This is a genomic window from Kribbella polygonati (assembly GCF_050320105.1).
Classification (GTDB): domain Bacteria; phylum Actinomycetota; class Actinomycetes; order Propionibacteriales; family Kribbellaceae; genus Kribbella.
Window position 1 is genome coordinate 2,695,483 of sequence record NZ_CP190129.1, and the last position, 54,474, is coordinate 2,749,956.

The following is a 54,474-nucleotide window of genomic DNA, read 5'->3' on the forward strand; positions in this document are numbered from 1 at the left end:
TCTACTCGGCGCCGGAGCGGATCATCCGTCCAGCGTGATGAACGTCGCCTTCGGGACGTACTCGTAGCGGTCCGGCATGCAGGTCAGGATGATCACCTGGCCGTGGTCGCCGGCCCGGCCGAGCAACGCGCCCATGTCCCGCAGCCGGGCCTTGTCGGACCAGCCGAGCGCGTCGTCGAAGATCACCGGCACACTGCCCTCGCCAGTGCTCACCAGGTGGCTGATCGCGAGCCGCGTGATGATCGCCAGCTGCTCCTGAGCACCGGTGGACAGCGCCTCGACGGGCAGTCGTACGCCGTCCAGCTCACGTTCCGCGACCGCCAGGTCGTCGTCCAGCCAGACCCGGAACGACGGGCCGTAGACGCTCCGGCCGAGCGCCTCGATCCGGCTCTGCAACGGCTCGGAGTACTTGGTCTGTGCGGCGGCCCGGTGCCGGCTGAGCGTCTCGTACACCCGTTGCGCCGCGTCGGCGCGGCGGAGCAGGCTCTCGTACTCGGTGCGGACGGCGGAGAGCTCCAGCTCGGCCAGGTCGCGACGCGTCGCCAGCCCGTCTCGGCCGGACTGCTCCAGGCGGCCCTCCGTCGTACGCAAGGCGTCGCGCAGCCGGTCGCGCTCGTCCTGGAGACGCTTCGCGACCTCCAGGGCGGCGGCCAGTTCGTCGGCCACCTGGTCGGCTCCGGCCGCGTCGGCCTGCTCCTGGACGGCGGTCAGTTCTTCGAGCACTGCCTCGACTTCGGCGGTCGCCTCGGTTTCCGCCGTGCCGACGGACTCGTCGTCGAGAACGGCCCGGGCGGCTTCCAGCGATTCGAGCGCCGCGGCCAGGCGTTCGGCGGCAAGCTCCGACCGGGCACGCGCGTTCTGCGCCTCGGAGCGGTCCTCGTCCGCGGCCTTCCGCGCTTGGGCCGCGGCGAACTCCGCGTCGGCGAGCAGCCGCTCCGCTTCTCCGAGTCCGTCCCGGGCGGTCTCCAGCGCCCGCTGTGCACCCGCGAGATCGTCCGGCTCGGGCTCGTCCACCTCGAAGCCGTCGAACAGCGTGTCGTGCGGCGAGGCGAACTCCTCGAACAGCGACATCTGTCCGGGCACACCCTCGACCGCGGGCTGCTTGCTGCCGGACTCCTCGTCGGCCGTCCCCAGCCGCGCCGTCAGTACGGCGATCCGCTCGCCCGGGTCGCCACCCGCCGTCAGCGACTTCTCGGTCCGGCGGGCCTCGTGCAGCTCGGCCGCCGCCGTGTCCGCCTTCCGCAGCAGCTCCCGCGCCGCGGCGACGTCCTTCACGCCGGCCTTCTTCAGCAGGTCCTTCTCCCGGCGTACGGCGTCGTCCACCCGCGAGCGCAGCGTGGCCGCCTCGCCACCGGCGCGGACGGTCACCTCGACCTGCCCCGGCACGCCGACGACCAGCTCGCCGGACACCAGCAGCTCGGTCGACTCGTCGAACCCGAGGTCCGCCGGTACGTCGCCCTCCAGGCCGGTCCCGGACAGCTCGACCGGCTCCGCGCCGAGCCGCCGTACGGTCACCTCGGGGACGCCGGCCGCGAGCGCCGCGCGGGCCTCGACCAGCGCCGCGCGGGCGTCCTCGAGCGCGGCCACGAGTGCGTCGTCGACCTTGATCCGGTCCAGGATCGTGCCGGCCGCGGCGATCCGCGCGCGGACGTCGACCAGCTCGGTCTGCTGACCGATCAGCCGGTCCAGCTCGGCCCGGTCCATCAGCTCCGACACCCGGCGCTCGGCCGCCTGGACCTCGGTACGGCGGACGTCCTTGAGCTCCACGACCTCCGCGAGGGCGACCTCCGCGGCCTGGACCAGCTCGGCCGCCGTCTTGGCGACCAGCTCCGCGTCGGACCGGCGGGCGGCGTGCTCGGCCTCGAACTTGGTGAACCGCTCGACCTCTTCGAGCAGCCGCTCGCGGTCGAGGCGGGTGCGGGTGTGGTTCTCCAGCCGGGCCCGCGCGGTCTCGGCGCGGGACCTGACCGAGTCGCGGCGGAGCAGGATCTCGTCGGTCGCCTGCTTGCGTTCGCGCAGCGCCTCGACGCCCGTCAGGTGGTCGGTCAGCCGGCCCGACACATCCTCCAGGTCGAGGTTGAGGCGCTCGGCGCGGCGGATGTCCGACTGCACCTCGTCCATCGCCTGCAGCGCCTGCCTGGCCGCGAGTTCGGCGGCGGCGACCGCCTTCGCGGAGCGGGCGAAGTCGCCGGTCGGCTTGCCGCGCGGGGTCCAGTAGCGCAGGTACTCGTGCTCGACCGCGGACACCAGCGGCATCGACGCACCGTCGACCGGCGTACCGGATTCGGCCGTGACCGCGGTGATCAGCGGTTCGGCATCGGCCGGTGTTGGCAGCACCAACGACTGGCCCTGGCTGACCATCAAGGTCTGCCAGAGCACGGGGTCGACGTTCTCGTGGAACAGCCGCTCGGCCTCGTTGTGCGCCTCGCGCCCGGTCCAGGACCGGCGGCGGCCGTCCGGCTCGACGATGGTCAGCTCGGTGGAACGGTTCTTCAGCCAGCGCTTGGCGTACGTCAGCTCGCGGCCGCCGAGGCTGAGCTCGACCGTCACCTCCGGGCCGACGTCCTGGCCGGCGGGCTGGATGTCCCGGATCCGGGTCGACTTCGAGTCGTCGGGCAGGTCGAAGACCAGCCCGAAAGCCTCGACCAGGCTGGACTTGCCGACCTCGTTGTCGCCGACCACGACGGTCGTGCCGAGCGCGCGGAACCGGACAATACGGTCCTTGACGCCACGGAAGTCCCGTAGCGCCAAGCTGTGCAGCCTCATCCCGCGTCCCGCGCCAATCGGTGCATCAGCGAGAGCGCCGCACCGGCGCCCTCGTCACCGCCGGCCAGGGCCTGCCGTAGCTCCTCCATCGCGGCCCGGGCCGGGCCGCTCAACTGCAGCGACTCCAGGTCCGCGGCGTCCGGCGCGGGCCGGACCGTCCAGAACTTCACCCACCGCTCGACGCTCGCGAACACCTCGCCCTGGGCGTCGATGATGCTGTCCAGACGGGCCAGCAGCGGGAGCGACAGCGAGCCGTCGCCGGCGAGACGCACGTACGAGCGCTCCTTGTCGGGGAGCTCCGCGAACCAGTCCTCGAGGGCGGTGATCGACTCCTCGTCGAACAGTTCGACCCGGTGGTCGACCATGTGCCAGGCGCCGACGCGGATCGGCTCGACCTCGATGCCCTCGCCGATGGTGACCTTCAGGACGTTGCCCGGCGCGTCCTCTTCCGGGGACGTGACCTCCTGCGTGCCGGAGAACCAGATCCGGTCCGTCACACGCGTCGTCGAGTGCCGGTCGCCGAGTCCGACGTACTGCAGGCGGCCGTCGGCGACGGCGGCCTCCAGGGCGGTCTGGTCGATCGGCGGTACTTCGGACATCCCGCCGGACAGGCTGGTCAGCTGCCCGTGGGCGAGCAGGATCCGGGTGGTGCCGGGGTCCGGTGTGAGGTCGGCGTACGCCGGGGCGGCGGGGTCGGACAGCGGGCGGCGGGAACGCCACGGCGCGCCGACGATCTCCACGCCGGGGAGGATCCGGAACGGCGTCGTTTCGGTCAGTACCGTGACGTGGTCCGGGGCGTGCGCGAGCCACTGGCTCGACGTCCAGAGGGAGCCTGGTTCGAGCGCGTCGTGGTTGCCCGGGAGCAGGACCACCGGGACCGGGATCCGTTTGAGGGCCTCGCAGGCGCGCAGGATGGTCTGGCGCTCGACCTGGTTGTGCTCGAACACGTCCCCGGTGACGACCACGAACGCCGCGCCGGTGCGTTCGGCCACCTCGCCGATCCGCGCGACAGCATCCAGCCGTGCCTGACCCCACCGGGCCTGGCCGTCCGGCCCCAGGAACCGGCGCATCATCCCCAGCTGCCAGTCCGAGCTGTGCAGAAACGTGATCGAGTCCATTGCGGGTAGAACGCTAACCCGAGCCACCGACAGTCGCACAGTCAACACACAGGATCGCCCCACACCGCCCACACTCCGGACACTACGATCCAGGGGTGACTGCGTACCTGGAGACCGAGCGGCTGCGGCTGCGGCGGTTCACGCCGGCGGATGCCGGGCTGCTGGTGGAGCTCGACGCGGATCCGGAGGTGATGCGGTTCCTGACCGGCGAGCCGACGCCGCGGGCCGAGGTGGAGAACGTCGTACTGCCGGGGATTCTCAAGGTGTACGCCGAGCACCCGGAGCTCGGGACCTTCGCGGCCGCGGACGGGGACGGGTTCGTCGGGTGGTTCGGGATGCAGCCGACCGCGGATCCGGCCACCGTCGGCGTCGGGTACCGGCTGCTGCGGACCGCCTGGGGCAAGGGGTACGCGACCGAGGGCACGACGGCGCTGATCGCCCGCGCGTTCACGGAGCTCGGGATGACGCGTGTCGAGGCGGACACGATGGCGGTCAACCACCGCTCGCGCAACGTGATGCGCCGCTGCGGTCTCCGCTTCGAGAAGGTCTTCCACGTGCACTTCGACGACCCGCTCCCCGGCACCGAGTTCGGCGAGGTGCTGTACGCCGTCGACCGCGCGACCTGGGAAGCTGGACACCATGGATGATCGCCCGTACGCCGTCCTCGACATCGACGCGACGTTGTCCGACACCAGCAAGCGGATCCACTTCATCGAGCAGAAGCCGAAGGACTGGGACTCGTTCTTCGTGCACGCGAAGGACGACGCGGTGCTCGACGAGGGGCTCGCGGTCGCGACGACGCTCGCAGCGGACCACGTGATCGTGTACCTGACCGGCCGCCCGGAGCGGATCCGGCGGGACACCGAGACGTGGCTGCGGGACAACGGCTTCCCGGACGGCAAGGTCTACATGCGCGGCAACACCGACCGCCGGCCGTCGATGCTGATGAAGCTCGGCCGGCTGAAACGCCTCGCCGAGCAGCGGCCGGTCGCGGTCCTGGTCGACGACGACGTCAAGGTGATCGCCGCCGCCAAGAAGGCCGGCTACGCCGTCATGAGGGCCGACTGGGGACTCGATCCCGAGTCCCAGCCGACCCTCTTCGACGCTCAGGAGTCCGAAGGACGTACCTGAGCTACTTGCTCAGCCCGATGATCAAGGTGTTCGCGTACGGCGGGTACGACGACAGGTAGAAGTTCTGCACCTTCGAGCCGTGCAGGAACGCGTTCCGGGCGTAGATCAACGGAACGATCGGTGCGTCCTGCATGATCTGCTTGTCGACCGCGCCCCACATTCCGGCCGCCTTCGTCCGGTCCGACTCGCCGGTGGCAGCGGCGATCGCGGAGTCGACGGCAGGGTTGGAGTAGCGGGAGATGTTGTACCCGCCGTTGCCGATCTCCGAGGACGCGAACAGCGGCTGGATGTTGCCGATCGCGGACGGGAAGTCCGGCAGCCAACTGGACACGGTCAGGTCGAAGTCGGCCTTGTTCCCGGTGATCAGGTCGGTCAGCGGGGTGTTGTCCATCGGCTTGATCGTGACGTTGATCCCGGCCCGCTTCAGCCCCTGCTGGATCGCCTGCGCGACGCCCACGCCGATCACGCCGCTCGACGTGTTGTCGGCAGCCAGCACGAGGTTCAGGTTGCTGACGCCCGCGGCCTGCAGCATCTGCTTGGCCTTGTCGGGATCACCGGCCGGCGGCGCCTGGTACAGGTCGTACTTGGTGTAGCCGTCCATGCCCGGCGTGATCAGGGTCGACGCGATCTCCCCGCCGTAGTCCGGTCCACCGACCGCGACCTGCACGGCCTGCTTGTCGACGGCGTACTCGATCGCCTTGCGGACGGCGGGATTCGCCAGCGCGGGGCGCTTCGTGTTCATCGCCAGGTACGCCAGCGCACCGGACGGCGAGGTGGCGACGCGGGACTTGACCGCGGGGTTGCCGTTGATCGTCGGGATCAGCGCGGCCGGGACCGACGTACCGGTGGTGGCGGCGAACTTGTCGTCGCCGGCGTCGGCGATCAGGCGCTGGTTCACGACGTCCGGCTGCAGGCCCATGTCGGTGACGATCGAGTCCGGCAGGCCGGTGCGCGCCGGGTCGGTCGACTTGTCCCAGTGCGGGTTCCGGACCAGGACGAGCTTCGAGCCCGGTGTGTACGACTGCACCTGGTACGGGCCGCTGGCGACCGGCTTCTCGCCGTAGTGCGCCGGGTCCGTGTCGGCCTTCTTCGGGACCGGCGCGAACGCGGGCATGCTGACGATCCACGGCCAGTCGCCGTACGGCTTGTTCAGCTTGAAGATGATCGTCGTGTCGTCGGGTGTCTCGATCGACGCGAGGTCGCCGCCCTTGTACGGGCCGGTGTACTTGTCGCCGCCGACCAGCAGCGACTTGTGGTACCCGAGGCCGCCGGACAGCTCCGGCGCGAACGACCGCTCCACGCCGTACTTGATGTCGGCGGCAACGATCGGCGAGCCGTCGGAGTACTTGAGGCCCGGCTTCAGCTTGTAGGTCCAGGTCTTGCCGTCGCCGCTCACCTGACCGGTGTCGGTGGCCAGGTCCGGCACCAGTTCGGTGGCCTTGTTCGGGTCCGTCTTCCACGACGTCAGGCCACGCAGCACCAGGTGGATGCCGCTGATCCCCAGGTTCTGGCTCTTGGCCGGGTCGTAGCTGATCTCCTTGCTGGTGCTGAGGATGTGGAAGGTGCCGCCGGGCTCCGCGGCGGCCGTACTGCCACCGGCCGGAGCCGACTTGTTGTTGGCGTTGCAGGCCGCGGCCGCCAGCGCCAGCACAGCGGCTACCGCCACTGCACGGGAGATGCGTTTCATTGTGTCCTCTCAGAGGTGGGGGGTTCAGGGAAGTAGCAGGCGGCCCGGTGGTCGACGGAGCCTTCGACTGGCTCGAGCACCGGTCGTTTCGTCGCGCAGACGTCCTCGGCCTTGTAACAGCGGGTCCGGAACGGACATCCCGACGGCGGGTCGATGGGCGTCGGTACGTCGCCGGTCAGCACGATCCGGTCCCGCACCACGCCCGGTTCGGGCACCGGTACGGCGGACAGCAGTGCCTTCGTGTACGGATGCGCGGGCGACTCGTACACCTCCGCCGCGGGGCCTTCCTCGACGATCGTGCCGAGGTACATGACCGCGATCCGGTCGGCCACCTGCCGTACGACGGCCAGGTCGTGGGCGACCAGCACGTACGACAGGCCGAGCTCGTCGCGCAGGTCCGCGAGCAGGTTCAGCACCTGCGCCTGCACGGACACGTCGAGCGCGGACACCGGCTCGTCGCAGACCAGCAGGTCAGGCTTCACCGACAGCGCGCGGGCAATCCCGATCCGCTGCCGTTGCCCGCCGGAGAACTCGTGCGGGTACCGCTCCAGGTGCTGCTCGGACAGCCCGACCTGCTCGAGCAGCTCGACCAACTGGGTCCGGGACGGGCGGATGCCTTGCGCGCGGAACGGCGTACTGAGGATCGTGCCGACCGACTGCCGCGGGTTCAGCGAGGCCTGTGGGTCCTGGAACACCATCTGGATCTGGCGGCGGATCGGCCGCAGCCGGCGGCCCTTGACCCGGGTGACGTCCTTGCCGCCGATCTCCACCCGGCCCGCGGTCGGGTCGAGCAGCCGGGTCGCGACCCGGGCGAGCGTGGACTTGCCGGAGCCGGACTCGCCGACCAGGCCGACGGTCTCGCCCTGACGTACGACGAGGTTCACGCCGTCGACCGCGCGGACGGCCTGTGCCTTCTGCCAGGGCACGCCGCGGAGACCGAAGTACTTCCGGACGTCCTTGAGGTTGAGCAGGTCGGTCATGAGATCACCTCGGGACGCTTGCCCAGGTGGCACGCGGCCTCGTGATCGCCCTCGCCCGGGCGGGGCGTCAGCTCGGGGCGCTCGGTGATGCACCGCTCCCCCACGAGATGCGTGTACGCGCAGCGCGGCTGGAACGGGCAGCCGGTCGTGATCGAACCCGGCGTGGGCGGGCTGCCGGGGATCGTGGTCAGCCGCGGCTTCGGCGGTACGTCGACCCGCGGCATCGCCCCGAGCAGACCGAGCGTGTACGGGTGGGCGGCCCGGAAGAAGATGTCCCGGACGGTACCGCGCTCGGCCGCGCGACCGGCGTACATGACGAGCACGTCGTCGGCGACCTCCGCGACTACGCCCAGGTCGTGCGAGATCAGCACAAGCGCCGTACCGAACTCCTCCTGGACGTCGTCGAGCAGGCGCATGATCTGTGCCTGCACGGTGACGTCGAGTGCGGTCGTGGGCTCGTCGGCGATCAGCACTCTCGGGTCGTTCACCAGAGCCATAGCGATCACGACCCGCTGCCGCATTCCCCCGGAGAACTCGTGCGGGTAGCTCTCCGCCCGGCGCGCCGCGTCCGGGATGCCGACCTTGTCGAGCATCTCGACGGCCCGGACCCGGGCCACCTTCTTCGAGACGCCGTGGTGCAGCCGGTACGCCTCGGCGACCTGCCAGCCGACGCTGTAGTACGGGTTGAGGGCCGAGAGCGCGTCCTGGAAGACCATCGCGATGTCGTTGCCGCGGATCTTGCGCAGGTCGTCGTTCGGCAGGCCGGTCAGCTCGCGGCCGTCGAGCAGCACCTCGCCGGTGACGTCGGCGTTCGACGGCAGCAGGCCCATCACCGCGGCCGAGCTGACGCTCTTCCCGGAGCCGGACTCCCCCACGATCGCGAGCGTCTCGCCCGGCGCGACCGCGAAGTCGATCCCGTCCACGGCAGGTACCGGGCCGTTCTCGGTCGCGAACGTGACGTGCAGGTCGTGTACTTCGAGTACTGGCTCAGCCATGGCTCACCCTCGGGTCGAGCACACCGTGCACTATGTCCACCACCAGGTTCGCGAGGATGATCAGGAACGCCGAGAACAACGTGACGCCGACGACCACGGCCACGTCCAGCTGGCCGACGGCGCTGATCAGCAGGTCGCCGAGACCCTGCATGCTGAACACCTTCTCGGTCAGGATCGCACCGCCGAGCAGGCTGCCGAGGTCGAGCCCGAACAGCGTGACCACCGGCACCAGGACCCCGCGCAGACCGTGGGTGATCACCACGCGCCGTTCTCCGGCGCCCTTCGCGCGGGCCGTGGTGATGTAGTCGAGGTTCAGCTCCTCGAGCATCTGCGACCGGGTCAGCCGGATGTACGACGCCGCGTTCAGGATCGCGAGCACGATCCACGGCGTGACCAGGTGCCACGCCCAGTCGACCGGGCTCTCGGTGAGCGGGACGTACCCGCTGACCGGGACCATGTTCAGCCAGAACCCGAACACCAGGATCGCCAGCAGGCCGAGCAGGAACGACGGCGTCGAGACCCCGAGCAGCGCGACACCGACCGACAGCCGGTCGAGGATGCGGCCCCGGTTCAGCGCGGCGACCACGCCCAGCGAGACGCCGAGCAGCAGCCACAGTACGGCGGCACCGAGCGCGATCGAGGCCGTGATCGGCAGCCGGTCCAGGATCAGCGTGGTCACCGGACGGCCGAGCGGGAACGAGTACCCGAAGCACGGCGCGTCGCAGTGCACGGCGGCCGCGCCGTCACCGAACGTACGGCCGGCGAAGATCCCCTTCAGGAAGTTCAGGTACTGCTGCAGCGTGCTCTGGTCGAACTGCATGAAGTGCCGCGCCTGTGCCAGGCGGTCCGGCGTACAGGGCTTGCCACACGCCAGGTGCGCCGGGTCGGCCGGGATCGCGTAGAAGACCAGGTAGACGGCCAGGCTGAGCGCCAGCATCACGAGCAACGCGGCGAACAGCCGGCGGACCACGAACCACAGGAGGCCGGGCATCAGTTCGTCCTCCGCAGCCGTACGTCGAACGCGTCGCGGACGCCGTCACCGAGCAACGTGAAGCCGAGCACCGCGATGAACAGCATCGCGCCCGGGAACAGCAGGAACCACGGGTCCGCGCCGGTGTACACCCAGGCGATCGAGTCCGAGATCGAGCGGCCGAGACTCGGTGTCGGCGGTGGTACGCCGACACCGAGGAAGGACAGCGCCGCCTCCGCACCGACGTACCCGGGGATCGCCAGCGTGGCGATCACCAGCACCGGGCCGAGCAGGTTCGGCAGCAGCTCACGGGTGATCACCATCCAGCCGGTCGAGCCGACGCTGCGGGCCGCCTCGACGAACTCGCGGGTGACCAGCGAGCGGGCCTGGTTCCGGATCAGCCGCGCCAGGCCGGCCCAGCCGAAGACACTGAGGACGCCGATCAGCAGCAGCGTGCGGGACACCTTCGCCGGGACAATGATGCCCAGGGCAATCATGAAGACGAGCTGCGGGAACCCGAACAGGAAGTCCAGCAGCCGGGACACGATCGCGTCGTACCAGCCGCCGAAGTACGCCGCGCTGATCCCGAGCAGGGTGCCGGCCACGGTCGTGATCAGCGTGACCGTGATCGCGATCACCAGCGACGTCCGCAGACCGAGCACGACGATCGAGAACAGGTCCCGGCCGGTCAGCGGCTCCACCCCGAACCAGTGCGTCCCGCTCATCCCACCGGCCGCGCCCCGCGGCGCGTTGCCGCGGGCCGGGTCGAGCAGGTCGATGTGGTACGTCGTCGCGTCCTGACCGGCCAGCCGGACCAGCAACGGCGCGGCGGCGGCGATCAGGATCAGCAGCAGCACCAGGGCGAACCCGACGCGCGCGCTCCGGTCGCGCCGCGCCCGGCGCATCGCTTGCCGGGTGGGCGATACGGCCCCGGCCACCGAGGTACTCACAAGCACTCCCGACAGGTCAGATAGTTACAGCCGACAAAACCTAGGCCGCATCCTCCCACCACGATCACCGCATCTCGAATCCCGAGAATGTCGAGTCGGAAACTGTGACTTCGGTTAGCTGCTGCCCGACGGTTACGCTCCGCTGCGTGGAAGGTTTGCTGCGGGTCGATGACCGGATCGTGCTCTACAACATCTACGGCACCGAGGGCGGGGTGCCCGCGATCTCGTTCGGCGGTTCGCCGAGTACGCGGTGGAAGCGGCCGGACGCGGTCGAGGCCATCGAGGCCTCCGGCGTACGGCTGGTGCAGGCGGACCGGCCCGGGTACGGCGGGTCGACGCGGCAGCGCGGGCGTACGGTCGCGTCCGTCGTACCGGATGTGGTGGCGCTGGCGGACGAACTGGGGTGGGAACGGTTCGCGGTCACCGGCGGGTCCGGAGGTGGGCCGCATGCGTTGGCGTGTGCCGCGTTGCTGCCGGAGCGGGTCACGCGGTGTGCGGTGACCGGGAGCATCTCGCCGCCGATCGTCGACGGTCCCGAGCCGACCGAGGACGAGGAAACGGCCGACCCGCGCCGCAACCGCACCTCGTGGAAGGCGCTCCACGGTGACCTACGGCCGGGTATGGAGGAAGCTGCCCGCACGATCATGGGCGCGGTCGAAGCAGGCGGCCCTGAGATCCCGCCGGACCCGGGTGCCGAGCCCGGGCCGCCGGCACGTGAGGACACGGCTGCGATGGCGCGGCTCGCCGCCACCTTCGTCACCAGCCACGACGGGTGGGAAGACGACCTGATCGCCTTCGCCAAGCCGTGGGGGTTCGACCTCGGCGACATCTCGGTCCCCGTGAGCCTGTGGCACGGCTCGGCCGACGACCGAGCAAGCAAGTACGCCGACCACCTGATGGCCGCCGTCCCTGGCGCCGAACGGCGGTTCTACGTAGGCGGCCACATCCCACCGGCAAATGCGTACCGCGAACTCCTCAGGTGGCTGACACTGTCCTGATGGACATCGCGCGCGACCTCGTACTGGAGCTGTACCCCGACGCCCGCGCCGCCTGGCTCGGCGGCAGCGTGGTGCGAGGCGACGCGAGCCCGACGTCCGACCTCGACATCACGGTGCTGCAGGACGGCCCGGTGCTGCGGAAGTCGCTCGAGTACGGCGGATGGCCTGTCGAGCTGTTCGTGCACACGGAGAAGTCGCTGCGGTACTTCGCCGACAAGGACCAGGCCCGGCGCCAGCCGACCATGATGCGGCTCGTCGGCGAGTCCGTCGTACTGCTGGACACCGATGGGACGGGTGCGCGACTGCAGAAGGAGTACCTGGCCGAGGTGGCTGCGGGGCCTCAGCCGTTGTCGGCGGATGAGCTCAGTCTGTTGCGCTACACGATCACCGACCTGCTGGAGGACTTCGCGGGTGCGGTCGGTGACGTGCGGCTGGCGGTCGCGACCGTGCTGTGGCAGGAGGCGGCCCGTCTGCTGCTGACGGGCTCAGGGCATTGGGCCGGCACCAGCAAGGGGCTGTTGCGGGAGGTGGCGGCTTATGACAGTGCGCATGGCACCGACTTCGCCGTCGCTTTGCTGGAAGGTGTGCGGGCTGACGACTCGCGGTTGGTAGGGGTGGTGGACCGGATCCTCGGTGCGCACGGTGGGCGGCTGTTCGCCGGTTTCGAACTGGCCGCTCCGATCGGTGTATAGGGTCGAGCTTGTGCCTGATATCGACGCAGCGTTCCTCGCTCTTCCCCGGCAGGAGCTGGCCGCGGCCGCCCTGCAACGTGCTCGCGACCTGGGTGCGTCCTTCGCCGAGTTCCGGTTGGAGAGGATCCGGTCGGAGTCCATCTCCCTGCGCGACAGCGTGCTGGAGAGCGCCAAGGACGACGAGGACCTCGGCCTCGCGGTGCGGGTGATCCACGACGGGACCTGGGGGTTCGCGGCGGGGGTCGCGCTCACGGTGGACGAGGCCGTGGTGGTCGCCGAGCAGGCCGTGAACATGGCGCAGGTGTCCCGCCCGATCAACGCGGAGACGATCGAGCTCGCGGACGAGCCGGTGTACGACGACGTCACCTGGATCTCGTCGTACGAGATCGACCCGTTCACCGTCCCGCGGGCGGACAAGGTCGCGCTGCTCACCGACTACAGCGACCGCCTGCTGAAGGCCGACGGTGTCGCGCACGTCAGCGTCCACGTCGCCACGATCCACGAGTGCAAGTACTACGCGAACACCGCCGGCACGTCGTACACCCAGCAACGGGTCCGGATCGGCCCGCACCTCACCGCGCACGGCGTCGCCGAGGACCGGTTCGACTCGATGTCGTCCACCGCTCCGCCGGCCGGCCGCGGCTGGGAGTACATGACCGGCACCGGCTGGAACTGGGACGACGAGCTGGCCCGGATCCCCGGCTGGCTGGCCGAGAAGCTGGCCGCGCCGAGCGTCGAGGCCGGGACGTACGACGTGGTCATCGACCCGTCGAACCTGTGGCTGACGATCCACGAGTCGATCGGCCACGCGACCGAACTGGACCGCGCCCTCGGCTACGAGGCGAACTACGCGGGCACCAGCTTCGCCACCCTCGATCAGCTCGGCACGCTGAAGTACGGGTCCCCGGTCATGCACGTGACCGGCGACCGCATCGTGGAGAACGGCCTGTCCACCGTCGGGTACGACGACGAGGGCGTCGCCGGCCAGCAGTGGGACCTGGTCAAGGACGGCATCCTGGTCGGCTACCAGGTGGACCGCCGGATGGCGAAGAAGAACGAGGACGTCCTCGGTACGCCGCGCTCGAACGGCTGCGCGTACGCCGACTCGTCCGGCCACATCCCGATCCAGCGAATGGCGAACGTGTCGCTGCAGCCCGCCGCGGACGGCCCGTCCACCGAGGAGCTGATCAGCCGGATCGAGAACGGGATCTACATCGTCGGCGACAAGTCCTGGTCGATCGACATGCAGCGGTACAACTTCCAGTTCACCGGCCAGCGGTTCTACAAGATCACCGGCGGCAAGCTCGACGGCCAGCTCCGCGACGTCGCGTACCAGGCCACCACCACCGACTTCTGGGGCTCGATGGAGGCGGTCGGCGGCCCGCAGACGTACGTCCTCGGCGGCGCGCTGAACTGCGGCAAGGCCGAGCCTTCGCAGTCCGGCGCGGTCAGCCACGGCTGCCCGTCCGCCCTGTTCCGCGGAGTCCGCATTCTCAACACCACCCAGGAGGCCGGCCGGTGACCGCCGTACAGCTCACCCCGCAGGACACCGTCGAGCGGGGCCTGGCCCTGGCGGCGGCCGAGGGCGCCGACGGCTGCGTCGTACTCGTCGCCGAGACCTCCAGCACGAACCTGCGCTGGGCGAACAACACCCTGACCACGAACGGCGCGATGCGCGGATCGAGCGTGACGGTGATCGCCACGGTCGGCTCCGGCGAGGGTACGGCGGCCGGCGTCATCGGCCGCTCGTCGGTCACCGAGGACACGCTCCGCGAGATCGTCTCCGCCGCGATCGCCACCGCCCGGGCCGCAGGGCCGGCGGAGGACGCGCGGTCGCTCGTCGACGGCTCGGTGTCCGCGGGCTGGGAGCTCGAGCCGGAGGAGACGTCGGTCTCCGTCTACGAGAAGTTCGCACCGTCGCTCGGGGAGTCGCTGAAGCAAGCGGCCGTGGAGAAGCGCCGGTTGTTCGGGTTCGCGAACCACGAGGTCGTCACGCTGTACGTCGGATCCTCCACGGGCCTGCGGCTGCGCCAGGCACTCCCGCGCGGCTACGTGTCCTCGACCGGGAAGGTCGACGCCCATTCGGCCTGGGTCGGTACGGCGACCCGTGACTTCACCGACGTCGACGCGCTCGCGCTGGACACCGAGCTGACCCGACGCCTCGGCTGGGCCGGGCGGACCGTGTCGGTCGACGCCGGGCGGCACCCGACGATCCTGCCGCCGGCCGCGGTCGCGGACCTGATGACGTACCTGTACTGGCAGCTCGACGGCCGGGACGCGTTCGACGGGCAGACCGTGTTCTCGAAGTCCGGCGGCGGGACCCGGATCGGCGACGCGCTGTCGTCGCAGCCGGTGAACCTGCACTCGGACCCGGCGCTCGCGGGGCTCGAGGCGTTCGCGTTCGCGGTGGCCCGGTCGTCGGGCGGCTCGTCGAGCGTGTTCGACAACGGCCTCACACTCGCGGCGACGGACTGGATCCGCGGCGGGAAGCTCGAGCACCTGATGACCAGCCGCTACACCGCGGACCTGATCGACGTACCGACGGCCACGCCCGGCATCGACAACTACGTGCTCTCGGTCGACGGCGCGAGCGGGACCACCGACGACCTGGTGGCCGGCCTCGACCACGGCCTGCTGCTGACCTGCCTGTGGTACATCCGGGTCGTCGAGCCGCAGACGCTGCTGCTCACCGGCCTGACCCGCGACGGTGTCTACCTGGTCGAGAACGGCGAGGTCACCGGCGCGGTCAACAACTTCCGGTTCAACGAGAGCCCGGTCGACCTGCTGGCCCGCTTCACCGCGGCCGGCGCGACCGTACCGTCGTTCTCCCGCGAATGGGGCGACTACTTCTCCCGGACCGCGACACCGCCGCTGCTGATCCCGGACTACAACATGTCCAGCGTCAGCCAGGCCAGCTAGAACGACAGAACGCCCCGCCGGCCGGCGGGGCGTTCTGTCGTACTGCGTTCAGACCGTCGGGTAACCCGGCTCGGCCGGCCCCGCCTGCCCCGGCCCGCCGAACCGCTCGGCCGCCTTCGGGTCCGGTCCGTACTGGTTCTGCCCCGCGGTGCCCTCGCCCGCGGCCAGCACGATGAACCAGATGAACCCGACACACGGAATCAGGTTGATCAGGATCCACCAGCCCGAACGGTTGGTGTCGTGCATCCGCCGGACCGCCACCGCGATCGACGGCAGCAGGACGGCCAGGCTGTAGATCGTCGACAGCCAGCCTGACGAGGTGCCCTTGCCGCCGAAGTCCAGACCGAGGATCCGGTCCAGGATCGACAGGATGATCGAGGCGATCACGTTGAACAGCACGAACATCCAGTACTCCTTGCGACGGGCGCGCCCGTCGAACACGGTGTACTTCTTGAGGACGTCGATGTACCACTGCATTGCTATCTCCGATGGTCGAAGGTGACACGCGGGTCAGAAGCCTGTCGGAACCCGCCGGGAACGTCAATCCGGCTTTTCGCTTTGGTGATCACACTGCAATCTGAGACCTAGAGCCGGCTTCAGCTTTCGGGCGCGGCTTTCGTCATCGTGACGCGCAGCATCAGCCGCTGCCCCTCCTGGTACGGCGTGACCTCGTCGAGGCTCCAGTTCTCCGCGAGTTCACCGACGAGTTCCTTGTCGAAGAACCGCCCGGCGAACCCGTCGTGCCCCGACAGCCCGTTCTCCAGTGGCTGCCAGTCCCGCGCGCACGGGTCGTCCGCGGACCAGACGGCGTACACGAAAACCCCGCCCGGGCAGAGCACCCGGTGGATCTCGGCGACCAGCGCCCGCAGCTCGGACGGCGAGAACGCCATGTTCAGCAGCAGATTCGCGAACACCGCGTTCACTCCTCCGTCGGCCGGCGGCAGCGGATCCCGTACGTCGTGCAGCGCCGCCGTCACCCGGTCGTCGAGCCCCTCCCGCTGCGCCGCGTGCCGCAACTGGTCGAGCGCCGTCTCACTGAAGTCGGTCGCATGCACGCTGAACCCGTGCCTGGCCAGGAAAAGCGCGTCCCGCCCGTGCCCCGCCCCCAGCTCCAGCACGTCGACGATCCCCGCCGCCCCGAACAACTCCACCGCCCGCCGCACCGCCGCCGACGGCTCCACCCCGTGCAACTCCGCCGTCCGCGCGTACGCCGCGTCCCACCGCTCCTGCTGAGCCCTCGCAAGCTCGACATTCCCAGAATTCCCAGTATGCATCCCCGTGCTCCCCGTGGTCGTCCCACCGACCTGGCCGATCGACAGACCGCGCCAGCCTACGTCACAACCCGCATAATGGTCCCGTCGGACGGAAGTCGGGTGGAGGGGAATGCTGGACGGAAGCGACAAGCAGTCGGAAAAGGTGCGGGTGCTCGCCACCGCGCTCGAGAAGCTTCGGACGCACGGTGGGCTGACCGCCGATCGGCTCCGCGCCGACCGGACCGGAGTCTCCGCACCGCTGCTGGCCCTGGCCGCGACCCGTCGCTACGCGAACGTCCACGAGCTCGACCTGCCTGACGCGGCAGTCGCCCTGGTCCGCGACTGCGTCCGCGAGGACCTCTACGAGTCCCAGCAGATCGTCGCGGACGCCGTCCTCGCTCTCGGTGTCCTCGGCCAGAGCCTGATCAGTGCCGGCATCGACGCGCACATCACCCGGGCGCTCTACAACCTGGCGCTGGGCCGCCGTCGCGAGACTCTGCTGGACCACTGGCACCCGCTGCATGCGGCCCTGGCCGTAAACCCGATCGCGGCCCCGAGCGACCGCTACCTCCGCGGTACGACGGAACTCGCCGTACTGCGGGAGCTTGCCTATCAACTCACGCGCCGTGACATGTACTCCGTCGGCGCGAAGAACGTGGCCAGTACCGATGCCGCGTCGCCCGTGGACCAGCTGTCACCTGGCCGGGTCGTGGTGATCGGGGGCGCCGTCATGGACGCGACCTTCCGGACAAAGCATCTGCCGGCGCCGGAGACGTCGATCGAGGCGCTCGGCTTCAGCCTCTCCCCCGGCGGCAAGGGGCTGACGCAAGCCGTGGCGGCAGCGCGGCTCGGACTGCGGACGTCGCTGATCGCCGCGGTCGGCAACGATCGTTTCGGCGACCAGATCGTCGAGTACCTCGAGAAGGAACACGTGGACACGTCGCTGCTGAAACGGGTGCCCAACGCGGAGACCCCGTTCACCGGCGTCTTCCAGCAGCAGCTCGGCGACAGCATCGCGGTGAACTGGCGCAACGAGAAGCAGATCCACCTCGACTTCGGCGACGTCTCGCCACACCGTGACGAACTGCTGGACTCCGACGCGCTCCTGATGACCTTCGAGGTTCCTCGCGACACGTTGGAGGACACCCTCGCCCTGGTCCACGACGGCACTGCTCGCCGGCCGGTCGTGATCGTCACTCCGGGGCAGCCGTACAACGACGACGAGGTCTCGGCGGAGACGCTCGCACAGATCGACTACCTGGTCGCGCACGCGTGGGAGCTGGAGTCGTTCGCGCGGCAGGACGTCCCGTTCGACCCGGACTCCGTGGCCCGCACGCTGCTCGCGTACGGCGTGAAAACACTGTGCCTGCTGATGCGCGGCGGCTGCAACGCGTACTCGCGCCCGATGCGCGACGTACTGCGGATCGCTGCCCCGCCGGCGATCTACAAGGAGTCGTCGGTCGCCCGCGACGCCTTCTGCGCGGCGCTCGCGGCCCAGCTCATCGACACCGAGAACACGTTCTCCGAGGACGTCGGCCGCTGGGCGACCGCCGCGATGTCCTGTGCCGCTTCGGACTTCCCGCGCCGCAACTCCCTGCCCACGCGACGCCGGATCGACGACCTGCTGGAAGGGATCCAGCAGTAGCCGTCAGCGCAGGATGCGGTGCTGGTCCGCAGGCTGCACACGTTCGGTCGCGCCGCGGATCCGGCAGCAGAAGATCAGCGAGTCGTGCAGTTCGGCAAAGCTCCTGGTCGCGTTGCGGTCGGCGGCGCACAGTTCGTCGATACTGCGGATCGCCGGGAAGCTCGCGCGCATCTCGCGAATGCTCATGTACTTGCGCTTGTAGTACAGGTACGGCCGTGCCCGCACCGTCATCCACTGCTGCCAGTTCGACGCCAGGTAGCTCGACCCGGTGAAGCCGAGGTTCGGGTCGACGGCCGTGGTCAGCAGCTCGACCCCGCCGCGCTTCTGGAAGTACTTGCGCACCTGCGCCAGCAGGTACGACACCGCGTTCGGTGGTGCCCCGTCGAACGAGTAGACCCGCGACAGGTCCCACACCGACTCCTGCGGTACGCCGAACTGCAGCAACAACTGGTCCGCGACCCGCTGCCACTCCAGCGGCGACGCACTACACAGGGTCAACGGCGTACCGGTGTTCTTGTCGACCAGGGCGAAGTTGAGTGAACCCCGTCTGGCATTGCGGAGGTAGTGCATGCTCCCGAAGACACGGTCGGCGTCCTCGCCGACCTGCCGGAACTCGAGATCCGGGAGCGTGTACTCGCGCCGCGGGATCAGGTCGCGCACCGCGCGCTGGTCCTTGCGCAGCCGCGCGGCGTTGCTGACGACAACGGTCACGGCCTCCCGGTAACTCACCTGACCGGCGGCGTCGGCGTAGCACGGCAGGTGCAGGCGGGTCCGGACCGCGAGGGCACGCCGGTCCACGCCCCACAGCCTGCCCAGGGCCAGCAGCCGATCGGTGGATTCCGCAGCGCTAATTCGAAAAGCAGCAGCTTTCTGCACGGATCGGATGCTAGCGGATCCCGGCCACCCGCCGACAACTTTCAAACCCGCATCTTTTGGCGTGTTGGCAACCGGTGGCGTGCCACTTGGCAGCACCGCCGTGCCAACTGGCAGGACCTTGAATTCGGCGGCCGCCAAAACCGCTGTGCGCAAAACCTGGAATGCGTCATTGGCAGCCAATTCGCGCATTGTCACCCGATTGTCGCGCGGTGGAATAGAACCAGGAAACTACTTGCCGGAAAGGGGATGTCCCATGCAAATCCTCGCAACCCTGGTCGCGCTCGCCGGCGCGATTCTGGTCACCTCGTTCTGGAAGCAACTGCTCACCCTGGTCCTGGTGGGCACGGTGCTGGTGTTCTGTTTCGGGCTCTACAACATCGTCGTTGCCGTGTCCCGCTGACCCCGGCCGGGCCAGGCTCAGCGGCCGCTCCCGAACCAACGGGACATGCCCTGGGCAAGCACCTGCGCCCGGCCCCACACCGGATCGGAGCGGAGTTGCCGCGCGGACTGCCGGCTCGTCGCTCGGTACTCGATCGACCGCTCCACAAGGCTGCTGTGCCGTTCACAGACGAAATCGTGATCGGCCAGCAGTTCGAACTGATCACAGGTCACGTCGATGACCCAGCGCCCGGGCGCGGACGCCCGGCCGATCTCGACCCAGCAGTGGAACTCCAGCGTCCGGCCGTGGACGACGATGTCCCCGACGCAGTAGCGGGCGCGCATCCGCAGGTACCAGGGCAGCACCCGCAGCAGCCAGGCGGAGCTGACCCCGCACTGCCCGGCGGACGCCGGCAGATCCGGCCGGGCACTGAAGTCCGGGTGCACCGTGCAGTCGGACCACTCCAGCGAGAGCGCCGCGCGGTAGACGTGCAGACGACGGCGGGCGACGGCCAAGGCGGACTGTTGCACGATCGTCCTCCCCAATTCTCTCGTCCGTCGCGCCCCCGCGCGGCGGTAACAAGGTCATTGGGCATTGTCTGCGCATCTCGATTAGCTTGGCAAGATCCTTTCTAAATACACCGGGGCGACGGTGTGCAGTGGATTGGGAATGCTGCCGGTCACCGGTATCGGTGGACGGGTGTCCAGGTCGGTGTAGCCGAGTTTCAGGCGGTAGCCGTTCAGCGGATAGCGCCGGAATTCGGGACCGGTGAAAGCGGTCGCGGCCAGCCGGTCGGTGTATTCAGGGTGTTCCTCGGTGTAGCGGTGTACCTCGCCGCGGACCAGGCCCCAGAAGGTTTCGGTGGGGATCAGGGAGTGGGTGGTGAGGGGGTTGAGGACGCCGAGGAGGAGGGCGTCGACGACGTACTGGCGGAGGATGGGCCAGGGTTTTCTGGGGAGGACTCGGGTGTGGGCGTCGGGTTCGGGGCCGCGGGCAACGATGGGGGTGGTGGAGAGGTTGATGTCGTCGACGAGGTCCTTGATGACCAGGCGGTTGGGGAGGCCCTCGGGGGTGCAGATGATGGCGAGGTTCTCGCCGTGGGGGTTGACGGTGATGCCGTAGTGGTGGAGGAGATGGAGCAGGGGGCGGAGGAGGGTGGCGATCAGGTGGGCGAGCCAGGTCCGGGGGTCGGTGCCGGCGCGGGTGATGGCGGCCTCGGTGAAGCCGGGGTGGAGTACGGCGGCCAGGGGCCAGACGGTCTCGCCGTCGCGGAGGCGGGGGTCGACGGGGTCGCGCCAGATGCAGCCGAGGGTTTCGGTCCACTGGTACGGGATGCCGGGGTGGGTGGACAGGTGCGGGTGCGGGACGGTGACGGAGGCAACCTCGCCGAGGATTTCGGTGCCGAGGGTGCGGAACACGTCGTCGCGGGACCAGAGGCCGCGGAGCCACTGGGTGATCATCGGGGCGGACAGGGTGCAGTGCTCGGGGATGCCGCGGTAGACCGAGGTGTTGAGGATCTTCAGGGGCAGCTTGACCTGGTAGCGCCACGGGTTCGAGATGTTCACCATCGTGCGGATCGACTGTGTGGGCAGGTACTCGTCAGGGCTCTCCCCCAGTACGACGATCTCGCCCGTTGCGAGCTCCCGCGCCCACTGCGTCCGTACGACGTGGTCCAGCTGCCACGGGTGGCACGGCAGCCACACGTACGCGTCCGGGTCGTCCAGCCGCGCACGGAACGCCGCCAGCGTGTCGGGGTCCAGCTCCCGTTCCAGTACGGCGTGCTCCGAGAGGTCCGGCGTACCGCGGAACTCGGCCAGGCCACGTCGTACGGCCAGCCAGACCAGGTGCAGCGGAGTACGGGCCTCTGGGGCGTACTGCTCGCTGTCGGCGGCGGAGAAGCCCAGGCGGCCCTTGTTGGCGACCAGGAGCGGGTGTCCGGTCAGGTGGCCTTCCAGACGGCTGTGGTGCAGCTCTAGCAGCTCAGCAGCGGGCACTGCGGTAGCAGCCATGCGTACGTCGGCCGCGAGCGTGCTGGTGAGCTCAGCGACGTACCCGGCCACCGTGGACCCGTCCACGCCCAGTACGTCGGCTGCGTCGACGAAGAACTGGACCGGGTCGGTGGCCGGCTCGCTCTCGTCGTTGCCGAGGATGCCGGCCGTCGTACGCCGGATGGACGCCGGATCGACCCGCCAGCTTCCGAAACCGCCACGGGTCGCCTCGAACGTGTACGAGACCGTGCCGAACGACAGGCGGTTCTCGACCGGTTCCAGCAAACCCTCCGTGCAGAACTGGGAGATGAGCTTGGCCAGCAGCTCCGACGAACACTGCGTCCACGTACTCATCCAGGGATCGCAAACGTCGTGTACGCGGTGGACTTGGGCAGCCGGAACACCTCACGGCCGGCGACGCTGTTCAGGATGCCCGCGTTGCGGACCGCACCGATGCCTAGATCCGGCGCAGCAACACCGTGGCTGTGCAGGTCCGCGTTGGCCACAAAAACGCGCCCCTCCAAGGCACCACGCACACTGTGGTCGCGGTTGATCACCCAGCGGCCGGCCGCGTCGTGGTCGAGCTTGTCCTGCAAAGAATCCATGAACGGCTGCGGCCGGTTCCGGTAGCCGGTAGCCGCTATCACGGCGTCCGTCGTGTGCTGGAACGTCTTCCCGCTGTCAGCGTGCAGCATGGTGAGCTCCAGCCCGTCAGCACGAGCTACGGCCGACACAACCGCTACACCGCACAAGAGCTCCGCCCCCAGATCCCTTGTGTACAAGACGTCGTGGATGTCGTCCAGGGTCTCCGAAGAGATGCCCTTGTAGTGCCGCCACTGCTCCTTCACCAGCCGGTCACGTACGGGTTCGTCCAAGGCGTGGAAGTAGTCGACGTACGACGGTGTCGTCATCTCCAGCACCAGCTTGGAGTAGTCCAGCGGCGCGAACGACGGCGTACGGGTCAGCCACGACACGGCGGGACCGTCGGCGCGCAGGAGGTCCAGGGCGCACTCAGCACCCGACTGGCCGGACCCTACGACTGTTACGCGTCCTGCGCGCAAAAGGTCCTCCCGGCGGAACAGGTAGTCCGCAGAGTGCAAGAACCGCTCAGCAGGAAGCCCTGCCAGCGCTGCAGGTACGAAGGGCTCCGTTCCGACGCCAACCACGAGGTGACGCGCTTCGTAGTGCTCCAAAACCTCACCACGCTCGACGGTCAGCTCAAAGGCACGCCCGTTCCACTCTGCAGACCGTACGTGGTGCCCGAAGTGCAGCGAATCCAGCTGCGCCGCACACCACCGCAAGTACGCCTCGTACTCGCGCCGCGTCGGGTGGAACTTCTCCCGCACGTAGAACTGGTACAGCCGGTCGTTGTCCTTCAAATACGACAGAAACGACAGGTGGTGCGCCGGCTCCACCAGGCTCACCAGGTCCGCCAGGAACGACACCTGCAGCATCGCGTCCTCGAACATCAGCCCCCGGTGCCAGGTGAACTCCGGCCGACTGTCCAGGACAGCCAGCCGTACGTCGTCCACGCCGTCCGCCAGCGCGGCGAGCCCGAGGTTGAACGGCCCGCAGCCGATCGCGATCACGTCGTACATGTCATGCCTCCTGCACGGCCCGGGTCCGGACCATCAGTACCGCGGTCTTCTCGGGCAGCTGCAGCTCCCCGGACTGGACGAACCCCGCGGCCGCGAACGCGCGGACGGAGGGCGTGTTCTCGAGGTCGGGCTCCGCCACCACCCGAGGGCACGACGGCTCGGACCGCAGCACCGTGTCCGCAACCTCTCGGAGCAGCAGCCGTCCGAGTCCACGGCCGACCCGGGTGCCGTCGCCGATCGCGACATGCACGCCCCGGTCCTCGACGTCGTACGGGTAATAGTCGGCCAGCCGGTCGTGCCGGACGCGGTACAGCTCGACGTACGCGAACTCCTCGCCGTCCAGCGTCACCACGTACGGCCGGGAGTGCTCCCCCGCCGCCTGCTGCTCGATCTCCTGGGCCCAGCGCTCCACCGACCAGCCCTGCTGCCACCAGCGCCGTACGTGCGGCTGTGCCATCCACACGGCGATCCGTGGGGCATCGGACGGGTCGGCCGGGCGCAGTACGAACGACGTCACCGCAGCGGGTTCGGGATGTCGAGGTACACCGACTGCGCGTCCAGCGGGGCGACGACCTCGTCGATGCCGCGCAGCCGGGTCAGCAGGTTCGCCTTGCAGGGCAGGGTTTCCGCGTCGAGCCACCGGCGCGCGAGGCGGTCGCCGTCCGGACCGGCGGCCTTCAGCAGCGGCAGCGCGTAGGTCAGCCGATCGCGGACAACCGACAGAAGTGAGTCCTCGTCGGCGATACCGTCCGCGGCCAGACAACCGACGACGGCGAGCGCCTGGTTGTGCAGCAGGTAGTAGGTCAGCCGGTCGTCGACAATCGGATCGTCGACGACGGCCAGCGTCGAGTCCCGCAGCCCGGTCACCGCGAGCAGACCACGCAGGTACGACGAGGCCAGGTAGTAACCCTGGTTGTCGCGGTACGCGCCGCCCTTGATCCGCCCGGCGCCGTCCAGCCGGACCAGCGTGTTCTGCTGGTGCGCCTCCAGCCCGATGCCGGTCTCGGCGTACAGGTGGAGCATCGGCACCAGCACGTTGTCGATGTACGACGCCGTCCAGCCGGCCGGATCCTCGGCGGCGAAGGCGCTCAGCCGGCTCACGCCACCCGGGCGCGGCGCGACCAGGCCCGCGAGACAGGCGTAGCTGTTGACGTCCGCGGGCACCTCCCGGACCGCGACGTCGAGACCGGTGAGCGTCGGCCCGCCTTCGTCGAGCGCGACCCACGCCGGGTCGCGGACGATGCTGAACCGCGGGTGCGCAGTCGCTGTCCCCGCGTTGTACGCCGCGTCCAGCAGCCGGTTGATCTCGAGCCCGCGGCGCAGCTCGGTCGGCGTCGACTCGCGCCGCGAGTTCGTGATCCGCAACCCGAGCGACAGCTTCAGCATCACCGGCAGGTCCGGGTGGAACACGGTGCGCAGGCTCGACGTCGGGTACCACTGGGAGCTCCCAGGTCCCAAGGCCTTCACCCGGCCCGAGGAGATCAGCGAAGCAACCCGAGGCCGCTTCTGCACCGCGGCCGCCTGCCACGGGTGCGCTGGGACCAGGACTCGGCCGGGCGACGGCGTGATACCGGCCAGCGCGCCCATCAGCTGCACAGCGTCCAGACCCTGCAGCGAGGGCGCGCCGGCCACCTGGTCCGACGACACCAACTCGGCGTCGGCTTCGAACCAGTGCACCGCGAAACGGCCGCCGAGCTCCGGCGAGTACGCCGCCAGCTCGTCGCCGCTCAGTCCGTCCCGGCTCTTCGGCGCCGGGTGGTTCAGGTGCCCGAACAGCAACGCCTGCTCGGTCTCGAGGAAACGCCCCGGTCCACGTTCGCCGTCGGCCTGCTGCACGAACAGCGCGACGTTCCGCACCGACTCCGTCGTCCGCGCCGCCAGGTCGTCGACCTCCGCCGGATCCGCGTCGGCCGACAGCACCCGCACCAGCTCCTCGGGCGCCGCCGGTACGCCGTCCAGCAGTACGTCGGTGAACTGGTGCAGCCCGGTCCGCGAGGCGTGCTCGACGCGGGCCGTCACGGTCGACCGTCCGAGGTCGATCGTCAACGATCCCACGGTGACCGGGACGGCCGACTCCCGCGTGTAGCAGCGCAGGATCGCGTTCAGGTGTGCGGCAACAGCGATACTCACGCGGCTCCTTCGCCGGTCAGGACGTCGAGGCCGGTGGCCACGACCTGGTCCAGCAGGTCCTCGATGTCCGACACGGTCGCGTTCGGGTTCAGCAACGTCAGCTTCAGGGCGACCGCGCCGGAACCGGGCAGCTTGGTCCGGCCGATCAGCACCCGGCCCGACGTCAGCAGCCGACGGCGTACCTCGCCCTGGAGCTCGTCGGACGCGCCGGCGAACCGGAAGAGCACCGTCGTCAGCGTCACCGGCGCCAACATCTCCAGGTTGCTGTCGGCAACAATCCGGGCCGCCGCCGCGTGCGCCAGTTCGTGACAGGCATCCAGCATCGCGCCCAGCCCGGCCCGTCCGTACGCCGTCAGCGTCGTCGCGACCTTGACCGCGTCCGGCCGGCGCGTGGTCTGCAGGCTCCGGCCGAGCAGCCCGTCCAGCCCGGAGTCGATGTCGTCCGCCGGGTTCAGGTAGTCCACCGAACGGTCGAACGCCGCGAACCGGTCCCGGTCCGCCACCAGCAGCACGCTGGTCGCGGCCGGCTGCCAGCCGATCTTGTGCAGGTCCAGCGTCACCGAGTCCGCCAGCGCCAGATCCGCGAGCAGGGGCGCCAGCCGGTCCGAGAACAGCGCCCCGAACCCGTACGCCGCGTCCACGTGCAGCCAGGCGCCGTACTCCCGGGCCAGCGCGGCGATCGGCGCGATCGGGTCGACCGAGCCGAAGTCCGTCGTACCGGCGGTCGCGATCACGGCCACCGGCGTACGCCCGGGCTCGGCCAGCTCGGCGGCGAGGACGTCGGTGCGCATCCGGAAGTCCTCGTCGGCGGCGATCGTGATCGCGGCCTCCTCACCGAGCCCGAGGGCGGCGCAGGCTCGCTGGACGGAGAAGTGCGCGAGTTCGGAGCAGAACACCACCGGGCGGTCGAGCCCCCGCAGACCGTTCCGCCGGACGTCGACACCGGCCGCGGCGGCGGCGCCGTCGCGGGCGATCAGCACCGCGAGCAGGTTCGAGATCGAGCCGCCAGGGGTCAGTACGCCGTCGGCCCGCGGGCCGAAGCCGGCCAGCGTGGCCAGCGCCCGGACCACCCACTGCTCGACGGCGAGCGTCGCCGGACCGGAGTCGTACGTGTCCAGCGAGGCATTCGACGCCGACGCCAGCGCGTCCGCGTCGACCGCGACCTGGAGGACCGGCGGCTGCAGGTGCGCGGCGGCGTGCGGGTGGCTGAGGTCGATCCCGTGCTCGTCGAGCAGGCCCGCGATCAGGTCGAGCGCGGCGGACTCCCCCACGCCGGTCGACGGGACACGCGGTTCACCGAGCACCTCGGCGGCCCGCCGCAGTACCGTTCCCGGAGAACCGTGCGGCAACGGTCCACGGTCGCGGTCGGCGACCGTCGAGGCCAGCGGCCAACGGCCGGCCGAAGGATCGCGGACAAGTGCTGTCACGGCGGTCAGCCGCGCGGGCTGCGACATCCAGTTCTCCCGGGAAGTTGTCGAGTAAGGCAACCCTTACTAAGGCAGCCCTAACTTTCGTCGGGAGTACACACGGTGTCAACTCACCTACCCGCGGGAGTGGTGATCCTCACGCTCCCAGCAGCCGCCGCCCGCCGCTCGGGGTGCGGCCGTCGCGGTCGAAGCGCCGGCCGGCCGCTACGTCGAGCAGACCGGTCATGGCCGGTTCGAAGCGCTCCGGCCGGGGCAGGGCGCGCAGCGTCCGGTCCGGCTCGCAGTAGCTCAGGTAGAAGATTCCTTGCCGCCAGGCGGCCGCCGCGTCCCGCCACGCCGGTTGCCCGAGGGCCCAGACGAACGCGCGATCGGCGAGGTCCGGCGCAGCCTCCCGCAGCCAGTTGGTCAGGTCGAGGGCGTCGACTAGTACGGCGAGGTTGTGCGTGGTGAGGATCTGGCACTGCTCGAGCGCCGCCCCGCGAGCGCGGCAGATCGCGGCGAAGTCGTCCCGGCGCCGATGGATCCGCGCCGTCCGCCAGTCGGCCGGCAGGTCGTAGTACCGGGCGTACAACGACCCGGCCAGCACCCGGCTCGCGACGACCGCCGCCTCCCGATGCTGCCCGTTCTGGACCAGGGGCAAGGCGAGTCCGGCCTGCGCCGCGAGCGCGTCGAGTTCCCGGACCAGCGGAGTCGGCAGGACCTTCTGCGGGAACGACTCCAGCGCCACGGTCGTCGACTCGCGCAACGTCTGTACGGCGGCCCGCCGCGCCTGCTCGCCCTGGTCGCGGTACGGCGCGACCGCGTCGACCCACGGCAGCTCGCCGAACCGCACCAGCCGCGGCCTCCGCCGGAACGCCGCACAGGTCTGCGCGTAGACGATCGCCAGCGCCGGGTCCCCGATATTTGCCGCCAGCAACTCCGCGGCGAGCTGCGGAACCACCTCGGCCAGGACCTCGCCCGACCCGATCACGCCGCGCGCCACCAGCTCCCCGATCGGCGCCTCGAGCGCCCGCGCCGCCTTCGCCAGCAGGTGTTCGGGGATCGCCGCACCGGCCGCCGCCGGCGCCTCGGTACAGTCGACCGGGCCCGCGACCGGCTCGAGCGCCGGCAGCCCGCCGTCCCGCGGGAAGGCGTCGAGCCGCGCGCTCAGCACGTGTGCCAACGTCGCGTACGCCGGTTGCGCCGCCACCTCGCGTTGCCGCTGCCGCAGCGCCTCCCGCTCGGCCGATCCCGGCGTACCGTGGGCGCTGATCGTGTTCGCCAACGCTCTGCGGATCCAGCCGACCGCCCGCCCGTCGAGCGCCGAGCTGTCGTCCGGGCAGAGGTCCAGCGCCACTCGAAGACGCGTGAAGTTGCTCTTCCACGGCCGCGGCCGGTGCAGCTCGGTCGCGAGCTTGTAGTCGTCCTGCCACCGCCGGCGCCGTTCCGCCCAGTCGTCCGGCCACACCCGGCACGGCCAGCCGCCGTCGACCACGCCGTCGACGAGGTGGGGCAGGTCGCCGTCGACGGTGTCGCACCAGAGCGCGACCAGCTGGTCGTACAGCGGGTTCCACACCTGGAGCGTCTCCCGCATCGCGGCGATCGGCCGTCGTACCGTTGCCTGCCGCAACTGAGCGCGTACGTCGTCCACCGTGGTCCGGCGTACCACCGGCCCCGACGGCCGCGGGCTGTACGACGGCGAGAACCGCAGGCGGTGCATCAGCGGACGGAGCGCCGCGACCAGGTCGAGCGCGGCCGCGTGGTGGTCGTGTTCCAGCAGCCAGGCGACCACCAGCAGCGCGGCCTGCTCCGGTCCGTCGATGCGGTAGCACCCGGTCCGCAACGCCTGCCCGAGCTCCGCGAGACCCTCGTCACCGAGGTACCAGAGGTTCAGCCGCTCCCGATCCACCGGCTCGTCCGCAGGCCCCCACGCGAGGTCGTCCAGCACCCCACGCCACGCATCCACCCGCACCGCCGCGCGCCGCCGTACCGCGGGATCCTCCGCCACGAGCGCCCGCTCCAACGCGCGATGCAACCGGCCCGTCGCATACCCCATCCCGAACCCCCGTCCGTCGGACAGCGCTCAGACATGGAGGCAGGACTCGAACCTGCGCCCTCCCGGTAGTAGCCGGGCGATCTACCCCTGATCTACTCCATGCGGTGCGCTACACACTACCGTCCGTAAGGACTTCTGGTAAGGACAAACGTGGCGATGTTCAGGTGGTCGATGGTTTCGCCGGTGCGGTGGACGTGCAGGGTTTCGCCGGCGAGGTAGCCGTCGCGGCCCTGGTAGTGGTCGGGGGTGAGGGGGGCCAGGCGGGTGGTGAGGCCGCCGGAGAGTTGGAGGATGCCGCCGCAGACCGAGATGGTGAGGGGGGTGTTGCCCCAGTACCAGTGGCCCAGGAGTTCGGTGCCTTGGGCAAGGGGTGGCTCGGGCACCCACTCCTGCGTGAGCGGCGGCTCGTACGTCGCGAGGATCCGGATCAGGTCCGGCGCCAGCGACGCGACCCGCCCGTACGTGCCGTTGCCGAGCGTGACCGCGCCGACCCGGCGGACCCGGTCCACGAACAGCCCGGCGAGGAAGCCCGGCATCGAGCCGGTGTGACCGATCAGCAACTGCGGGTCGTCCGCGATCAGCCGCAGCCCGAGGCCGTACGACGCGGTCAGCCCCTCGCGCGGGTCGGACGCGACCGGTGTCGCCATCTCCTCGACGGTGTCCCGGCTGAGCACCTCATGCACCGGGTCGATCCAGAACGCGGCATACCGGGCCAGGTCCTCGATCGTGCTCCACAGCTGCCCCGCCGGCGCCATCGCGGCCGAGTCGTACGCCGGCTCCGGGTCCAGCTGCCCGCTGAACGGGTGCACCGAGAACCCCTGCGCGGCCCGTGCCTCCGGGAAGTACGTCGTACGCCGCATCTCCAGCGGCTCGAGGATCCGCTGCCGCACCAGGTCCAGCCAGGCCGTGCCGCGCAGCCGCGCGACGATCTCGCCGAGCAGCCCGTACCCGAGGTTCGAGTAGTGGTGCCGCCGATCCGCCGGCCCGACCGCCTGCGCGTCGTTCATCGCCGCGGTCAGCTCGTCGAACGAGACCCCCGGATTCCGCTCCCACCAGGGTCCTTCGGGCTCCGCGTTCATCCCGCCGCTGTGCGCGAGCAGGTGCCGCACCGTCCGGTCCCCGAACGCGATCCCGGGCAGATGCTTGCCGACGGCATCGTTCAGCGACAGCAGCCCGTCGTCGCGGCACTGCAGCACCAGCACCGCGGTCAGCGTCTTGGTGATCGACCCGATCCGGTACTGCACGTCCGGCCCCGGCAACCCGCCGTCCGCGGTCGCGAACCGCCCCCGGGACCCGGTCCACACCAGCGCACCGTCCCGCACCACGCCGGCGTTCACCGACGGGACCTTCGTCTCCCCCTGCGCCGCCGCGACCTCGGCGTACAATGCGGCGGCGGTGTCAGGACGCAAGATCACCCGCACAATGCTAGGCGATGGTCCAGAGGATCTGAGAACTCGTAGGCGGCGATTGCGGAGCAGGCTCGAGCCGTCTGAGCACTCCGATGGCCGCATCATCGGCGCCCTGCTCCTGCCCGGAACGCGATCGACGCAGCGGTCCGACCGTGCACTCAGCCCAGCAACTGAATTACCGCTATGTAGTTAATTCGCATTCTTATCTAGACCATTCACAGCTGGATTTCCCTCTGTCACACTCGGTCAGCGTCGAGCCTGCATCACGGGAGGGTACTCATGCCGACATCACGAGGATCTGTCGACCCCGATTCCAATGGACTGTCGACGGACGTCCTGCTTTCAGGACTCCTGGCATTAGCCATCGCCGATCGCGAGGAGCGAGTCTCTGCCCGTGGCGATGCACCACCCAGACCGCTCAGCACCGAGGTAGCGCTGAGCCGCGGTGGGCTGCCGCCGGGGGTCATCGCGCGGATGACGGGCAAGTCATACGAGGCTGTGCGATCGACGCTTCGTCGCGACCAGCGGCGCTCGCGACCGTCGAGCGGCCCGCTGCCGGAAACCGAGCCGGGAGAATCACAATGAGCAAGATGCCGACGGATCCCACTGACGACATGGATGACGTCACGCCGATCGCAGGAACGTCGCAGATAGGGACCTTGCTGACGGCCGTCGTTGCTCTCCTCGCCGACGCCAGAGAAGCAGACGATCGGCTAACGTCTCGCCGCAAGACCGAGGTGCTACTCACTCAGTGTGGGCTGAGCTCCACCCAGGTCGCCGCCATCGTGGGTAAGCAACCAGGTTCGGTACGGACGGTGGTGGCTCGCGCCCGGAAGGCAGCGCACAAGCCTGTGAAGGCGGCCGGCGAGCCGCCCTCGGCGCAGCAGGACACGCCACATGCCGGAGAGTAACGAGCTGGCCAGCCAGGTCCAGGCCATGCGGATCGAGCTGGAGGACGTGTCCCAAATGACCGAGGCGTTGCTGCGCAGCAGCGGCGCTGAGCTGGAAGCCAGGATCCTAGACTTTCTTCAGCGGGACGACGTCGCGACGCGAATCTTCGAGCTGACCGACGGAGTTCGCAGTCAACTCGAGATCAGCAGGTTACTGAAGGCCGATGGGCTCAACAGCGACAAGTCCAAGGTCAGCCGCACGATCGAACTGCTCCGCGACGAGCACCGACTGTTGATCAAGTCCCGCAGCAAAGGAGGTAGCGCGGTCTATCGGCACTCGAAGCTCACCAAGGCGCTCCACATCGATCGCACAATCGCGCGCCGTCGGAAACGCTCATGACTTCCGAAAAGCGTCTCCTGATGTTGCTTGCGGAAGAAGCCCGAGGCCGCGGCTGGGAACGGGGCGATCGATTCTCACTCACTGTTCTGGACATCATCAAGGCACATAACAATCGCTTGCCGGATATCCATGTCCTCGCGCAACGGATGGACCGCACGTTCTGCATCGTCAACTCGATCTCCAAAAGGACCGCAGCCGAGGCAGCAACGTACGCGCTTGACGGTGTCCTTCCCGATGATGGGACTGAGACGAACGTCGATATTGCTGTGATGACCGCGATGCAGCTGGAGGCAGCTGCTGTAACTCTCTTCCTCGAGGACCTGAGCGAGCACGTCGACCGCATTGGGACGATCTCCCGCCGGGGCCGTCTGCGACACAGCAGGACTCACAGATCGGTTGTCGTCGTACACGGCGACGTCGGCAACAACGCAACAGCAGCGTTGACCTCGCAGCTACTTACTACCTGCACCCCTCGGATCCTTCTCTTCGTCGGTGTTGCCGGTGGCCTCAAGGACGCGGCCTCGCAAGGAACTGTGGTGGCAGCGACGGACATCTACGACTACTCGGCGCTCAAGGAGGGAAAGCGCGGACCAGCCGCTCGTATCAAGACATTCTCCACATCGTATGCCCTGCGAAGACGCGCGGACGTAGTCGCGCACGACGAATCATGGCTGACGCTCGCACGGACTGTGCCGCAGACCAGAACCCAGGGATCAAAGGCGCCGTCCGTCCTGGTAAAGCCGATCGTCGCCGGCCCTGTCCTGCTAGCTGACTTGGCATCGGGCACCGGGGAGTGGATTCGTGCTCACTGCGATGACGCTGTGGCAATCGAGATGGAGGGCGTCGGCTTCTCGCTGGCAACTGGCCTGCACCCGGGACTGCAGACCTTGGTCGTCCGAGGTATCTCCGATCGCGTTGATGACAAGACGATGAGCAACGACGAACGCTGGCAGCCGATCGCCGCGGCACGAGCCGCTGCGTTCGCCCTCGCCACTGCCGATGCCTATCTCGCCTCACCTCCAGGAGGAACAGATGAGCGATGAATTGACTGATCGGCTCGACCGCATCGACCGGGTGCTGTCCAGCCTGCTGGCAATCACGGTGGATCAGTATCTGCGCACGACCCCGGATCTGGCCAAGCCGCGGCCACGCACCATCGACCGGATGCTTGCGGACGCTGGGCTCCGCCATCAGGAGATTGCCGCAGTCCTCGGCAAGACGCGACAGGCAGTGTCCCAGATCCTGGCTTCCGACGGCAAGGCGAAGCCAACCAACCGTCGGGGAACCGTCACCAGCGCCGGCAACGTCGAACCCCACAACACCACGGCGTCGGCAACCCAGAACGAGACGCAGGACGGTGCGGCGTGAACCGAGACATGGATCAACTCGAGGAGCTCGTCCGCCTGCAGGCAGTGCTGATTCGACTGCTCCTGCCTACCCAACAACGCGCGATCGTCGAGCTCGGGCGGGCCGGCTTTGGCCCGGCCAGAATCGCACAGCTGCTCGGTACCACGGCAAGCACGGCCAGCGTCACGTTGCAGCGTGACCGCAAAGCGGGCCGGAAATCAGGCGGCAGTGAGCCAGTGAAGCTGGCCCCCGCCAAACCAGAACCGTCCGATGAGTGAGGTCGCCAAGGCGCACGTGCCGCCCGAGGACGAATCGGACGTGCTCGAGGCGGCGCTCCAGCACGGCTGGTCCTGGTTCTCCCTGCACGCCGTACAGCGCATGCAGGTAATCAACCACTACCTTGTTGCGGTCGCTTTCCTGACCGCAGCGTATGGCAGCCTTGCCGCCGCGAGGCACTGGATGATCGCGGCGGCCGTCGCGACGACAGGCGTCGTTGTCAGCCTGGTTTTCGATCTGCTGGATTCGCGGACCCGCGAGCTGATCGGGCTCTGCGAACCTGCCTTGTCACAACTGGAAGAGCGCCTGTCGAGGGAAGCGAACGTCGATCTGATGATGGTTCTGCGGGCATCGAAGCCTCATCGTCGACGAGTGTCATACCGAGTCCTCATATCGACGCTCACCCGCTTCGGACTGGCGGCATTCGCAATCGGCGTCGTCGTGGCTGTCATTCAGGCATAGGCGGTCTACTCGAAGGCCTCCGGGGCTGGGCAGGAGCAGATCAGGTTGCGGTCGCCGTACGCGCCGTCGATGCGGCGGACCGGCGGCCAGTACTTCGAGGTGCGGTCCACCGAGCGCGGGAACGCGGCCTCCTCGCGAGTGTAAGCGTGTTCCCACTTGTCGTTGATCACCGACTCGGCGGTGTGCGGGGCGTTCACCAGCGGGTTGTCGGCGGCCGGCCACTCGCCCGCGGCGACCCGGTCGATCTCGTGCCGGATCGCGATCATCGCGTCGCAGAACCGGTCGAGTTCTCCGAGGTCCTCGGACTCGGTCGGCTCCACCATCAGCGTGCCGGCCACCGGGAACGACATCGTCGGCGCGTGGAAACCGTAGTCGATCAGCCGCTTCGCGACGTCGTCGACGGTGATGCCGGTCTCCTTGGTCATCGGGCGCAGGTCGAGGATGCACTCGTGCGCGACCAGCCCGTTCTCGCCGGTGTAGAGCACCGGGAACGCGCCCTCGAGCCGCTTCGCCACGTAGTTCGCGGTCAGTACGGCGGCCTTGGTCGCCGCGGTCAGGCCCTCGGCGCCCATCATCCGGATGTACGCCCACGAGATCGCCAGCACCCCCGCGGAACCGAACGGCGCCGCGCTGATCGGGCCGACGCCCGACTCCGGGCCGGCCTGGTCGAGCAGCGGGTGGTTCGGCAGGTACGGCGCGAGGTGCGCCGCGACCGCGACCGGCCCGACGCCCGGACCGCCGCCGCCGTGCGGGATGCAGAACGTCTTGTGCAGGTTCAGGTGGCTGACGTCGCCGCCGAACTCGCCCGGCTTCGCGAGCCCGAGCAGGGCGTTCAGGTTCGCGCCGTCGACGTACACCTGGCCGCCGTGGTCGTGGACGACCTGGCAGACCTCGCGGACGCTCTCCTCGTAGACGCCGTGCGTGGACGGGTAGGTGATCATGATCGCGGCCAGCCGATCGGCGTGCTCGGCGGCCTTCGCGCGCAGGTCGTCGAGGTTGATCGTGCCGTCGTCGTTGCCCTTGACAACGACGACCTTCATCCCGGCCATCACCGCGGACGCGGCGTTGGTGCCGTGCGCCGACGCCGGGATCAGGCAGACGTTGCGGTCGGTGTCGCCCTGCGCGCGGTGGTACCCGCGGATCGCGAGCAGGCCGGCCAGCTCACCCTGCGAGCCCGCGTTCGGCTGGATCGAGACCTTCGCGTACCCGGTCACCTCGGCCAGCCAGCGCTCCAGTTGGCCGATCAGCTTCACGTACCCGGCCGCGTCCTCGACCGGCGCGAACGGGTGCAGGTCCGCGAACTCCGGCCAGGTCACCGGCTCCATCTCGGTGGTCGCGTTCAGCTTCATCGTGCAGGACCCGAGCGGGATCATCCCGCGGTCCAGCGCGTAGTCGTAGTCGGACAGCTTCCGCAGGTACCGCAGCATCGCGGTCTCGGACCGGTGCGTGTTGAAGACGGGGTGCGTCAGGTATCCGGTGGTCCGCGGTACGGCGAGAGCGGCCGCGCCGAGCGTGTCGTCGTACTGACCGCCGAAGGACTGGCAGACCCGGGTCAGCGTGGCGACGTCGGTCTTCTCGTCGCAGGAGATGCCGACGTGGTCCGCGTCGACCAGCCGCAGCCAGATCCCGTTCTGCCGGGCGGCGTCCACCACGTCGGCGGCGCGGCCCGGGACACGGGCGAGCACGGTGTCGAAGAAGTCGTCGTGCACGACCTCGACCCCGCCTGCCCGCAGCGACGCGGCGAGCTTGCCGGCGTGGCCGTGCACCCGCTCGGCGATCGCGCGCAGCCCCTCCGGGCCGTGGTAGACGGCGTACATCGACGCGACGACCGCGAGCAGGACCTGCGCGGTACAGATGTTCGACGTCGCCTTCTCGCGCCGGATGTGCTGCTCGCGCGTCTGCAGCGCCAGCCGGTACGCCGGGGCGCCGTCCGCGTCGACGGAGACGCCGACCAGACGGCCGGGCAGCGACCGCTCGAGGCCGGACCGGACCGACATGAAGCCGGCGTGCGGGCCACCGTAGAACAGCGGTACGCCGAAGCGCTGCGAGGAACCGATGACGATGTCCGCGCCCGCCTCGCCCGGCGCCTCGAGCACCGTCAGCGCGAGCAGGTCGGAGGCGACGGCCACCAGGGTGTCGCGCTCGTGGGCGGCCTCGACGAGCGGCTTGAGGTCGCGGACCACGCCGTTCGAGCCTGGGTACTGCACCAGGAAGCCGAAGAAGTCGCCCTCAGGCAGGCCGTCGGTGGTGTCCGCGACGACAACCTCGATGCCGAGCGCCTCGGCCCGGGTCTTCACGACGGCGATCGTCTGCGCGAAGGTGTCGGCGTCGACGAGGAAGCGCTCGGACTTGCTCTTCTTGTTGGATCGGTGCGCGAGCGTCATCGCCTCGGCCGCGGCGGTGCCCTCGTCGAGCAGCGACGCGTTCGCGGTCGGCAGGCCGGTCAGGTCGGAGACCACGGTCTGGAAGTTCAGCAGCGCCTCGAGGCGGCCCTGGGAGATCTCCGGCTGGTACGGCGTGTACGCGGTGTACCAGGCCGGGTTCTCGACCAGGCGGCGGACGATCACCGACGGCGTGAACGTGCCGTAGTACCCCTGGCCGATCATCGAGGTGGCGATCGTGTTCCGGCCAGCCAGCTGGCGGAGCTCGGTCAGCGCGTCCACCTCGGAGGCGGGCTCCGGCAGGTGCATCGCCTCGGTGGAGCGGATCGACGCGGGGACGGCGGCGTCCACGAGCGCGTCGACGTCGTCGTACCCGAGGAGCTGGACCATCCGGGTGATCTCGTCCGGACGCGGGCCGATGTGCCGGTCCGCGAACGTCGCGGAAAGCTGAGGGGTGTCGTTCACTAGAGGCTCCGATGCTGACTGTCGCTGCCGGTGGCCTCCCCCTCTGTCACGCGTGCACGCTCCAGAGTCGCCTGTGACACTCGGTCCGTGGGCCTGAGAGGTTCCGGGGAGGAATTGCCCCTTCGGCGCCCGATGACACGGGTCTCTCCCGAGTGCTGTGAACGGCAGAGTCGAGGCTACCAGGAATCGCGGAAGAGTTCGGGCAGCAGGCTCCGGGCGGCCGGCCGCGCCGCCGCCACCTGCGCTTCGGTCGCCGCCTGCATCGGCCACCGCACCCGCGTCCCGGCGTCCGCCCAGCCGCCGACCGCGGCGAGGAACTTGTCCAGCGCCGGGTTCGACAGCCCGGCCTGTTGCAGCGGTACGACGTGGGCCGCGAAGAACTCGGCGACCCGCCGTTCGACGTCCAGGTCGGCCGCGGTGGCCACCGCACCGTCCGGGGAGAGCGCCGCAACGTTCGAGTAGCTGCCGTGTGCGCCGAGTAGCGTCATACTCGCCAGGAAGTGACCGGGCACGAAGATCGCCAGCCCGGACTGCAGGGCCTCGTCGAACCACGCTCTGTCACCGCCGGCCGTCTTCAGCCCGATCAGGCTCGGCACCGCCTCGGCCAACTGGCAGAGCTGCTGCGGCGAGACAGCCGTCTTGGCATGCGGCGGGTTGTACAACACCAACGGCACGTCACCCGCCACCTCCGCCACCCGCCGCAGGAAGCTCAGCAGCTCAGCGGGATGCAGAGGCAACCAGTCCGGGGCTATTACCTGGATCGCTCCGGGCGCAAGCTTCGCGGCTCGCTCCACACGATCCAGCTGCACCTGCGCCGACGGATGACTGGCCCCGATCTGGAACGGTTTGCGCACCGCGGCGAGGACCTCGTTCACCCGGTCGAACTCGTCCTCGGTGAGGGTCTGGAACTCCCCCGCCGTCCCGTGTGCGTACAACCCCGCCACCGAAGTCTCACCCAAAGCCTGAGCCTGAGACTCCAGCCGCCGGAAGTCGATCGAGTCGTCCGCGTTCAGCGGTAACAACAAAGTCGCCCACACACCGCGGAGCGAATCGGCAGTGAGTGGGCGCACAGGGGAAAGCTAGGTCAGCCGGTCATCCGGGCGCGACGCCGGGCGGCGAGTTCGTCGCCGGCGTGGCCGTCGGAGCCCTCGTCGTCGTGGCCGTCGGCCCGCTCGGTCGGCAGCTCGGACAGCGAACCCTCGACCTCCCGCCAGACGCCGCCGAGCGCGATCCCGAACACGCCCTGGCCGCCGGCCAGCAGGTCGATGACCTCGTCGGGCGAGGTGCACATGTACACCGACGCGCCGTCGCTCATCAGCGTGATCTGGGTCAGGTCGTCGAACCCGCGCTTGCTGAGGTGCGCGATCGCGGTCCGGATCTGCTGCAGCGAGATCCCGGCGTCCAGCAGCCGCTTGATCACTTTCAGCAACAGGACGTCGCGGAAGCCGTACAGCCGTTGCGTCCCGGAACCGGTCGCCGGGCGGACCGACGGTGAGACCAGGCCGGTGCGGGCCCAGTAGTCGAGCTGCCGGTACGTGATCCCGGCCGCGGCGCAGGCCGTCGGACCCCGGAACCCGACGTCCTCCGGCATCGGCCGCAGGTCGTCGTCGAACAGCAGACCCTGAACGCCGGCAGTCTCCGTAGCTTCTGCCACGGCCTCGGCGTGCGCGTCGGAAGCCGACTGCGTCAGATCCGTGTCCCCGGTGCGTGTCACGCCTGAGCCTCCCTGGATACCGACTGGAACAAGTCATCTCCGTGGAGTGACAGCACCCCACGACTCCTTCACGGTAAGCCGCCGCCCGAGGCGGGTCAACGACAACCGCATCGAGCCGGGAGCGTGTCGCGACCGCCGTACGAATCGTTACCTAGGCGCTCTTGTCCGGCTCAGCTCTTGTCGAAGTCCTCCGGGGTCACCTGGTCCAGGAACTCCCGGAACCGCTCGACCTCCTCTTCCTCCTGCACCTCGTCGGTGCCGTCGGCCTCACTGTCCGGAACCGGGATGCCGGCCTCGGCGAGGATCTCCTCGGTGCAGAACACCGGCGTACCGGTGCGCAGCGCGATCGCGATCGAGTCCGACGGCCGGGCCGAGATCTCGGTCTGGTCGTCGAACACCAGGATCGCCTCGAAGATGCCGTCGGTCAGGTTCACGATCCGGACCTGGCTGAGGGTGTGCCCGAGGACCCGGATGGTCTCGGCGAAGAGGTCGTGGGTCAGTGGCCGGGGCGGCTCCATGCCCTGCTGGGCGAAAGCGATCGCACTCGCCTCGGCCGCGCCGATCCAGATCGGCAGGTACCGCTCACCGCCGACCTCCCGGAGCAGCACGATCGGCTGACTCGAGGGCATCTCCACCCGGACTCCGACCACGTCGACTTCGCGCACGCCACCAGCCTACTCCGCGCCGAAGGGCTAGGCGCGGGGAAGGCGGGAGCGGACCAGCGCGGTGTGCAGCCGGACGGTGAGCGCCGCCAGCTCGGCGGTCTGTTCGGTACGGCGCGGCCCGGTCACCTGCTCGATCAGGCCGACCTCGCGGTCCGCCGCGGTCCGGAACGCCCGCAGGTGCCGGGGCTCCAGGCCGTACGCCGCCAGCTCGGCCGCGACCTTCGCGATCACGATCGCGTCGCCGCCGTAGTGGTTGCCGGTGGCCACCACCAGGCCGTGGCTCTCCAGTTCGGCGAGCAGCCCGTCCGGTACGCCGGCCGCGGTCCGCAGCTCGTCCCGGGTCAGCCGCAGTTCGGTGCCGGTGGCATCGAAGTCGTCGGCGACCGGCTGGCCGGGGGTCTGCGGCAACGCCGTGGGCGCGACCGGCGGACCCGCCGCGGCCGGTCGCAGGCCGCGGTCGATCGCGCCGAGGTGTTCCTTGATCACCTTGAGCGGCAGGTACTGGTCGCGCTGCGCGGTCAGCACGTACCGCAGCCGGTCGACGTCCGCGACGCTGAACTTCCGGTAGCCGGACGCGGTCCGGGCCGGCGTCACCAGCCCCTCCGCCTCCAGGAAGCGGATCTTGGAGATCGTGACGTCGGCGAACTCGGCCTGCAGAAGCTGCAGCACCTCACCGATGCCGCGACTGCCGCCGGACGGCTCAGGCCTGGCCACTGGCGTAGTACACCAGCCGGTACTTGCCGATCTGGACCTCGTCGCCGTTGTTCAGCTGGACCTCGTCGATCCGGTCGCGGTTCACGTACGTGCCGTTCAGGCTGCCGACGTCGCGGACCTTCACGCCGTACCCGTCGCGGCGGAACTCGGCGTGCCGGCGGGACACCGTCACGTCGTCGAGGAAGATGTCGCTGTCCGGGTGCCGGCCGGCGGTGACCACGTCGACGTCGAGCAGGAACCGGCTGCCCGCGTTCGGGCCGCGCTGGACGATCAGCAGGGCGGACCCGGCCGGCAGCGCGCCGACGGCGGCCTGGTCGTCGGCGTTCAGCGGCTCACCGGTCTGCTCCGGCTCCGGCTCGGCTCCGATCGGGGTCAGCATCGCGGTGTCGGTGACACCGGGCTGGGCCGCGCCAGGCAGCATCGCTCCGCACTGCGAGCAGAACCGGCTGCCCTCGGAGTTCTCGTGCCCGCACTGGTTGCAGAACGGCATGCTGTGATCCTCCCGATCGCCGGTGGTCCGGCGACGTTTTCGATAGACCCCGTATTGACAGTGTGGCAAGAGGCCCCAACCCTCGATCAGCGGTTGAGGCCCGTAACGCTATCAGTCTGTAGTCAGCCCTGGTCGAGCTGGCCCTGGTACGCGTCCGCGTCCATCAGCGCGGTCACCTCGGCGGCGTCCTCGACGTCGATGTCGAGCAGCCAGCCCTCGCCGTACGGGTCGCTGTTCACCAGGTCCGGCTGGTCGGCCAGCGCCTCGTTGACGGCGGTCACGGTGCCGTTCACCGGGGCGAACAGGTCGCTGACGCTCTTGGTCGACTCCAGCTCCCCACAGGCGTCGCCGGCCCGCACCGTGCTGCCGACCTCCGGCAGCTGCACGTACACGATGTCACCGAGCTGGTCCTGCGCGAAGTCGGTGATGCCGATCCGCACGGGTCCGTCCTCGCCGGCCTTCACCCACTCGTGCTCGGCCGTGTACTTCAGGTCTTCGGGGTACACCTTTGTCCTCGTTTCTACTTCGTAGGGCTGGGCGCCGGGCGAGCGTAACGATGCTCCTCCGGGGCGTGCAAGGCGGTGATCGACAGGCTGCTCAACTCGTTCACCTCGGCGGTGCCGCCGATCTGCGGACCGGTCACCTCACTGACCAGTCCGCCGGGGAAGTTCGCCGCCTCGGCCAGGTTGTGGGACTCCCCGATCGCCTCGATGACGTACGGCGAGGTCAGCTTCTGGCCGTCGGCCCGGATCCCCGGTGGGTCGTCCACGAAGTCCGTACTGGCCACCACGCGGACCGACCCGTTCAGCTGGATCGCCTCGGCACCGGCGTCGCGCAGTTCCTCGATCGCGTCCAGCAGGTTGCTCGAGGTCATCTTGCCCTGTGGGTCGTTGAGCGTGATCCGGACCCCCTGCCCGACCGCGGCCATGGTGCCGGCCAGGATGCCGAGGGTGCGGATCTGGGCCTCGGCCTGCTCGCGCGCGGTCTGCGCCTTGTCGGCGCTGGACGACAGCGTGTTCTTGCGTTCCTCCAGGTCGGTGATCTCGCTCTCCAGCCGGCGGGTGTTCTGGCCGAGACCGTCGAGGATCGCGATCAGGTCCTCGCGGCGGGCGTTCTGGTAGCCGTCGTCGGCCCGGTTCACCCGGACCTGGACGACCGCGACGCAGCCCACCAACGCCAGGACGATCGCCACGATCGCCTGCCCGCGGGACGGCTTGAAGCCGGCCTTGAGCCGGCGCAGTGCGAGGTTCGGCGTCTTCGGCTTCGGGGCCGGCATCGGCGTCGGCTTCTCCGGGTCCGGGGTCTGGTCGCTCATGGTCAGGCCCGGAAGATGTGCCGGCGGATCGCGGCCATGTTGGTGAAGATCCGGATGCCGAGCACGACGACCACGCCGGTCGACAGCTGCGAGCCGACGCCGAGCTGGTCGCCCAGGTAGACGATCAGCGCCGCGATCAGCACGTTGGACACGAACGAGACGACGAACACCTTGTCGTCGAAGATCCCGTCCAGGAACGCCCGGAGCGCGCCGAACACCGCGTCCAGCGCCGCGACCACCGCGATCGGCAGGTACGGCTGCGCCCACTCCGGGACGTCGGGGGCGACCAGCAGGCCGACCACGACCCCGATCACGAGACCGAGTACGGCGATCATCTCGGCCTCACCTTCGCATAGCGCAACGCGATCGTCGCATCGGCCGGCACCAGCAAGGAATCCTCCGTCGTGATCGTGCTGCGGACACCGAAGTTGCTGACCAGGTACTGCACCCACTGCCCTCCGGAACTCTGCGCGAACCGGGCCGGCATCGTCGCGGTGTCGCCGATCGCGAGCACCGTGTACGGCGGGGTCAGCGAACTGTAGTCAACCGTGATCGCGCTGCCCGCACCGCGGATCGCGGTCAGCGCGGTGAGCCGGTGGCCGTTCACCGCGATCGCCTCCGCGCCGGCCGTCCACAGCCCGTTGACCAGCTGCTGCAGGTCGACGTCGAGCAGCCGGCCCTCCTTGGCGTCGGCGTTCTTCGCGTCGTCGATGACGGCCTTGATCCCGGGCCCGGTGACCGCGATCGCGCCGGTCTGCAGCTCGAGGTCGTCGAGCTTCTGCTGCAGCGCCGCGCCCGTACTGTCGTTGCTCAGGCCGCTGGCCTGCAGGCCGCGGACCTCGTCGGCGAGCTGGGACTGGTGGTTGCGCAGGTCGGTCAGCCGGTTGCCGGCCTGGTTGATCCGGTCGATCAGTTCCTTGCGCTGCTTCTCCGCCTCGGGCGCGCCGCGGTAGTTCTGCGCGGCGGCGATCGCGAGCAGGAAGCCGAGGACCGCGGCGGCCACCACCAGCAGCACGCGGTGCCGGGACCGGGCCGGGTCCTGTTTCGACCGGGTCCTGGCGGCGACGGCGTACCCCTCGTCGATCGGGTGCGCCATCAGGTTGTTCAGCAGCGACATCGACGCGTCGACGCGCCGAGGAGGCGTCTGCTGAGGGGCTTGCTGGGTCACCCGGCCGAGTCCTTGATCGGTTTGACCGTCTGGACCAGGTGCCGCAACTGGGCGAAGTACAGCGCGCCGGCCCAGTAGTACAGACCGGTCCCCCAGATCGCGAACGCCCAGCCGATCACCCGGGCCAGCAGGTTCAGCGTGGAGTCGCCGTCGCCGAGCAGGAGCAGCGGGAACGCGTACAGCAGGCAGAACGTCGCGGACTTGCCGAGGAAGTGCACCGGCAGCGCGTTGAAGCCGCGGCGGTGCAGCGCGGGCAGGGTCAGGGTGAGCAGCACGTCCCGCAGCGGCAGCGCGATCGCCAGCCACCACGGGATGATGTCGCGCAGCGCCAGGCCGATCACGGTGGCGAAGATGTACAGCCGGTCCGCGACCGGGTCGAGCATCTGCCCGAGCCGGCTGGTCTGGTTCATCCGGCGGGCGATCTGGCCGTCGGCCCAGTCGGTGAAGCCGGACACCGCGAGCACCAGCAGCGCCCAGCCGTCCGCCTTCGGCCCGAGAATCAGCCACAGGAAGAGCGGCACCCCCAGCAACCGCAGGAAGCTGAGCGCGTTCGGGATCGTCCACACCCGGTCGGACACTTCCAAGTCCGGCACGCGACCCCTCCCTCTCTCCACCCTGGATACCCGTCGTAACTCTACTGGGGTGCTTCGACAGGTTTGCGCCCGGCCATGCCGGGGCATGCCCGGCTTTTCCCAATCGAGATGCTTAGGCTGGGCAGATGAAGTTCCTGGTGCTGATCTACGGCAACCCGGAGTCCCGCGCGGTCTGGGACTCGTTGACGGACGAGCAGAAGAAGGAAGGCATGGCCGGGTACGCCGCTCTGCACGCGGAGCTGGCCCAACACCAGGAGCTCGTCGCGTCCGAATCGCTCGACGACCCGGCCCTGACCAAGCAGGTGCTGGTCCGCGACGGCAGGCCGCTGACCACCGACGGCCCGTTCGCCGAGGTGAAGGAACAGCTGGCCGGCTTCTACCTGCTGGACTGCGAGTCGATGGACCGCGCGGTGGAGATCGTCGCGCGGATCCCGGAGGCGCCGTTCAGCGTCGTCGAGGTCCGCCCGGTGCGGGACCTCGGCGCGTACAGCTGATGCTCGAGGAGCTGCTCCGGGAACAGGCCCCGCAGGTACTGGGCGCCCTGGTCCGGCGGTACGGCGACTTCGACGCGTGCGAGGACGCCGTACAGGAGGCGCTGCTCGCGGCGTCGCTGCAGTGGCCGGCCGACGGCGTACCGGAGAATCCGCGGAGCTGGCTGATCACGGTCGCGTCGCGGCGGCGGATCGAGGTACTGCGGAGCGAGGCGGCGCGGGTACGGCGCGAGGAGACCGTGGCGTCGTGGACTCCCCCGGAGCCGGCGTCGGCGGCGGACGACTCGTTGACGTTGCTGATGCTGTGCTGCCATCCGGCGCTGACGCCGCAGTCGCAGGTGGCGCTCACGCTGCGCGCGGTCGGCGGGCTGACGACCGGCGAGATCGCCCGCGCGTTTCTGGTGCCGGAGGCAACGATCGGGCAGCGGATCAGCCGGGCGAAGGCGAAGCTGCACGGCGCCCGGTTCGCGCTGCCGCCCGCGGCGGAGCAGCCCGAGCGGCTGGCCGCCGTACTGCATGTGCTGTACCTGATCTTCAACGAGGGCTACACGGCGTCGTCCGGTACGTCGCTGCACCGGGTCGAGCTGTCCGCGGAGGCGATCCGGCTGACCCGTCAGCTGCTGGCCTTGCTGCCGGCCGAGGGCGAGGTGGCGGGGCTGCTGGCGTTGATGCTGCTGACGGATGCGCGGCGGCCTGCCCGGACCACGGCCGCCGGTGCGTTGGTGCCACTGCCGGAGCAGGACCGGTCGCTGTGGGACGCGGCGTCGGTTGCCGAGGGCACCGAACTGATCGAGTCGACGCTGCGCTCGGCGCCGGTCGGGCCGTACCAGCTGCAGGCGGCGATCGCGGCCGTGCACGACGCGGCCGCCGACGCCGGTGCGACCGACTGGCGGGAGATCCTGATGCTGTACGAACTCCTCGAGTCGACGGCACCCGGGCCGATGGTGACGCTGAACCGGATCGTCGCGGTCGCGATGGTGCACGGGCCGGGCGCCGGGCTGGCGCTGCTCGACGACGTGGATCCGGCGCTGCGCGACCACCACCGGCTGGCCGCCGTACGCGCGCACCTGCTCGAACTGGCGGGCGATGCAGCGGCCGCGCGGGAGGCGTACGAGCTGGCCGCACGACTCACGCAGAGCACTCCCGAGCAGGTGTATCTGCTGGGTCGCGCGGCTACCTTGGGCGCCCCCAACTGAGCTCGGCCTCGATCGTCAGCTCCAGTACGCCGTCCTGCGCGTAGGGGCGGAGCGCTTCCGCGACGCCCGCGTCGAACGCGGCGGCCTCGTCGACGGGCATCAGGTCGCGCGCCAGGCTGGACGTCGAGTGCAGCCGCTCGATGTAGTCGTCGACCGTCTGCCGGTAGCCGACGCGCTTCGTCCGCGCCGTACCGGTGAGCTCGAGGAGGCCGCGTTCGACGATCGCGTCGACGACGTTGAACTTCGGGTCGTGGTCCTTCTTGCGCGAATGCCGCACGATCACCGGGACCACGTCGGCCATCCACGGCTCGTCGACGGGGCCGTGCTCGATCACGACGAGCTGGGCGTTCGGGGTCAGGTGCGGGAGGATCCGGGCGAACGTCTCCGCCCACGGCATCCAGTGGATGCTGGCGCCGGCGGTCACCAGGGCGTACGGGCCGTCGAGGTCGGCGGCCTCGATCGGGTTCACCTGCCAGCGGAGGTTCGGGTGGTCGCCGCCGGGGCGCTGCCGGCCGGCGTCGACCATCGGCTGTGAAAAGTCGATCGCGTCGACCTGCTCGACCCGCGGCGCCAGCGGGCGGGCGATCGCGCCGTCGCCGGCGCCGATGTCGAGCACCCGGCGCGGGGCGTCGGTGATCAGGTCGACGAGCCGGTCGAACACCTCGTCCGGGTACGGCGGCCGATGCTGGTAGGCCTCCGCCACCGCCTGCTGTTTGAACGTCGCCGCGAGTTCGGTCATGTCGTGGAGCCTAGGCCGGGTCGCACCGTACGGTCCCGGTTTCTGCTGTCGGCCGACGTAATCCGCACGTCTCCTCCGGTCCACGCGGCGGAAACATCCGGTTCCTACTTTGAGGCGGTGAGCCCTCTGTACGAGCGCGTCGACCCCTTCATCGGGACCGGCGCCACCGACCTGCCCGCGCCGCAGGGCCTGGCCGCGACCTGGTGGTGGCCCAAGCCGCAGGTCGGCAACACCCACCCGGGCGCCGTCCACCCCTTCGGCATGGTCTCGGCGTGCCCGTACTCCGGTGCCTACCCGACCGGCTACGGCCTGTACGACTTCAACACCGAGGGCGTTCCGGACCTGTTGTACGACCGCCCGGTCGCGTCCGGATTCACCCACTTCCAGCAGTCCGGTACGGGCGCGATCCGCAAGTACTACAACTACTTCCGCGTCACGCCGATGCTCGGCCCGCTCGACGACCTGGGCACCACGTGGGACCTGCTGGACGAGGTGGCCGAGCCCGGCTACTACGCGGCGACGCTGAGCTCGGGAGTGCGCTGCGAGCTGACGGTCGGTCCCAAGTCGGCCGTCCACCGGTACACCTTCCCGGCCAACGACACGGCCCGCATCGTCGTCGACGCCTCGACCGGCGGCCTGGCCATCCCGCACAGCCGGACCGTGCCACTGAAGGCACACCTGACACTGCTGGAGCCAGGGGTGGCCCAGGGCGAGATCCACGTCGAGGGCGTACCGCTGGCCGTCCACCTGGAGGTCGACGCCCCGGGCTGGCGGCAGTTGCTGTGGTACGACCGGCGCCTGATGCCCGGCGGCACCCGCCTCGACTTCGACTACATCCGGCCGACCACCCTCCGGCCGTTCGGACTGATCTTCATGGGTCCTTCGCGCGCCGAGCAGACCGTCGAAGTACGGCTCGGGTTCTCACTCCGCGGCTGTACGACGGCCCGCGACAACCTGCACCGGGACGTGGCCGCCTTCACCGACCGGCGTGCGCGGACGGCAAGCAGCTGGCGCGACCACCTCGGCAAGGTCGAGATCGACGCCGGGTCCGACGACCAGGCAACGGTCTTCGGTACGGCGCTCTACCACTCGCTGATCAAGCCGTGCTTCGCCCCGGACGAGAGCCCGTCGTGGACGACCGAAGGCCCGTACGCGTTCGACATCTGCACCATGTGGGACATCTACCGCACGCAGCTGCCGCTGATGACCACGCTGTTCCCGGAGCGTTCGGTCGCGCTGGCCGGGGCGCTGCTGTCGATCTGCGAACAGGAGGGCAACCTGCCGATCGGCTACCGGATGGCCAAGGGCGCCGACCGGTTCTCCCGGCAGGGCAGCGCGCTCGCGCACACCTTCCTCGCCGATCTGTGCCAACTGGACCTGCCCGGGATCGACTGGGACTGGGCCATGGTGCACCTGGAGGCGGACCTGCGCCGCACGTACGGCGAGGACTACCTGGTGCACGGGGTGGCGCACCCGATCAGCCACACCCTCGACCTGGCGTACGCGTACCACTGCACCGCCGAGATCGCCCGCAAGGTGCGCGACCGGCCGCTCGCCAAGCAGCTGCGCGACCTCGCCCACGGCTGGCGGGCGGCGTACGACCCGGCCACCGGTCTGCTGCGCGACTCGACCTTCTACGAGGGCGGCCGGTGGAACTACTCGTTCCGGCTGCTGCACGACATGCGCGCCCGGATCGCGCTGGCCGGCGGCGACGAGGCGTTCGTCGGCCTGCTCGACCGGTTCTTCGGGTACCACGCCGCGCCGGTCACCCAGCCGGGCGTGGCGCCCAGCGTCACCGAAATGGATGCCGGGTACGGCCTGTGCCGGTTCGAGGGGCTGAACAACGAGCCGGACTACGAGGCGCCGTGGTCGTACCACTACGCCGGCCGGCCGGACCGCACCGCCGAGGTGGTGCAGGCCGCGGTCGCCAACCAGTTCGGCACCGGCCGTGGCGGGCTGCCGGGGAACGACGACTCCGGCGGGCTGTCCGCCTGGTATGTATGGGCGACGCTCGGCCTGTTCCCGGTGGCCGGCCAGAACCTCTTCCTGCTGAACGCGCCTGCCGTGGCCGAGTCCACGACCCGGCTGCCGTCGGGCGACCTGTCGATCACCACGACCGGCTTCGAACCGGTCGAGACCGGCGGACCGGTCTCGTACGTCCAGTCGGTCGCGGTGGACGGCAAGACCCTCGAACGCCCGTGGATCTCCGGCCGGGAACTGCGGCGCGTACGCAACCTGCACCTCGAACTCGGCCCGCGGCCGTCCGGCTGGGGAACCCGGATCCGGCCGCCGTCCACATCTGATCCCACTGGGGGTGCCGCATGAACACGCTCGTCCCGTCCCGGCCGGCCCGGCGCCTGGTGATCGTGGTCCGTGCCGATCCGGTGATCTGCGGGCACTCCGGTGAGGCGCGGTGCCTCGCGGAGGTGGCGCTCACCCGCGGGTTCGACGACGTACGGATCGTCACCTGGCCGCTCGATGCGGTGGAGGCGGCCGGGCTGCCGCTGAAACCGCTCGATCGCGTCCTGCCGTACAGCCCCGGCATCACCGTCGAACGGCCCGGTCCCGTCGGCGACTACCGGGTTCCGGACGGACGGTATCTGTCCGGGCTGATCGGGCGGCTGGTCGAGCTGTTCAGCGACGGGGTGCCGACGGTCGCGATGTCGCTGTACCTGAGCCCGCACGCGATCGCCGTCCACGAGGCCGTCCAGGTGGCGCGCCGGATCGGTCCCGCCCGGGTGACCACGGTGGCCGAGGCGGTGGGGTCCGACATCACCAACGTGGTGCGCGAGTGCGTGGCCGGCGGCCGGTTCGGGGCGGCGGCGCACATCCTGTCGGTCTACCTGGCGGCCGACCACTGCGTGGCGGTGTCGGAGTACACGAAGGACCTGATCGTGGCGTCGGCGGCGGCCCTCGACGACCTGCACGGTACGACGTTCGCGCGGCAGTGCCGGGAGCGGATCGCGATCTCCTATCCGGCCGTGGACTCCTGGCCGTACCTGTCGCTGACCGACGACCGGATCGCCGAAACCCTGGCCCGGCGGGGGCTTTCGCGGGACAGGTACGTGCTGTTCCTCTCCCGGATCGCGTCGGCGAAGGGCATCGACGACCTGATCGACGCCTACGCCGGCTCACGGTCGGCCGAGCGGGTGGAGCTGGTGCTGGCCGGGCGCGGTCCGCACGAGGACGCGGTGGTGGCGCGGGTCGCCGCCACGGGCCTCGGCGAACGGGTGCGGGTGCTGACCGACGTGGACGACACGGAGAAGCCGGCCCTGATGGCCGGGAGTGCGGCGTTCGTCCTGCCGACCCGTGAGCAGCCGGAGTTCGTCGAGACGTTCGGGATCGCGCTGGTCGAGAAGGCACTCGCCGGCGGCGGGCCGATCATCACCTGCGCGACCGGCGGCGTCCCCGAAGCGGTCGGCGACACCGCCCTGCTGGTACCCCAACGCGACCCGGCCACGCTACGGACCGTGCTCGACGAGGTCGTCTGCGACTGGACCTACGAACAGCGGGCGACCGCTGCGCGCCGCGCGCGGGCGCACGCTCTGTATTTCGACCGGACCGCAGTCTTCGACCGCCTGTTCACCCGCACCGAACCCCCGGCCGTTCCGGTCGTCTGAGCTAGGCCTTCAGCCAGGCGCGGAGCTCCTGCAGGGCCTGGCCCGTCGTCCACCGGGCCAGGTCGGGCCACTCGTGCTGCTGACGCAGATGCTGGATGAACCGCATGCCCACGTAGTAGCCGATGCGCTGCGGGAACTCGGACTCGCCGCTCAGCGTGAGGAAGCGGCGGATCACCTCGTCCTCGTCGGAGTCGAGGTTCGCGAGGATCTCGGCACGCGCGGCGGCGTCGTGTCGCCGGCAGTCCGCGAGCCAGTCGTCGTACCCGGGACCGAACCAGAGGTGCTCGGCGATCGAGTACTGCGGGAAGAGTTCAGCCGTCAGCGCGGTGGCGAAACCCTCGCTGTAGATGTCCTGCCCGAGCGGCCCCTCGTCGGGCCATGGGTGCGCGGGCAGCGGTGCCTGCAGCGCATGGGCGATCTCGTGGGCGGCCAGGATCTCGGCTGCGCGTTCGTCGGGGATCAGCTCGACCGCCAGGTACAGCGTGCCCTCGGCGACCCAGCCGTTGGAGGTGGCGAGGCCGACCATCGCGACACCGTTGATGTCGACGTGGGCGGCGTCGAGAAGTGGTACGACGCGAGCGGCCGCCTGCTCGATCCAGCGGGTGCCGTGCGGCGCGTTGGCGGAGATGCGTTCGGCGTACCGCTCGTACGCCGCGAACGCCTTCTCCCGTTGGGCCGGCCGCAGAGTCCGCCCGGATCTCGTCAGGTCGTTCAGCACCTCCGGGTACTGCTCGACGTACTCGTCCCAGTTCCCGCCCTCTCCCAGACCTTTGCCTGCTGCTCGAACTCCTGCGGGTCGCTGTGCACCGGGATCACGCAGAGCAGATGGCCGCCTGGGGCGCGGAGGGTGTGGCAGCCCTGCCACTCTGCGACCTCCACCGCGCCGAGACCGGTCAGCCGGGCGACCTCGGCCGGTACGTCGTCGGTCTCGATGTCCAGGTGGTACCGGGCCTCGTCGTCGACGGACTGGATCGCCGTCACGTAGCCCGGGACGGCGTTGTGCAGCGAGACGAACTGGGGCTCGCCGTCCGGCGACGACGTCCGGACGCCGAGGGCCTTCGACCAGAACGCGGTGGCCGCGGCCACGTCGTCCTTGTGGGTGTCGATGAGAAAGGTGGAGACGCGGCTGCGATGCATACGGATCAACCTAGTTCCGGACGGTGGTCGTCCGGTACTGGGTTTACCGTGCTGATCATGCAGGCGATCGAGCAGACACAAGTACGCGTCGTACCGGCCAACGAGGCTCCGTGGGAGGACCTGCAGGCAGTCTTCGGTACGGCGGACGCGGGACAGTGCCAATGCCAGCGGTTCAAGATCCGCGGCTGGATCTGGCGGGACTCCACGCTCGACGAGCGGATGACCCGCCTGCAGGACCAGACCGCGTGCGGCACCCCCGACGCCCCGTCGACGGCCGGCCTGATCGCGTACGTCGACGGCGAACCGGCCGGGTGGGCCGCGGTCGAACCACGCACGGCGTACCCGAAGCTGCGCACCTCCCGGGTGCCGTGGACGGACCGGAACGAGGACAAGGACGACGACCGCGTCTGGTCGGTCACCTGCCTGGTGGTCCGGAAGGGCTTCCGCGGACGGGGCCTCACGTACCACCTCGCGCGCGCCACGATCGACCACGCGCGCAGCCGCGGCGCCCGCGCGCTGGAGGCCTATCCGATGCTCACCCAGGCCGGGAAGACCATCACCTGGGGCGAGCTGCACGTCGGGCCGCACCAGGCGTTCGAGGAAGCCGGCTTTCATCAGGTCACCCACCCGACGCTGCGTCGCACGGTCATGCGCATCGACTTCAGTCGTACGTAGCCTGGGCGCGCCAGGTGTTCTGGGTGAGGGTGAAGAGCCAGGCGCGGGTGTCGGCGGTCTGGAACTGGAAGCGGGCCTGCCGGGACTCGGTGGCCGGGTCCCACCAGCGGTCGGTGGACAGCCAGGGGCCGGCCCACGAGCTGATCGGGTGGATCTTGTTGCTGTCGGCAACTTGAACGCCGGTGCCGCCGGACGGGCGCAGGGTGAACGCGACCGGGGCGCCGGAGAGCTCGCCGCGGGCGGTGACCGAGACCACGGCACCGTTGGCGGCGAACACCTTCGCGGGGATCGGCTCCGGGAAGATCGTGGTCGGGGCCAGCACCGGCCAGCGCCGCGGGTCCGGGCCGGTGATCGACCCCGGCCACGGCTGGTCCGGCGGCCTGGCCGGCACCGGCGGGTCGCCCCACGGCACCAGCGTCTGCCGCTCGGCGAACCCGCGCCCGCCGCCGATCGCCACCGACACCACCGCGCCGTGCCCGAGCATGCTCTGCACCCGCGACAGCGCCCGGTGGATCCGCTCGTCCGGCCCGCCGCCCCACAGCCCGTCGGCATGCGCGCCGACCGGATCCACCTGGCCCGGGATCAGCCGCACCCGGACCACGGGTGAGGTCAGCTCGCTGGTCGCGGTACCGCTGCCCTGCAGTTGCCAGCGCACCCGGTCCACCACGTCCGCCGCGGTGAACCAGCGCGGATGCAGCCACTCCCGCTCGTGGACCCGGCCGGACTCGGTACCGACCTCGACCCGCAGCGTCGTACACACCAGGCCGAGCCCGGTCAGCCGGACGACCAGCTCGTCGGCGATCGACCGGACCGCGAACGCGACCTGGTCGACCCGGTCCACGGCCGGCTCGAAGTCGAGCGTCCGGGTGAGCTCCGGCGGGATCTCCCGGCCGGTCACCGGGCGGTCGTCGGCGCCGCTCGCCAGCCGGTGCGCGAACCCGCCGTCCGGGCCGAAGCGGGTCAGCACCTCGGTGCCGGACAGCTCCGCGAACGCGCCCAGCGACCGCAGCCCCAGCCGGCGCAGCAGATCGGTGAGCGCCGGCTGCTCGAGCAGGTCCACCGACAGCGGCGCGAGGAACTCCCGCGAACCACCCGGCGGCACCACGTGCACCCGGGTCCGCGCGGAACTCGCCCGGGCCGCCTGCTCCGCGGCGAACGGCCCGTCGGCGATCCCGATCCGGCTGCCCGGTACGTCGTACGTCTCCAGCCGGTCGAGGAGCTTCTCCGCGGCCGCCTCCTCACTGCCGTAGAACCGCGCCGGGCCGCGTGCCTTCAGCGCACACATCCCCGGGCGGATCACCTGAACGCCCGGGGTGATCGCCTCCAGGCAGGAGATCACCGGGTCGAACGCCCGGGCGTCGAGCACCGGGTCGTACTTCAGCACCACCAACTCCGGACACCGCGACTGCGCGTCCCGCGCCCGCTGCCCCCGGCGCACTCCCTCGGCCCGCGCGGCCGCCGACGTGGCCAGCACCTTCCCCTTCTCCAGCACCGCGATCGGCTCCCCCACCCCCCGCCCACTCACCCCAGCAGCAGCCGCCACCGGCCAGTCGGGCACCCAGATCACCATCGACCGAGTCAGCCCCCGCCCACTCATCACCCCACCGCCTCGATCTGCTCGGTCCACCCGTCGGCGGGGCTCTCCGCAGCCGGTTCCACGGAGCGGATCTCGCCATCGGTTGCCGGCAGCCAGAGGGTGTGTTTGCGGGCGTGCACGGCGGCGCGGCGGCCGGTCACGGCGACCGTTGCCTGGCGGGCGGTGAGCAGGCCTTCGCCTTCGCCGAGGCCGGTCCAGGTGCTGCTCTCGATCTCGAAGCGGGCCTCGCTGCCGGGCCAGGAACCGTACGCGATCAGCATCGCGCCGCGGGTGCGGAGCCGCGCCGCCAGCCGGGACGCCTCCCCCGGCGTCACCTCGCCCGGCGGCCGCACCACCACCACGGTCAGCGCGTCCACCAGCGCCGCGACCACGCTGAGCCACTCACGTCCCGGATCCGGAACCAGCACCAGCCGCTCCAGATCCACCCCCAGCCCACGCGCCGCCTCCGCCCCGAACGACGGCACCCCGACAACCCCACACCAGGCCCCGTCCGCGGACGGCCCCGCCATCAACGCCATCACCAACGCCGCACTCCCCCGCACCGAGTACGCCGACCCTCCACGCAACCCAGCCCCCGCCAGCAGCTCCCGCACCGCCGGATGCGTAGGCAGCTCCCGCCCCACCCCCGCCGTATCCAACGCCTGCTGCACCCGCGCAACATCCGATGCCCGCGGCGGCCGGGCGACCGAGGAGAGCCGTCCCCCGTCGACCGCGGCAAGCCGCTCTCCCGCCCCCGGGTCAGGCTGGTGGACGAGATCCGGGTCGAAGCTCGCCACACTCGCCAACCGCACCGGTCCGGTGGGCGGATGGTCAGGCAGACCAGGCCAGGCGTCACGACCGGCGGTCGGCACGGAGGCGGAGGTGGGCGCGGAGGTGCGACTTGCGGGGCCGGTCGTGGCTTTCTGGGCTTTGGCTTTGGCCAGGAGCGCGCGGGCCTGGTCGAGTGGTGTGACTCGACTCTCCGGTGCCGCGTTCCCCGTCATACCCCCATGTTCGAACACCTGTTCGAACAAGTCAATCCGGTCGTCCACAGGCCCGCGGCTGGCTAGAGTCCGGGGCATGCGACGCGTCGATCACCCTCGGTTCACCAAAGCCTTACAGCAGGTGGAAGACAGTATCGACGCCGCCTGGGACAGTTTCCGTACCGCCTCCGGAGTGAGCCAGGAGGACGCCCGTGAGCTGGCCGAGGTCGTGTTGCAGGACGCGTCCGAGTTCGACTGGCGGGTCGTCGACGGGGCGCTGAAGCAGCTGATCTGTCCGGAGTGTGGTGCCCAGCTCGGCGCGGGTCAGCTCGGATGCCGGAGCTGTGACCTGGCGAACGGGTTCCGGTTCGCGGCGCGGGAGACCGACCGCCCCGCCGTACCGCCCGGGAACGAGCACGCGATCCGGGTGTCCTCGGCCGTCGCCCGTACCCGCCACCGCTACACCCCGCGCGCCCGCGCCGGGTACGAGCTGCTCCTCCCCGACCTGCTCGCCGGGCACCTTCCCACCACCGCCCAGGCCCAGCACGCCAAGCACCTCGTCAACCAGCTCACCGACGACGAACTGGAATGCCTCATCACCCCGGCGGACTTAGGGTAAGAGGCATGCCTAGGACTATTGCCACCAACACGAAGGTCGAGCTGGACGGGCTGCTGGAGTTCGTCCGGCCGCGGCACCATATGTTGCTGTTGACAACGAGAGCGGACGGGACCGTGCAGGCGTCGCCGGTGTCGGGCGGGGTGGACGAGCAGGGCCGGATCGTCATCTCGTCGTACCCGGAGCGGGCGAAGAGCCGCAACGTCAAGCGGGACGGCAAGGCGAGCGTGGTCGTGCTGTCGGACGAGTGGAACGGCGCGTGGGTGCAGGTGGACGGCGCCGGCGAGGTGATCGAGCTGCCGGACGCGGTCGAGCCGCTGGTCGACTACTTCCGGGCGATCTCCGGCGAGCACCCGGACTGGGACGAGTACCGCGAGGCGATGGTGAAGCAGGGCAAGTGCCTGATCCGGATCACCCCGCGGCGCTGGAGCCCGATCGCCACCGGCGGCTTCCCGGCCCGGCTGGCCGATTGATGCGGACCGCCCTGGTCGTCCACGCCCATCCCGACGACGAGGTGTTCGCCACCGGCGCGGCCACCGCGGTCCTGAGCGAGCAGGGCTGGAACGTCGTACTGCGCGTTGCCACCGCCGGTATGCACGGAGCGTCCGACCACCT

At 70.0% G+C, this 54,474-nt stretch carries 57 protein-coding genes, 1 tRNA gene and 1 riboswitch (2 of these 59 cut by a window edge); of the genes, 23 read left to right on the forward strand and 35 right to left on the reverse strand.

Annotated features, from left to right (window positions below; genetic code table 11):
• Positions 1-38, forward strand: partial view of a formate dehydrogenase accessory sulfurtransferase FdhD gene (gene fdhD, locus ACQHIV_RS12900; protein ID WP_427893999.1) — the final stretch only. It extends 796 nt beyond the left edge of the window; only the last 38 of its 834 coding nucleotides appear in the window; its start codon lies beyond the left edge, outside the window; it ends in the stop codon at positions 36-38.
• Here fdhD and ACQHIV_RS12905 read toward each other — a convergent pair.
• Both ACQHIV_RS12905 and ACQHIV_RS12910 read right to left on the reverse strand, forming a co-directional pair.
• Positions 22-2,766 (reverse strand): AAA family ATPase, encoded by a 2,745-nt coding sequence (locus ACQHIV_RS12905; protein ID WP_427894001.1) that lies wholly within the window; start codon positions 2,764-2,766, stop codon positions 22-24. The genes fdhD and ACQHIV_RS12905 overlap by 17 nt on opposite strands.
• A complete protein-coding gene (locus tag ACQHIV_RS12910) occupies positions 2,763-3,884 on the reverse strand; it encodes a metallophosphoesterase family protein (protein WP_427894003.1) in 1,122 nt (373 codons plus the stop codon). Before ACQHIV_RS12910 ends, ACQHIV_RS12905 begins: the two co-directional genes overlap by 4 nt.
• 95 nt (positions 3,885-3,979) lie before the next feature.
• Here ACQHIV_RS12910 and ACQHIV_RS12915 point away from each other — a divergent pair, with 95 nt between their 5' ends.
• Positions 3,980-4,531, forward strand: a complete 552-nt coding sequence (locus tag ACQHIV_RS12915; RefSeq protein ID WP_427894005.1) for a GNAT family N-acetyltransferase — start codon at positions 3,980-3,982, stop codon at positions 4,529-4,531.
• Positions 4,524-5,015 carry an LNS2 domain-containing protein gene (locus ACQHIV_RS12920; protein ID WP_427894007.1) on the forward strand — a complete coding sequence of 164 codons (492 nt, stop codon included), beginning with the start codon at positions 4,524-4,526 and terminating at the stop codon, positions 5,013-5,015. The genes ACQHIV_RS12915 and ACQHIV_RS12920 overlap by 8 nt, the downstream gene beginning before the upstream one ends.
• Position 5,016: 1 nt before the next feature.
• On the opposite strand, the gene ACQHIV_RS12925 is transcribed toward ACQHIV_RS12920, so the two are convergent.
• The 5 genes from ACQHIV_RS12925 to ACQHIV_RS12945 are packed head-to-tail and all read right to left on the reverse strand — an operon-like array spanning position 5,017 to position 10,597.
• Positions 5,017-6,702, reverse strand: coding sequence for an ABC transporter substrate-binding protein (locus ACQHIV_RS12925; RefSeq protein WP_427894009.1), 1,686 nt, complete (start codon positions 6,700-6,702; stop codon positions 5,017-5,019).
• Positions 6,699-7,682 carry an ABC transporter ATP-binding protein gene (locus tag ACQHIV_RS12930; protein WP_427894011.1) on the reverse strand — a complete coding sequence of 328 codons (984 nt, stop codon included), beginning with the start codon at positions 7,680-7,682 and terminating at the stop codon, positions 6,699-6,701. Before ACQHIV_RS12930 ends, ACQHIV_RS12925 begins: the two co-directional genes overlap by 4 nt.
• Positions 7,679-8,677: an ABC transporter ATP-binding protein gene (locus tag ACQHIV_RS12935; protein ID WP_427894013.1), complete on the reverse strand. Its 999-nt coding sequence runs from the start codon at positions 8,675-8,677 to the stop codon at positions 7,679-7,681. The genes ACQHIV_RS12930 and ACQHIV_RS12935 overlap by 4 nt, the downstream gene beginning before the upstream one ends.
• Entirely contained in the window at positions 8,670-9,668 is a 999-nt protein-coding gene (locus ACQHIV_RS12940) for an ABC transporter permease (RefSeq protein ID WP_427894015.1), read from the reverse strand. Before ACQHIV_RS12940 ends, ACQHIV_RS12935 begins: the two co-directional genes overlap by 8 nt.
• Entirely contained in the window at positions 9,668-10,597 is a 930-nt protein-coding gene (locus tag ACQHIV_RS12945) for an ABC transporter permease (RefSeq protein WP_427894017.1), read from the reverse strand. The genes ACQHIV_RS12940 and ACQHIV_RS12945 overlap by 1 nt, the downstream gene beginning before the upstream one ends.
• Positions 10,598-10,743: 146 nt before the next feature.
• Between ACQHIV_RS12945 and ACQHIV_RS12950 the strand changes: the two genes are divergently transcribed.
• Genes ACQHIV_RS12950 through ACQHIV_RS12965 form a run of 4 tightly spaced genes read left to right on the forward strand, consistent with a single transcriptional unit; the run spans position 10,744 to position 15,206 of the window.
• Positions 10,744-11,595, forward strand: coding sequence for an alpha/beta fold hydrolase (locus tag ACQHIV_RS12950; RefSeq protein ID WP_427894019.1), 852 nt, complete (start codon positions 10,744-10,746; stop codon positions 11,593-11,595).
• Positions 11,595-12,287, forward strand: a complete 693-nt coding sequence (locus ACQHIV_RS12955; protein ID WP_427894021.1) for a nucleotidyltransferase domain-containing protein — start codon at positions 11,595-11,597, stop codon at positions 12,285-12,287. The genes ACQHIV_RS12950 and ACQHIV_RS12955 overlap by 1 nt, the downstream gene beginning before the upstream one ends.
• A gap of 10 nt (positions 12,288-12,297) precedes the next feature.
• Positions 12,298-13,809, forward strand: a complete 1,512-nt coding sequence (locus ACQHIV_RS12960) for a TldD/PmbA family protein (RefSeq protein ID WP_427894023.1) — start codon at positions 12,298-12,300, stop codon at positions 13,807-13,809.
• A complete protein-coding gene (locus tag ACQHIV_RS12965; RefSeq protein WP_427894025.1) occupies positions 13,806-15,206 on the forward strand; it encodes a metallopeptidase TldD-related protein in 1,401 nt (466 codons plus the stop codon). The genes ACQHIV_RS12960 and ACQHIV_RS12965 overlap by 4 nt, the downstream gene beginning before the upstream one ends.
• A 48-nt stretch (positions 15,207-15,254) precedes the next feature.
• Here the strand turns inward: ACQHIV_RS12965 and ACQHIV_RS12970 are convergent, their stop codons facing one another.
• Together ACQHIV_RS12970 and ACQHIV_RS12975 are read right to left on the reverse strand one after the other, a co-directional pair.
• Positions 15,255-15,683 (reverse strand): DUF805 domain-containing protein, encoded by a 429-nt coding sequence (locus tag ACQHIV_RS12970; protein WP_427894027.1) that lies wholly within the window; start codon positions 15,681-15,683, stop codon positions 15,255-15,257.
• 119 nt (positions 15,684-15,802) lie between these two features.
• Positions 15,803-16,480: a methyltransferase domain-containing protein gene (locus ACQHIV_RS12975; protein ID WP_427894029.1), complete on the reverse strand. Its 678-nt coding sequence runs from the start codon at positions 16,478-16,480 to the stop codon at positions 15,803-15,805.
• 109 nt (positions 16,481-16,589) lie between these two features.
• Here ACQHIV_RS12975 and ACQHIV_RS12980 point away from each other — a divergent pair, with 109 nt between their 5' ends.
• Positions 16,590-18,104, forward strand: a complete 1,515-nt coding sequence (locus ACQHIV_RS12980) for a PfkB family carbohydrate kinase (protein ID WP_427894031.1) — start codon at positions 16,590-16,592, stop codon at positions 18,102-18,104.
• A 3-nt stretch (positions 18,105-18,107) separates the two neighbouring features.
• On the opposite strand, the gene ACQHIV_RS12985 is transcribed toward ACQHIV_RS12980, so the two are convergent.
• A complete protein-coding gene (locus tag ACQHIV_RS12985) occupies positions 18,108-18,902 on the reverse strand; it encodes a hypothetical protein (RefSeq protein ID WP_427894033.1) in 795 nt (264 codons plus the stop codon).
• A 331-nt stretch (positions 18,903-19,233) separates the two neighbouring features.
• On the opposite strand from ACQHIV_RS12985, the gene ACQHIV_RS12990 reads away from it, so the two are divergent.
• On the forward strand, positions 19,234-19,380 hold the full coding sequence (locus ACQHIV_RS12990; protein ID WP_427894035.1) for a hypothetical protein: 147 nt from the start codon (positions 19,234-19,236) through the stop codon (positions 19,378-19,380).
• A gap of 17 nt (positions 19,381-19,397) precedes the next feature.
• Here the strand turns inward: ACQHIV_RS12990 and ACQHIV_RS12995 are convergent, their stop codons facing one another.
• From ACQHIV_RS12995 to ACQHIV_RS13035, 9 genes are all read right to left on the reverse strand, one after another.
• On the reverse strand, positions 19,398-19,889 hold the full coding sequence (locus ACQHIV_RS12995) for a hypothetical protein (RefSeq protein ID WP_427894037.1): 492 nt from the start codon (positions 19,887-19,889) through the stop codon (positions 19,398-19,400).
• 81 nt (positions 19,890-19,970) lie between these two features.
• Complete coding sequence (locus tag ACQHIV_RS13000; RefSeq protein WP_427894039.1) at positions 19,971-21,701, reverse strand: IucA/IucC family protein; 1,731 nt, start codon at positions 21,699-21,701, stop codon at positions 19,971-19,973.
• Complete coding sequence (locus ACQHIV_RS13005) at positions 21,698-22,945, reverse strand: lysine N(6)-hydroxylase/L-ornithine N(5)-oxygenase family protein (protein ID WP_427894041.1); 1,248 nt, start codon at positions 22,943-22,945, stop codon at positions 21,698-21,700. The genes ACQHIV_RS13000 and ACQHIV_RS13005 overlap by 4 nt, the downstream gene beginning before the upstream one ends.
• A gap of 1 nt (position 22,946) precedes the next feature.
• Complete coding sequence (locus ACQHIV_RS13010; RefSeq protein WP_427894043.1) at positions 22,947-23,462, reverse strand: GNAT family N-acetyltransferase; 516 nt, start codon at positions 23,460-23,462, stop codon at positions 22,947-22,949.
• Complete coding sequence (locus tag ACQHIV_RS13015; RefSeq protein ID WP_427894045.1) at positions 23,459-25,075, reverse strand: IucA/IucC family protein; 1,617 nt, start codon at positions 25,073-25,075, stop codon at positions 23,459-23,461. Before ACQHIV_RS13015 ends, ACQHIV_RS13010 begins: the two co-directional genes overlap by 4 nt.
• On the reverse strand, positions 25,072-26,529 hold the full coding sequence (locus tag ACQHIV_RS13020; protein ID WP_427894046.1) for a pyridoxal phosphate-dependent decarboxylase family protein: 1,458 nt from the start codon (positions 26,527-26,529) through the stop codon (positions 25,072-25,074). Before ACQHIV_RS13020 ends, ACQHIV_RS13015 begins: the two co-directional genes overlap by 4 nt.
• 109 nt (positions 26,530-26,638) lie before the next feature.
• On the reverse strand, positions 26,639-28,537 hold the full coding sequence (locus tag ACQHIV_RS13025; protein WP_427894048.1) for a hypothetical protein: 1,899 nt from the start codon (positions 28,535-28,537) through the stop codon (positions 26,639-26,641).
• A gap of 31 nt (positions 28,538-28,568) precedes the next feature.
• Positions 28,569-28,639, reverse strand: a tRNA-OTHER gene (locus tag ACQHIV_RS13030).
• Between the two features lie 14 nt (positions 28,640-28,653).
• Positions 28,654-29,952 carry a serine hydrolase domain-containing protein gene (locus ACQHIV_RS13035; RefSeq protein ID WP_427894050.1) on the reverse strand — a complete coding sequence of 433 codons (1,299 nt, stop codon included), beginning with the start codon at positions 29,950-29,952 and terminating at the stop codon, positions 28,654-28,656.
• A 575-nt stretch (positions 29,953-30,527) separates the two neighbouring features.
• On the opposite strand from ACQHIV_RS13035, the gene ACQHIV_RS13040 reads away from it, so the two are divergent.
• The 6 genes from ACQHIV_RS13040 to ACQHIV_RS13065 are packed head-to-tail and all read left to right on the forward strand — an operon-like array spanning position 30,528 to position 33,321.
• On the forward strand, positions 30,528-30,857 hold the full coding sequence (locus ACQHIV_RS13040) for a hypothetical protein (protein ID WP_427894051.1): 330 nt from the start codon (positions 30,528-30,530) through the stop codon (positions 30,855-30,857).
• Positions 30,844-31,236 carry a hypothetical protein gene (locus ACQHIV_RS13045; RefSeq protein ID WP_427894053.1) on the forward strand — a complete coding sequence of 131 codons (393 nt, stop codon included), beginning with the start codon at positions 30,844-30,846 and terminating at the stop codon, positions 31,234-31,236. The genes ACQHIV_RS13040 and ACQHIV_RS13045 overlap by 14 nt, the downstream gene beginning before the upstream one ends.
• Positions 31,233-32,279 carry a hypothetical protein gene (locus ACQHIV_RS13050; RefSeq protein WP_427894055.1) on the forward strand — a complete coding sequence of 349 codons (1,047 nt, stop codon included), beginning with the start codon at positions 31,233-31,235 and terminating at the stop codon, positions 32,277-32,279. Before ACQHIV_RS13045 ends, ACQHIV_RS13050 begins: the two co-directional genes overlap by 4 nt.
• The gene (locus ACQHIV_RS13055) at positions 32,269-32,604 is read left to right on the forward strand and encodes a hypothetical protein (RefSeq protein ID WP_427894057.1); all 336 of its coding nucleotides are present in this window, start codon (positions 32,269-32,271) and stop codon (positions 32,602-32,604) included. The genes ACQHIV_RS13050 and ACQHIV_RS13055 overlap by 11 nt, the downstream gene beginning before the upstream one ends.
• 8 nt (positions 32,605-32,612) lie before the next feature.
• On the forward strand, positions 32,613-32,861 hold the full coding sequence (locus ACQHIV_RS13060; RefSeq protein ID WP_427894059.1) for a hypothetical protein: 249 nt from the start codon (positions 32,613-32,615) through the stop codon (positions 32,859-32,861).
• Positions 32,854-33,321, forward strand: a complete 468-nt coding sequence (locus tag ACQHIV_RS13065) for a hypothetical protein (RefSeq protein WP_427894060.1) — start codon at positions 32,854-32,856, stop codon at positions 33,319-33,321. Before ACQHIV_RS13060 ends, ACQHIV_RS13065 begins: the two co-directional genes overlap by 8 nt.
• A 5-nt stretch (positions 33,322-33,326) precedes the next feature.
• Here the strand turns inward: ACQHIV_RS13065 and gcvP are convergent, their stop codons facing one another.
• The 11 genes from gcvP to ACQHIV_RS13120 form a co-directional block, all read right to left on the reverse strand.
• Positions 33,327-36,167 (reverse strand): aminomethyl-transferring glycine dehydrogenase, encoded by a 2,841-nt coding sequence (gcvP, locus tag ACQHIV_RS13070; protein ID WP_427894062.1) that lies wholly within the window; start codon positions 36,165-36,167, stop codon positions 33,327-33,329.
• A 71-nt stretch (positions 36,168-36,238) separates the two neighbouring features.
• A riboswitch (glycine riboswitch) is annotated at positions 36,239-36,328 on the reverse strand.
• 15 nt (positions 36,329-36,343) lie between these two features.
• On the reverse strand, positions 36,344-37,237 hold the full coding sequence (locus tag ACQHIV_RS13075; RefSeq protein WP_427894063.1) for a dihydrodipicolinate synthase family protein: 894 nt from the start codon (positions 37,235-37,237) through the stop codon (positions 36,344-36,346).
• A gap of 14 nt (positions 37,238-37,251) precedes the next feature.
• Positions 37,252-37,758, reverse strand: a complete 507-nt coding sequence (locus ACQHIV_RS13080) for a MerR family transcriptional regulator (RefSeq protein ID WP_344197148.1) — start codon at positions 37,756-37,758, stop codon at positions 37,252-37,254.
• 293 nt (positions 37,759-38,051) lie between these two features.
• Positions 38,052-38,546: a bifunctional nuclease family protein gene (locus tag ACQHIV_RS13085; RefSeq protein ID WP_427894065.1), complete on the reverse strand. Its 495-nt coding sequence runs from the start codon at positions 38,544-38,546 to the stop codon at positions 38,052-38,054.
• 27 nt (positions 38,547-38,573) lie between these two features.
• The gene (locus tag ACQHIV_RS13090; protein ID WP_427894067.1) at positions 38,574-39,260 is read right to left on the reverse strand and encodes a MerR family transcriptional regulator; all 687 of its coding nucleotides are present in this window, start codon (positions 39,258-39,260) and stop codon (positions 38,574-38,576) included.
• Positions 39,247-39,750, reverse strand: a complete 504-nt coding sequence (locus ACQHIV_RS13095; RefSeq protein WP_427894069.1) for an FHA domain-containing protein — start codon at positions 39,748-39,750, stop codon at positions 39,247-39,249. The genes ACQHIV_RS13090 and ACQHIV_RS13095 overlap by 14 nt, the downstream gene beginning before the upstream one ends.
• 122 nt (positions 39,751-39,872) lie before the next feature.
• A complete protein-coding gene (gene gcvH / locus ACQHIV_RS13100) occupies positions 39,873-40,256 on the reverse strand; it encodes a glycine cleavage system protein GcvH (protein ID WP_427894071.1) in 384 nt (127 codons plus the stop codon).
• Between the two features lie 14 nt (positions 40,257-40,270).
• The gene (locus ACQHIV_RS13105; RefSeq protein WP_427894072.1) at positions 40,271-41,065 is read right to left on the reverse strand and encodes a DUF881 domain-containing protein; all 795 of its coding nucleotides are present in this window, start codon (positions 41,063-41,065) and stop codon (positions 40,271-40,273) included.
• Positions 41,066-41,067: 2 nt separating this feature from the next.
• Positions 41,068-41,400 carry a small basic family protein gene (locus tag ACQHIV_RS13110; protein WP_132285273.1) on the reverse strand — a complete coding sequence of 111 codons (333 nt, stop codon included), beginning with the start codon at positions 41,398-41,400 and terminating at the stop codon, positions 41,068-41,070.
• Positions 41,397-42,233, reverse strand: a complete 837-nt coding sequence (locus tag ACQHIV_RS13115) for a DUF881 domain-containing protein (RefSeq protein ID WP_427894075.1) — start codon at positions 42,231-42,233, stop codon at positions 41,397-41,399. The genes ACQHIV_RS13110 and ACQHIV_RS13115 overlap by 4 nt, the downstream gene beginning before the upstream one ends.
• A complete protein-coding gene (locus tag ACQHIV_RS13120) occupies positions 42,230-42,913 on the reverse strand; it encodes a CDP-alcohol phosphatidyltransferase family protein (RefSeq protein WP_427894076.1) in 684 nt (227 codons plus the stop codon). Before ACQHIV_RS13120 ends, ACQHIV_RS13115 begins: the two co-directional genes overlap by 4 nt.
• 38 nt (positions 42,914-42,951) lie before the next feature.
• Here ACQHIV_RS13120 and ACQHIV_RS13125 point away from each other — a divergent pair, with 38 nt between their 5' ends.
• A complete protein-coding gene (locus tag ACQHIV_RS13125) occupies positions 42,952-43,320 on the forward strand; it encodes a YciI family protein (protein WP_427894078.1) in 369 nt (122 codons plus the stop codon).
• A complete protein-coding gene (locus ACQHIV_RS13130; RefSeq protein WP_427894080.1) occupies positions 43,320-44,513 on the forward strand; it encodes an RNA polymerase sigma factor in 1,194 nt (397 codons plus the stop codon). Before ACQHIV_RS13125 ends, ACQHIV_RS13130 begins: the two co-directional genes overlap by 1 nt.
• On the opposite strand, the gene ACQHIV_RS13135 is transcribed toward ACQHIV_RS13130, so the two are convergent.
• Complete coding sequence (locus ACQHIV_RS13135) at positions 44,491-45,252, reverse strand: class I SAM-dependent methyltransferase (RefSeq protein ID WP_427894081.1); 762 nt, start codon at positions 45,250-45,252, stop codon at positions 44,491-44,493. The genes ACQHIV_RS13130 and ACQHIV_RS13135 overlap by 23 nt on opposite strands.
• A 117-nt stretch (positions 45,253-45,369) precedes the next feature.
• On the opposite strand from ACQHIV_RS13135, the gene ACQHIV_RS13140 reads away from it, so the two are divergent.
• The gene (locus ACQHIV_RS13140; protein ID WP_427894083.1) at positions 45,370-47,577 is read left to right on the forward strand and encodes a glycoside hydrolase domain-containing protein; all 2,208 of its coding nucleotides are present in this window, start codon (positions 45,370-45,372) and stop codon (positions 47,575-47,577) included.
• Complete coding sequence (locus tag ACQHIV_RS13145) at positions 47,574-48,872, forward strand: glycosyltransferase (protein WP_427894085.1); 1,299 nt, start codon at positions 47,574-47,576, stop codon at positions 48,870-48,872. The genes ACQHIV_RS13140 and ACQHIV_RS13145 overlap by 4 nt, the downstream gene beginning before the upstream one ends.
• A 1-nt stretch (position 48,873) precedes the next feature.
• On the opposite strand, the gene ACQHIV_RS13150 is transcribed toward ACQHIV_RS13145, so the two are convergent.
• Together ACQHIV_RS13150 and ACQHIV_RS13155 are read right to left on the reverse strand one after the other, a co-directional pair.
• Complete coding sequence (locus tag ACQHIV_RS13150) at positions 48,874-49,590, reverse strand: hypothetical protein (protein ID WP_427894087.1); 717 nt, start codon at positions 49,588-49,590, stop codon at positions 48,874-48,876.
• Positions 49,584-50,009, reverse strand: a complete 426-nt coding sequence (locus ACQHIV_RS13155) for a VOC family protein (RefSeq protein WP_427894089.1) — start codon at positions 50,007-50,009, stop codon at positions 49,584-49,586. The genes ACQHIV_RS13150 and ACQHIV_RS13155 overlap by 7 nt, the downstream gene beginning before the upstream one ends.
• 57 nt (positions 50,010-50,066) lie before the next feature.
• Here ACQHIV_RS13155 and ACQHIV_RS13160 point away from each other — a divergent pair, with 57 nt between their 5' ends.
• Complete coding sequence (locus ACQHIV_RS13160) at positions 50,067-50,684, forward strand: GNAT family N-acetyltransferase (protein WP_427894091.1); 618 nt, start codon at positions 50,067-50,069, stop codon at positions 50,682-50,684.
• Here the strand turns inward: ACQHIV_RS13160 and ACQHIV_RS13165 are convergent.
• A complete protein-coding gene (locus ACQHIV_RS13165) occupies positions 50,671-52,254 on the reverse strand; it encodes a DNA polymerase Y family protein (protein WP_427894093.1) in 1,584 nt (527 codons plus the stop codon). The two genes, ACQHIV_RS13160 and ACQHIV_RS13165, sit on opposite strands and share 14 nt — an antisense overlap.
• A 26-nt stretch (positions 52,255-52,280) precedes the next feature.
• Positions 52,281-53,057: a hypothetical protein gene (locus ACQHIV_RS13170; RefSeq protein ID WP_427894095.1), complete on the reverse strand. Its 777-nt coding sequence runs from the start codon at positions 53,055-53,057 to the stop codon at positions 52,281-52,283.
• Positions 53,058-53,340: 283 nt separating this feature from the next.
• Between ACQHIV_RS13170 and ACQHIV_RS13175 the strand changes: the two genes are divergently transcribed.
• The 3 genes in view from ACQHIV_RS13175 to ACQHIV_RS13185 are tightly spaced (at most 5 nt apart) and all read left to right on the forward strand, a layout consistent with a single transcriptional unit that may run on beyond the window.
• On the forward strand, positions 53,341-53,862 hold the full coding sequence (locus ACQHIV_RS13175; RefSeq protein WP_427894097.1) for a hypothetical protein: 522 nt from the start codon (positions 53,341-53,343) through the stop codon (positions 53,860-53,862).
• A 5-nt stretch (positions 53,863-53,867) separates the two neighbouring features.
• Positions 53,868-54,332: a PPOX class F420-dependent oxidoreductase gene (locus ACQHIV_RS13180; RefSeq protein ID WP_427894099.1), complete on the forward strand. Its 465-nt coding sequence runs from the start codon at positions 53,868-53,870 to the stop codon at positions 54,330-54,332.
• Positions 54,332-54,474 carry the start of a PIG-L family deacetylase gene (locus ACQHIV_RS13185; protein WP_427894101.1) on the forward strand. Its footprint extends 583 nt past the window's final position, so 143 of the gene's 726 nt are visible here — the first part of the coding sequence; it begins with the start codon at positions 54,332-54,334; the stop codon falls past the right edge of the window. Before ACQHIV_RS13180 ends, ACQHIV_RS13185 begins: the two co-directional genes overlap by 1 nt.

Excerpts from the sequence above, each read along its gene's own strand:
- ACQHIV_RS13155 (WP_427894089.1), bottom strand. The coding sequence starts at position 50,009 with ATGCATCGCAGCCGCGTCTCCACCTTTCTCATCGACACCCACAAGGAC.
- ACQHIV_RS13130 (WP_427894080.1), top strand. The coding sequence starts at position 43,320 with ATGCTCGAGGAGCTGCTCCGGGAACAGGCCCCGCAGGTACTGGGCGCC.
- ACQHIV_RS12980 (WP_427894031.1), top strand. The coding sequence starts at position 16,590 with ATGCTGGACGGAAGCGACAAGCAGTCGGAAAAGGTGCGGGTGCTCGCC.
- ACQHIV_RS13125 (WP_427894078.1), top strand. The coding sequence starts at position 42,952 with ATGAAGTTCCTGGTGCTGATCTACGGCAACCCGGAGTCCCGCGCGGTC.
- ACQHIV_RS13160 (WP_427894091.1), top strand. The coding sequence starts at position 50,067 with ATGCAGGCGATCGAGCAGACACAAGTACGCGTCGTACCGGCCAACGAG.
- ACQHIV_RS12925 (WP_427894009.1), bottom strand. The coding sequence starts at position 6,702 with ATGAAACGCATCTCCCGTGCAGTGGCGGTAGCCGCTGTGCTGGCGCTG.
- ACQHIV_RS13020 (WP_427894046.1), bottom strand. The coding sequence starts at position 26,529 with ATGTCGCAGCCCGCGCGGCTGACCGCCGTGACAGCACTTGTCCGCGAT.
- ACQHIV_RS13175 (WP_427894097.1), top strand. The coding sequence starts at position 53,341 with ATGCGACGCGTCGATCACCCTCGGTTCACCAAAGCCTTACAGCAGGTG.
- ACQHIV_RS12905 (WP_427894001.1), bottom strand. The coding sequence starts at position 2,766 with ATGAGGCTGCACAGCTTGGCGCTACGGGACTTCCGTGGCGTCAAGGAC.
- ACQHIV_RS13110 (WP_132285273.1), bottom strand. The coding sequence starts at position 41,400 with ATGATCGCCGTACTCGGTCTCGTGATCGGGGTCGTGGTCGGCCTGCTG.
- ACQHIV_RS13180 (WP_427894099.1), top strand. The coding sequence starts at position 53,868 with ATGCCTAGGACTATTGCCACCAACACGAAGGTCGAGCTGGACGGGCTG.
- ACQHIV_RS13040 (WP_427894051.1), top strand. The coding sequence starts at position 30,528 with ATGAGCAAGATGCCGACGGATCCCACTGACGACATGGATGACGTCACG.
- ACQHIV_RS13000 (WP_427894039.1), bottom strand. The coding sequence starts at position 21,701 with ATGAGTACGTGGACGCAGTGTTCGTCGGAGCTGCTGGCCAAGCTCATC.
- ACQHIV_RS13080 (WP_344197148.1), bottom strand. The coding sequence starts at position 37,758 with ATGCCGGAGGACGTCGGGTTCCGGGGTCCGACGGCCTGCGCCGCGGCC.
- ACQHIV_RS13050 (WP_427894055.1), top strand. The coding sequence starts at position 31,233 with ATGACTTCCGAAAAGCGTCTCCTGATGTTGCTTGCGGAAGAAGCCCGA.
- ACQHIV_RS13095 (WP_427894069.1), bottom strand. The coding sequence starts at position 39,750 with ATGCCGTTCTGCAACCAGTGCGGGCACGAGAACTCCGAGGGCAGCCGG.
- ACQHIV_RS12930 (WP_427894011.1), bottom strand. The coding sequence starts at position 7,682 with ATGACCGACCTGCTCAACCTCAAGGACGTCCGGAAGTACTTCGGTCTC.
- ACQHIV_RS13060 (WP_427894059.1), top strand. The coding sequence starts at position 32,613 with ATGGATCAACTCGAGGAGCTCGTCCGCCTGCAGGCAGTGCTGATTCGA.
- ACQHIV_RS12970 (WP_427894027.1), bottom strand. The coding sequence starts at position 15,683 with ATGCAGTGGTACATCGACGTCCTCAAGAAGTACACCGTGTTCGACGGG.
- ACQHIV_RS12920 (WP_427894007.1), top strand. The coding sequence starts at position 4,524 with ATGGATGATCGCCCGTACGCCGTCCTCGACATCGACGCGACGTTGTCC.
- ACQHIV_RS13135 (WP_427894081.1), bottom strand. The coding sequence starts at position 45,252 with ATGACCGAACTCGCGGCGACGTTCAAACAGCAGGCGGTGGCGGAGGCC.
- ACQHIV_RS13165 (WP_427894093.1), bottom strand. The coding sequence starts at position 52,254 with ATGGTGATCTGGGTGCCCGACTGGCCGGTGGCGGCTGCTGCTGGGGTG.
- ACQHIV_RS13065 (WP_427894060.1), top strand. The coding sequence starts at position 32,854 with ATGAGTGAGGTCGCCAAGGCGCACGTGCCGCCCGAGGACGAATCGGAC.
- ACQHIV_RS13145 (WP_427894085.1), top strand. The coding sequence starts at position 47,574 with ATGAACACGCTCGTCCCGTCCCGGCCGGCCCGGCGCCTGGTGATCGTG.
- ACQHIV_RS12990 (WP_427894035.1), top strand. The coding sequence starts at position 19,234 with ATGCAAATCCTCGCAACCCTGGTCGCGCTCGCCGGCGCGATTCTGGTC.
- ACQHIV_RS13045 (WP_427894053.1), top strand. The coding sequence starts at position 30,844 with ATGCCGGAGAGTAACGAGCTGGCCAGCCAGGTCCAGGCCATGCGGATC.
- ACQHIV_RS13120 (WP_427894076.1), bottom strand. The coding sequence starts at position 42,913 with ATGCCCCGGCATGGCCGGGCGCAAACCTGTCGAAGCACCCCAGTAGAG.
- ACQHIV_RS13055 (WP_427894057.1), top strand. The coding sequence starts at position 32,269 with ATGAGCGATGAATTGACTGATCGGCTCGACCGCATCGACCGGGTGCTG.
- ACQHIV_RS12955 (WP_427894021.1), top strand. The coding sequence starts at position 11,595 with ATGGACATCGCGCGCGACCTCGTACTGGAGCTGTACCCCGACGCCCGC.
- ACQHIV_RS12935 (WP_427894013.1), bottom strand. The coding sequence starts at position 8,677 with ATGGCTGAGCCAGTACTCGAAGTACACGACCTGCACGTCACGTTCGCG.
- ACQHIV_RS12975 (WP_427894029.1), bottom strand. The coding sequence starts at position 16,480 with ATGCATACTGGGAATTCTGGGAATGTCGAGCTTGCGAGGGCTCAGCAG.
- ACQHIV_RS13025 (WP_427894048.1), bottom strand. The coding sequence starts at position 28,537 with ATGGGGTATGCGACGGGCCGGTTGCATCGCGCGTTGGAGCGGGCGCTC.
- ACQHIV_RS13005 (WP_427894041.1), bottom strand. The coding sequence starts at position 22,945 with ATGTACGACGTGATCGCGATCGGCTGCGGGCCGTTCAACCTCGGGCTC.
- ACQHIV_RS13105 (WP_427894072.1), bottom strand. The coding sequence starts at position 41,065 with ATGAGCGACCAGACCCCGGACCCGGAGAAGCCGACGCCGATGCCGGCC.
- ACQHIV_RS12910 (WP_427894003.1), bottom strand. The coding sequence starts at position 3,884 with ATGGACTCGATCACGTTTCTGCACAGCTCGGACTGGCAGCTGGGGATG.
- ACQHIV_RS12940 (WP_427894015.1), bottom strand. The coding sequence starts at position 9,668 with ATGCCCGGCCTCCTGTGGTTCGTGGTCCGCCGGCTGTTCGCCGCGTTG.